General features: G+C 44.9%; 60 protein-coding genes and 1 other RNA gene (1 of these 61 cut by a window edge). 32 read left to right on the top strand and 29 right to left on the bottom strand.

The genetic code is table 11. From position 1 onward, the window contains the following. The 4 genes from serS to rpsN form a co-directional block, all read left to right on the top strand. A protein-coding gene (serS, locus tag QH73_RS18090) for a serine--tRNA ligase (RefSeq protein WP_039716031.1) crosses the window boundary here: on the top strand, positions 1 to 977 show its 3' portion. The gene continues 310 nt to the left of window position 1, outside the view; only the last 977 of its 1,287 coding nucleotides appear in the window; the start codon falls outside the window, past its left edge; its stop codon occupies positions 975 to 977. A 177-nt stretch (positions 978 to 1,154) separates the two neighbouring features. Then, a complete protein-coding gene (rseP, locus tag QH73_RS18085) occupies positions 1,155 to 2,246 on the top strand; it encodes an RIP metalloprotease RseP (protein ID WP_039716032.1) in 1,092 nt (363 codons plus the stop codon). Further along, complete coding sequence (gene nth / locus QH73_RS18080; RefSeq protein WP_039716033.1) at positions 2,243 to 2,902, top strand: endonuclease III; 660 nt, start codon at positions 2,243 to 2,245, stop codon at positions 2,900 to 2,902. The genes rseP and nth overlap by 4 nt, the downstream gene beginning before the upstream one ends. A 244-nt stretch (positions 2,903 to 3,146) precedes the next feature. Next, complete coding sequence (rpsN, locus tag QH73_RS18075; protein ID WP_015153568.1) at positions 3,147 to 3,449, top strand: 30S ribosomal protein S14; 303 nt, start codon at positions 3,147 to 3,149, stop codon at positions 3,447 to 3,449. 3 nt (positions 3,450 to 3,452) lie between these two features. On the opposite strand, the gene QH73_RS18070 is transcribed toward rpsN, so the two are convergent. Then, the gene (locus QH73_RS18070) at positions 3,453 to 3,782 is read right to left on the bottom strand and encodes a DUF8822 family protein (protein WP_039716034.1); all 330 of its coding nucleotides are present in this window, start codon (positions 3,780 to 3,782) and stop codon (positions 3,453 to 3,455) included. A 176-nt stretch (positions 3,783 to 3,958) separates the two neighbouring features. Here QH73_RS18070 and aat point away from each other — a divergent pair, with 176 nt between their 5' ends. Next, on the top strand, positions 3,959 to 4,540 hold the full coding sequence (gene aat / locus QH73_RS18065; protein WP_039716035.1) for a leucyl/phenylalanyl-tRNA--protein transferase: 582 nt from the start codon (positions 3,959 to 3,961) through the stop codon (positions 4,538 to 4,540). Between the two features lie 257 nt (positions 4,541 to 4,797). Next, complete coding sequence (locus tag QH73_RS18060; protein ID WP_039716036.1) at positions 4,798 to 5,043, top strand: ChaB family protein; 246 nt, start codon at positions 4,798 to 4,800, stop codon at positions 5,041 to 5,043. A gap of 171 nt (positions 5,044 to 5,214) precedes the next feature. On the opposite strand, the gene QH73_RS18055 is transcribed toward QH73_RS18060, so the two are convergent. Next, complete coding sequence (locus QH73_RS18055; RefSeq protein WP_039716037.1) at positions 5,215 to 5,940, bottom strand: Crp/Fnr family transcriptional regulator; 726 nt, start codon at positions 5,938 to 5,940, stop codon at positions 5,215 to 5,217. A gap of 519 nt (positions 5,941 to 6,459) precedes the next feature. Here QH73_RS18055 and QH73_RS18050 point away from each other — a divergent pair. Both QH73_RS18050 and QH73_RS18045 read left to right on the top strand, forming a co-directional pair. Beyond that, positions 6,460 to 7,188 (top strand): Crp/Fnr family transcriptional regulator, encoded by a 729-nt coding sequence (locus tag QH73_RS18050; RefSeq protein ID WP_039716038.1) that lies wholly within the window; start codon positions 6,460 to 6,462, stop codon positions 7,186 to 7,188. 339 nt (positions 7,189 to 7,527) lie between these two features. Continuing rightward, positions 7,528 to 8,568 (top strand): hypothetical protein, encoded by a 1,041-nt coding sequence (locus QH73_RS18045; RefSeq protein WP_039716039.1) that lies wholly within the window; start codon positions 7,528 to 7,530, stop codon positions 8,566 to 8,568. Between the two features lie 64 nt (positions 8,569 to 8,632). Here the strand turns inward: QH73_RS18045 and QH73_RS18040 are convergent, their stop codons facing one another. From QH73_RS18040 to QH73_RS18025, 4 genes are all read right to left on the bottom strand, one after another. Further along, entirely contained in the window at positions 8,633 to 9,160 is a 528-nt protein-coding gene (locus tag QH73_RS18040) for a hypothetical protein (RefSeq protein WP_039716040.1), read from the bottom strand. A 79-nt stretch (positions 9,161 to 9,239) separates the two neighbouring features. Then, a complete protein-coding gene (locus tag QH73_RS18035; protein ID WP_132867351.1) occupies positions 9,240 to 9,677 on the bottom strand; it encodes a hypothetical protein in 438 nt (145 codons plus the stop codon). A gap of 113 nt (positions 9,678 to 9,790) precedes the next feature. Then, the gene (locus QH73_RS18030; protein WP_039716042.1) at positions 9,791 to 9,970 is read right to left on the bottom strand and encodes a CsbD family protein; all 180 of its coding nucleotides are present in this window, start codon (positions 9,968 to 9,970) and stop codon (positions 9,791 to 9,793) included. A 484-nt stretch (positions 9,971 to 10,454) separates the two neighbouring features. Continuing rightward, the gene (locus QH73_RS18025; RefSeq protein WP_052290102.1) at positions 10,455 to 10,985 is read right to left on the bottom strand and encodes a hypothetical protein; all 531 of its coding nucleotides are present in this window, start codon (positions 10,983 to 10,985) and stop codon (positions 10,455 to 10,457) included. 292 nt (positions 10,986 to 11,277) lie between these two features. Between QH73_RS18025 and uvrB the strand changes: the two genes are divergently transcribed. From uvrB to QH73_RS18005, 4 genes are all read left to right on the top strand, one after another. Beyond that, positions 11,278 to 13,275, top strand: a complete 1,998-nt coding sequence (uvrB, locus tag QH73_RS18020; RefSeq protein WP_039716043.1) for an excinuclease ABC subunit UvrB — start codon at positions 11,278 to 11,280, stop codon at positions 13,273 to 13,275. Between the two features lie 81 nt (positions 13,276 to 13,356). Continuing rightward, a complete protein-coding gene (locus tag QH73_RS18015) occupies positions 13,357 to 14,730 on the top strand; it encodes a BaiN/RdsA family NAD(P)/FAD-dependent oxidoreductase (RefSeq protein WP_039716044.1) in 1,374 nt (457 codons plus the stop codon). Positions 14,731 to 14,821: 91 nt separating this feature from the next. Next, on the top strand, positions 14,822 to 15,862 hold the full coding sequence (gene lpxD, locus QH73_RS18010) for a UDP-3-O-(3-hydroxymyristoyl)glucosamine N-acyltransferase (protein WP_039716045.1): 1,041 nt from the start codon (positions 14,822 to 14,824) through the stop codon (positions 15,860 to 15,862). Positions 15,863 to 15,918: 56 nt separating this feature from the next. Continuing rightward, entirely contained in the window at positions 15,919 to 16,275 is a 357-nt protein-coding gene (locus QH73_RS18005; protein ID WP_039716046.1) for a four helix bundle protein, read from the top strand. Positions 16,276 to 16,304: 29 nt separating this feature from the next. Here QH73_RS18005 and QH73_RS18000 read toward each other — a convergent pair whose 3' ends face one another. Next, positions 16,305 to 17,111, bottom strand: a complete 807-nt coding sequence (locus QH73_RS18000; RefSeq protein ID WP_039716047.1) for an SDR family NAD(P)-dependent oxidoreductase — start codon at positions 17,109 to 17,111, stop codon at positions 16,305 to 16,307. A 251-nt stretch (positions 17,112 to 17,362) separates the two neighbouring features. Here QH73_RS18000 and QH73_RS17995 point away from each other — a divergent pair, with 251 nt between their 5' ends. Next, a complete protein-coding gene (locus QH73_RS17995; protein ID WP_039716048.1) occupies positions 17,363 to 18,148 on the top strand; it encodes an HAD family hydrolase in 786 nt (261 codons plus the stop codon). Positions 18,149 to 18,273: 125 nt separating this feature from the next. On the opposite strand, the gene QH73_RS17990 is transcribed toward QH73_RS17995, so the two are convergent. Further along, positions 18,274 to 18,627 carry a phage holin family protein gene (locus tag QH73_RS17990; protein WP_039717559.1) on the bottom strand — a complete coding sequence of 118 codons (354 nt, stop codon included), beginning with the start codon at positions 18,625 to 18,627 and terminating at the stop codon, positions 18,274 to 18,276. A gap of 211 nt (positions 18,628 to 18,838) precedes the next feature. Here QH73_RS17990 and QH73_RS17985 point away from each other — a divergent pair, with 211 nt between their 5' ends. The 5 genes from QH73_RS17985 to QH73_RS17965 all read left to right on the top strand — a co-directional run bounded on the left by QH73_RS17985 (position 18,839) and on the right by QH73_RS17965 (position 23,811). Beyond that, positions 18,839 to 19,336, top strand: coding sequence for a pentapeptide repeat-containing protein (locus QH73_RS17985; RefSeq protein ID WP_039716049.1), 498 nt, complete (start codon positions 18,839 to 18,841; stop codon positions 19,334 to 19,336). Further along, positions 19,333 to 20,553 (top strand): 5-(carboxyamino)imidazole ribonucleotide synthase, encoded by a 1,221-nt coding sequence (locus QH73_RS17980; RefSeq protein WP_039716050.1) that lies wholly within the window; start codon positions 19,333 to 19,335, stop codon positions 20,551 to 20,553. Before QH73_RS17985 ends, QH73_RS17980 begins: the two co-directional genes overlap by 4 nt. Positions 20,554 to 20,699: 146 nt before the next feature. Beyond that, positions 20,700 to 20,881, top strand: a non-coding RNA gene (ssrS, locus tag QH73_RS17975) — 6S RNA. A 200-nt stretch (positions 20,882 to 21,081) separates the two neighbouring features. Continuing rightward, positions 21,082 to 22,347, top strand: a complete 1,266-nt coding sequence (locus QH73_RS17970; protein WP_052290103.1) for a M16 family metallopeptidase — start codon at positions 21,082 to 21,084, stop codon at positions 22,345 to 22,347. Positions 22,348 to 22,545: 198 nt separating this feature from the next. After that, entirely contained in the window at positions 22,546 to 23,811 is a 1,266-nt protein-coding gene (locus QH73_RS17965; protein ID WP_039716051.1) for a M16 family metallopeptidase, read from the top strand. 490 nt (positions 23,812 to 24,301) lie between these two features. Here QH73_RS17965 and QH73_RS17960 read toward each other — a convergent pair whose 3' ends face one another. After that, positions 24,302 to 24,691 (bottom strand): hypothetical protein, encoded by a 390-nt coding sequence (locus QH73_RS17960; protein WP_309476506.1) that lies wholly within the window; start codon positions 24,689 to 24,691, stop codon positions 24,302 to 24,304. A gap of 387 nt (positions 24,692 to 25,078) precedes the next feature. On the opposite strand from QH73_RS17960, the gene QH73_RS17955 reads away from it, so the two are divergent. The 5 genes from QH73_RS17955 to plsY all read left to right on the top strand — a co-directional run bounded on the left by QH73_RS17955 (position 25,079) and on the right by plsY (position 28,883). Beyond that, positions 25,079 to 25,867: an MlaE family lipid ABC transporter permease subunit gene (locus QH73_RS17955; protein ID WP_039716053.1), complete on the top strand. Its 789-nt coding sequence runs from the start codon at positions 25,079 to 25,081 to the stop codon at positions 25,865 to 25,867. 36 nt (positions 25,868 to 25,903) lie between these two features. Further along, positions 25,904 to 26,179: a hypothetical protein gene (locus tag QH73_RS27865; RefSeq protein ID WP_201278211.1), complete on the top strand. Its 276-nt coding sequence runs from the start codon at positions 25,904 to 25,906 to the stop codon at positions 26,177 to 26,179. Positions 26,180 to 26,228: 49 nt separating this feature from the next. Continuing rightward, positions 26,229 to 26,621, top strand: a complete 393-nt coding sequence (locus tag QH73_RS17945; RefSeq protein WP_039716054.1) for a DUF3119 family protein — start codon at positions 26,229 to 26,231, stop codon at positions 26,619 to 26,621. 198 nt (positions 26,622 to 26,819) lie between these two features. Further along, complete coding sequence (locus QH73_RS17940) at positions 26,820 to 28,100, top strand: DUF3086 domain-containing protein (protein ID WP_039716055.1); 1,281 nt, start codon at positions 26,820 to 26,822, stop codon at positions 28,098 to 28,100. A 111-nt stretch (positions 28,101 to 28,211) separates the two neighbouring features. Continuing rightward, complete coding sequence (gene plsY, locus QH73_RS17935; protein WP_039716056.1) at positions 28,212 to 28,883, top strand: glycerol-3-phosphate 1-O-acyltransferase PlsY; 672 nt, start codon at positions 28,212 to 28,214, stop codon at positions 28,881 to 28,883. 7 nt (positions 28,884 to 28,890) lie between these two features. On the opposite strand, the gene QH73_RS17930 is transcribed toward plsY, so the two are convergent. After that, positions 28,891 to 29,079 carry a hypothetical protein gene (locus QH73_RS17930; protein ID WP_132867349.1) on the bottom strand — a complete coding sequence of 63 codons (189 nt, stop codon included), beginning with the start codon at positions 29,077 to 29,079 and terminating at the stop codon, positions 28,891 to 28,893. Between QH73_RS17930 and QH73_RS17925 the strand changes: the two genes are divergently transcribed. Continuing rightward, a complete protein-coding gene (locus tag QH73_RS17925; protein WP_039716057.1) occupies positions 29,078 to 29,656 on the top strand; it encodes an L-threonylcarbamoyladenylate synthase in 579 nt (192 codons plus the stop codon). The two genes, QH73_RS17930 and QH73_RS17925, sit on opposite strands and share 2 nt — an antisense overlap. A gap of 104 nt (positions 29,657 to 29,760) precedes the next feature. Beyond that, complete coding sequence (locus tag QH73_RS17920) at positions 29,761 to 30,744, top strand: sensor histidine kinase (protein WP_039716058.1); 984 nt, start codon at positions 29,761 to 29,763, stop codon at positions 30,742 to 30,744. A gap of 30 nt (positions 30,745 to 30,774) precedes the next feature. Here QH73_RS17920 and QH73_RS17915 read toward each other — a convergent pair whose 3' ends face one another. From QH73_RS17915 to QH73_RS17895, 5 genes are all read right to left on the bottom strand, one after another. Beyond that, on the bottom strand, positions 30,775 to 31,176 hold the full coding sequence (locus QH73_RS17915) for a hypothetical protein (protein ID WP_039716059.1): 402 nt from the start codon (positions 31,174 to 31,176) through the stop codon (positions 30,775 to 30,777). 103 nt (positions 31,177 to 31,279) lie between these two features. Further along, positions 31,280 to 32,248 carry a protein translocase subunit SecF gene (gene secF / locus QH73_RS17910; protein ID WP_039716060.1) on the bottom strand — a complete coding sequence of 323 codons (969 nt, stop codon included), beginning with the start codon at positions 32,246 to 32,248 and terminating at the stop codon, positions 31,280 to 31,282. Continuing rightward, positions 32,245 to 33,669, bottom strand: a complete 1,425-nt coding sequence (gene secD, locus QH73_RS17905; RefSeq protein ID WP_039716061.1) for a protein translocase subunit SecD — start codon at positions 33,667 to 33,669, stop codon at positions 32,245 to 32,247. The genes secF and secD overlap by 4 nt, the downstream gene beginning before the upstream one ends. Before the next feature lie 84 nt (positions 33,670 to 33,753). Beyond that, complete coding sequence (locus tag QH73_RS17900) at positions 33,754 to 34,737, bottom strand: alpha-ketoacid dehydrogenase subunit beta (RefSeq protein ID WP_039716062.1); 984 nt, start codon at positions 34,735 to 34,737, stop codon at positions 33,754 to 33,756. A gap of 21 nt (positions 34,738 to 34,758) precedes the next feature. Beyond that, on the bottom strand, positions 34,759 to 34,932 hold the full coding sequence (locus QH73_RS17895) for a hypothetical protein (protein ID WP_165587728.1): 174 nt from the start codon (positions 34,930 to 34,932) through the stop codon (positions 34,759 to 34,761). A gap of 560 nt (positions 34,933 to 35,492) precedes the next feature. Here QH73_RS17895 and QH73_RS17890 point away from each other — a divergent pair. Then, positions 35,493 to 35,690: a DUF2811 domain-containing protein gene (locus tag QH73_RS17890; protein ID WP_015153536.1), complete on the top strand. Its 198-nt coding sequence runs from the start codon at positions 35,493 to 35,495 to the stop codon at positions 35,688 to 35,690. Here QH73_RS17890 and QH73_RS17885 read toward each other — a convergent pair. Both QH73_RS17885 and QH73_RS17880 read right to left on the bottom strand, forming a co-directional pair. Continuing rightward, positions 35,673 to 35,855, bottom strand: a complete 183-nt coding sequence (locus QH73_RS17885; RefSeq protein WP_132867347.1) for a hypothetical protein — start codon at positions 35,853 to 35,855, stop codon at positions 35,673 to 35,675. The two genes, QH73_RS17890 and QH73_RS17885, sit on opposite strands and share 18 nt — an antisense overlap. 98 nt (positions 35,856 to 35,953) lie before the next feature. Beyond that, positions 35,954 to 36,664 carry a response regulator transcription factor gene (locus QH73_RS17880; protein ID WP_039716063.1) on the bottom strand — a complete coding sequence of 237 codons (711 nt, stop codon included), beginning with the start codon at positions 36,662 to 36,664 and terminating at the stop codon, positions 35,954 to 35,956. 242 nt (positions 36,665 to 36,906) lie between these two features. Here QH73_RS17880 and QH73_RS17875 point away from each other — a divergent pair, with 242 nt between their 5' ends. Together QH73_RS17875 and QH73_RS17870 are read left to right on the top strand one after the other, a co-directional pair. Beyond that, on the top strand, positions 36,907 to 37,101 hold the full coding sequence (locus tag QH73_RS17875; RefSeq protein WP_132867346.1) for a hypothetical protein: 195 nt from the start codon (positions 36,907 to 36,909) through the stop codon (positions 37,099 to 37,101). Positions 37,102 to 37,368: 267 nt separating this feature from the next. Beyond that, positions 37,369 to 37,992 (top strand): CPP1-like family protein, encoded by a 624-nt coding sequence (locus QH73_RS17870; RefSeq protein ID WP_039716064.1) that lies wholly within the window; start codon positions 37,369 to 37,371, stop codon positions 37,990 to 37,992. A 15-nt stretch (positions 37,993 to 38,007) separates the two neighbouring features. Here the strand turns inward: QH73_RS17870 and QH73_RS17865 are convergent, their stop codons facing one another. The 3 genes from QH73_RS17865 to QH73_RS17855 all read right to left on the bottom strand — a co-directional run bounded on the left by QH73_RS17865 (position 38,008) and on the right by QH73_RS17855 (position 40,911). Further along, positions 38,008 to 38,706, bottom strand: a complete 699-nt coding sequence (locus QH73_RS17865; protein WP_039716065.1) for an HAD family hydrolase — start codon at positions 38,704 to 38,706, stop codon at positions 38,008 to 38,010. 164 nt (positions 38,707 to 38,870) lie between these two features. After that, positions 38,871 to 39,998 carry a 4-hydroxyphenylpyruvate dioxygenase gene (hppD, locus tag QH73_RS17860; RefSeq protein WP_052290104.1) on the bottom strand — a complete coding sequence of 376 codons (1,128 nt, stop codon included), beginning with the start codon at positions 39,996 to 39,998 and terminating at the stop codon, positions 38,871 to 38,873. A 205-nt stretch (positions 39,999 to 40,203) separates the two neighbouring features. After that, complete coding sequence (locus QH73_RS17855) at positions 40,204 to 40,911, bottom strand: SDR family oxidoreductase (protein WP_039716066.1); 708 nt, start codon at positions 40,909 to 40,911, stop codon at positions 40,204 to 40,206. Positions 40,912 to 41,263: 352 nt separating this feature from the next. On the opposite strand from QH73_RS17855, the gene ftsH2 reads away from it, so the two are divergent. Continuing rightward, positions 41,264 to 43,150, top strand: a complete 1,887-nt coding sequence (ftsH2, locus tag QH73_RS17850; protein WP_039716067.1) for an ATP-dependent zinc metalloprotease FtsH2 — start codon at positions 41,264 to 41,266, stop codon at positions 43,148 to 43,150. Positions 43,151 to 43,312: 162 nt separating this feature from the next. Here ftsH2 and QH73_RS17845 read toward each other — a convergent pair whose 3' ends face one another. From QH73_RS17845 to QH73_RS17815, 7 genes are all read right to left on the bottom strand, one after another. Continuing rightward, complete coding sequence (locus tag QH73_RS17845) at positions 43,313 to 44,737, bottom strand: ATP-binding protein (protein WP_132867344.1); 1,425 nt, start codon at positions 44,735 to 44,737, stop codon at positions 43,313 to 43,315. Between the two features lie 92 nt (positions 44,738 to 44,829). Then, the gene (locus tag QH73_RS17840) at positions 44,830 to 45,630 is read right to left on the bottom strand and encodes an alpha/beta fold hydrolase (RefSeq protein WP_039716068.1); all 801 of its coding nucleotides are present in this window, start codon (positions 45,628 to 45,630) and stop codon (positions 44,830 to 44,832) included. Between the two features lie 77 nt (positions 45,631 to 45,707). Next, on the bottom strand, positions 45,708 to 47,111 hold the full coding sequence (locus tag QH73_RS17835; RefSeq protein WP_039716069.1) for an ATP-binding protein: 1,404 nt from the start codon (positions 47,109 to 47,111) through the stop codon (positions 45,708 to 45,710). After that, positions 47,111 to 47,497 carry a type II toxin-antitoxin system VapC family toxin gene (locus tag QH73_RS17830; RefSeq protein WP_039716070.1) on the bottom strand — a complete coding sequence of 129 codons (387 nt, stop codon included), beginning with the start codon at positions 47,495 to 47,497 and terminating at the stop codon, positions 47,111 to 47,113. Before QH73_RS17830 ends, QH73_RS17835 begins: the two co-directional genes overlap by 1 nt. Continuing rightward, positions 47,497 to 47,727, bottom strand: coding sequence for a type II toxin-antitoxin system Phd/YefM family antitoxin (locus QH73_RS17825; protein ID WP_039716071.1), 231 nt, complete (start codon positions 47,725 to 47,727; stop codon positions 47,497 to 47,499). The genes QH73_RS17830 and QH73_RS17825 overlap by 1 nt, the downstream gene beginning before the upstream one ends. Before the next feature lie 169 nt (positions 47,728 to 47,896). Beyond that, a complete protein-coding gene (locus tag QH73_RS17820; protein ID WP_039716072.1) occupies positions 47,897 to 49,564 on the bottom strand; it encodes an FAD-dependent oxidoreductase in 1,668 nt (555 codons plus the stop codon). A 204-nt stretch (positions 49,565 to 49,768) separates the two neighbouring features. Further along, positions 49,769 to 51,400 (bottom strand): VOC family protein, encoded by a 1,632-nt coding sequence (locus tag QH73_RS17815; protein WP_052290106.1) that lies wholly within the window; start codon positions 51,398 to 51,400, stop codon positions 49,769 to 49,771. 252 nt (positions 51,401 to 51,652) lie between these two features. On the opposite strand from QH73_RS17815, the gene QH73_RS17810 reads away from it, so the two are divergent. Together QH73_RS17810 and QH73_RS17805 are read left to right on the top strand one after the other, a co-directional pair. Further along, positions 51,653 to 52,105, top strand: a complete 453-nt coding sequence (locus QH73_RS17810; RefSeq protein ID WP_039716073.1) for a clan AA aspartic protease — start codon at positions 51,653 to 51,655, stop codon at positions 52,103 to 52,105. Positions 52,106 to 52,180: 75 nt separating this feature from the next. Then, positions 52,181 to 52,630: a thiol-disulfide oxidoreductase DCC family protein gene (locus tag QH73_RS17805; protein WP_039716074.1), complete on the top strand. Its 450-nt coding sequence runs from the start codon at positions 52,181 to 52,183 to the stop codon at positions 52,628 to 52,630. A gap of 93 nt (positions 52,631 to 52,723) precedes the next feature. On the opposite strand, the gene QH73_RS17800 is transcribed toward QH73_RS17805, so the two are convergent. Further along, on the bottom strand, positions 52,724 to 53,161 hold the full coding sequence (locus tag QH73_RS17800) for a Tery_1686 family protein (RefSeq protein ID WP_039717564.1): 438 nt from the start codon (positions 53,159 to 53,161) through the stop codon (positions 52,724 to 52,726). Between the two features lie 605 nt (positions 53,162 to 53,766). On the opposite strand from QH73_RS17800, the gene QH73_RS17795 reads away from it, so the two are divergent. Beyond that, positions 53,767 to 55,458, top strand: a complete 1,692-nt coding sequence (locus QH73_RS17795) for a purple acid phosphatase family protein (RefSeq protein WP_201278228.1) — start codon at positions 53,767 to 53,769, stop codon at positions 55,456 to 55,458. Between the two features lie 83 nt (positions 55,459 to 55,541). On the opposite strand, the gene QH73_RS17790 is transcribed toward QH73_RS17795, so the two are convergent. Further along, complete coding sequence (locus QH73_RS17790; protein ID WP_039716075.1) at positions 55,542 to 56,831, bottom strand: Glu/Leu/Phe/Val family dehydrogenase; 1,290 nt, start codon at positions 56,829 to 56,831, stop codon at positions 55,542 to 55,544. Positions 56,832 to 56,865: the final 34 nt, after the last annotated feature.

The following is a 56,865-nucleotide window of genomic DNA, read 5'->3' as shown; positions in this document are numbered from 1 at the left end:
TGCTCACAATTCCCAACTTACCAAGCGATTCTACCCCGATTGGTAAAAACGAGGAAGACAACATTGAAGTGCGGCGTTGGGGAGATGAGTATCTGCCCCAAAACGCGAATATTCTGCCTCACTGGGAAATTGGTGAAAAGCTAGGGCTGCTCAATTTCGAGCGATCGACAAAAATAGCCCAAAGCCGTTTTGTCAGTTTAATTGGTATTGGGGCGCAGTTGGAAAGAGCATTAATTCAATTCATGCTCGATCGCCAAACCGCCGCAGGTTATGTAGAAATCATCCCACCCTTTTTGATTAATTCTCAATCCCTCACAGCCTCCGGTCAACTACCCAAATTTGCCGAAGAAAGCTTTAAGTGCGCCAATGACGATCTGTGGCTCAGTCCCACAGCTGAAGTTCCGATCGCGAATTTATATCGAGGAGAAATTTTAGCAGCCGAAGATTTGCCAATTTATTATTGCGCTCATACACCGTGTTTTCGCCGTGAAGCTGGTAGCTACGGTAGAGATACGCGAGGACTCATTCGACTGCACCAATTTAACAAAGTCGAATTATTCAAATTCGTCCATCCCGACACCTCAGAACAAGAGCATCAAAAACTATTGCACGACGCAGAAGCGATCTTACAGGCATTACAACTGCCTTACAGAGTACTAGAACTGTGTACGGGCGATCTTGGTTTTTCCTCTACAAAAACCTATGACTTAGAAGTGTGGCTACCCTCATCGGAAAAATATCGAGAAATTTCCAGTTGTTCCAACTGCAAGGATTTTCAAGCTCGCAGGGGGAGCATTCGGTTTAAGGAAGCAGGCAAAAAAGGAACCCAGTACGTCCACACCCTCAACGGTTCCGGTTTAGCTGTAGGTCGGACAATGGCAGCAATTTTAGAAAATTACCAGCAGCCAGATGGCACGGTAAGAGTACCGGAGGTGTTGCAACCTTACTTAAGGCGAGAAGTGATTGGGGAGGGGTGAGGAGCGAGGAGTGAGGAGCGAGGGAATGAACAGAGCTGAGGAAGCTGAGAGCTAAAGTCGGGAAGTCGTAAGTCGTAAGTCGTAAGTTGAAATTCCTCTGCTCCCTGCTCCCTGCTCCCTGCTCCCTAATCAGTAGAATGAAGAAATATGTAGCTAAATTTATCGAGAATTGATTCTATGTCAGTTTTGGCAGCGATCGCAGTCTTAGCCGTTTTAATTTTGGTACACGAGCTAGGACACTTTATAGCCGCACGGTCACAGGGGATTCATGTCAATCGTTTTTCCTTGGGCTTTGGACCGATTTTGTGGAAATATCAGGGACCGGAAACCGAATACGCGGTTCGTGCTTTTCCCTTGGGTGGTTTCGTGGGATTTCCTGACGACGATCCCGATAGTACGATTCCTCCTAATGACCCCAATCTTTTACGCAATCGCCCGATTCTCGATCGCGCAATTGTCATTAGTGCTGGGGTAATTGCCAACTTAATTTTTGCCTACTTGCTTTTGGTAACTCAAGTAGGAACTGTAGGCGTGCAAAAATTCGTTCCCGAACCTGGGGTACTCGTTCCTGTCGTGGCTACAGATGTGAGTTCTGTGGCTGCTAAGGCTGGCATTCAACCAGGAGATGTGATTTTAGCGATCGAGGGAAAGCGATTAGAGGCTGTTCCTGGGACTTTGGAATACGTCAAGCAAACAATCGCAACGCATCCCAACCAACCTTTAGAACTACAACTTCAACGGGGCGATCGAACTCTAGATTTAACTATTACGCCAGAGCGCAGCCCTGAAGGTCAAGGACGGATCGGCGTTCAACTCAACCCCAACGGTAAACTAGAAACTCGCCGTGCTGCAAATATTCTGCAAGCTTTCAACCTGGGAGCAAACGAATTCCAAAAAATTGTCGTTCTCACGGGTCAGGGATTCGTCCAACTGATTAGTAACTTCAGCCAAACTGCCAACCAAGTTGCAGGACCAGTCAAAATTGTAGAATTTGGCGCAAATATTGCTCAGTCGAATCCAGCTAATTTACTTCAATTTGCCGCTTTAATCAGCATCAACCTTGCTATCATCAACATCTTGCCTCTACCAGCTCTAGATGGTGGTCAATTGGCGTTCTTGTTCGTGGAAGGACTGCGCGGCAAGCCCCTACCGACTCATATTCAGGACGGCGTAATGCAAACAGGGCTAATGCTATTGTTAGGATTGGGAATTTTTCTGATCGTGCGCGATACTGCTAACCTACCTTGGGTGCAAAAGTTCTTTCAGTGAACATAACTCGGAAGTGGGCATCGAAAAAACAACGGGCATTGGAAATTCTAGTGCGCCTAAAGCGGCTGTACCCCAATGCCCCTTGTACGCTCAATTATGCAACGCCTGTTCAGCTTCTGGTTGCAACTATACTTTCAGCTCAGTGTACGGACGAGCGCGTGAACTTAGTCACGCCTGCTTTATTCGGGCAATTTCCCGATGCTGAAGCACTAGCTAAGGCGGAACCAGTTGAGATTGAAAATCTCATCCGTTCGACAGGGTTCTATCGCAACAAAGCTAAGAACATTCAAGCCGCCTGCCGGATCTTGGTAGCGGAATATGGAGGAAAAGTCCCTCCCAGCATGGAACAACTCCTACGCTTGCCAGGAGTGGCGCGAAAAACGGCAAATGTGGTGCTGGCTCATGCCTTTGGAATTAATGCTGGAGTCACGGTAGATACCCACGTCAAACGCTTGAGCTATCGTTTAGGATTGACGAAAAATACAGATCCCATTCACATCGAGCGCGATTTGATTCGGTTGCTCCCCTCAGATGACTGGGAAAACTTTTCAATTCGGATTATTTATCACGGACGAGCCATTTGCAAAGCACGCAATCCTGCATGTGAGGCATGTTTGCTCTCCGATTTGTGTCCCTCGGCTAATGTAAGGGAGTAGGGAGTAGGGAGTAGGGGACAAGGGAGAGAAAGAGAGCTGAGGGAGCGATCGGGAGCTGAGGGAGCAACTCAAAATTCACGCATTCACGCATTCACGCATTCAAAATTTCCCTACACCCCACACCCCACACCCGCATCGATCGCACCACTCTCTTTCCCTCGCTCCTCGTTCCTCACTCCTCACTCCTTCCTAATGAGATACAATGGAAAACGGTGTCTTTAGGGAACAATAGCTTTCAGCATTTATGGCTAAAAAGAGCATGATCGAGCGCGAGAAAAAGCGCCAAAAGATAGTTGCAAAGTATGCTGACAAACGTGAGGCATTGCTTGAAGATTTTCATAATGCCGAATCTCAAGTCGAGAAACTAGAAATCCATCGGCAAATACAACGCTTACCCCGCAGTAGCTCTCGTACCCGCCTCCACAATCGTTGCTGGGTTACGGGTCGTCCTAGAGGGTATTACAGAGACTTTGGGCTGTCTCGCAACGTGCTGAGAGAATGGGCGCACGAAGGGCTATTACCAGGAGTCGTTAAGTCGAGCTGGTAGGTTTTATTGACCGCAACAGCGATCGATGCCCAAGCTATCTAGGAGCAGATCGCTGACTGCATTAGCAACAGCAAATTCGCTGTAAAAGCTTTTAGAAAAATCAAATTCTTGCATTTCTGTGACGATCGCGATCGCTAGTGAACCTAGATCGTTCTCTCCCTCCATTCGCTGCCGGACGAATATTTGAGCAGCGCGACGAGATATTTGTTGATTAGCTGGCTCTGGCAGAAATTCTGTATCGAGCCATTGTTGCAGGGCTGCTTGCAACCATTCCCCCTCTTGTAGAGGATCTTTAGCTGGTGGCAATGTGACTGGCGGAATTGGTTCAGCCATAACTAGGGGTTAGGAGCTAGGGGCTGGGGGCTAGGCTAAGAGAATTTAGTATATTATTCTATATTTTCGGTTCAGAATCAAAAGTCTCAGTTATCAGTTATTAGTGACTAGTGGCTAGTGGCTGGACTCAATTCTTGTCACTAGCCACGCTTTCACTAGCCACTCACCAACGACCAATGACCAAATATGACGTGTCTGCAATCGTAGAGGGATATGCCCAGGGCTATTTCCTGATGGCTGACGAGACAGGTGAAAATTTGAGTTGGTATTCTTGCGGCGATCGCGCTTTCATTCCCTTGGATGAAAGATTTCATTATCCTAAGTCTTTACAGCGAGTTTTAAACTCTAACCGTTTTACTGTTGCGATTAATCGCGATTTCAAAGCTGTGGTAGCTGGATGTGCTAACCGCAAAACAACGTGGATTTCCCCTCAATTACAAGAAATTTACTGGTTGCTCTATCAATCTGGCTATGCCTATAGTTTTGAAACTTGGCAAGGAGATGAATTAGCAGGAGGAATTTTAGGAATTGCGATTGGTGGTGCTTTTATCGGTGAGTCAATGTTTTATCGCCTTCCTGAAGCTTCTAAAGTTGCAATGGTGAAGTTAGTTGAAAGATTGCGCGATCGTCATTTTGTTTTCTTCGACGCTCAAATTATGAACCCTCACTTAGCAAGGTTTGGGGCTTACACAGTCAGCGAGAAAGAATATCGTTCCTTACTCCGTCTCGCCTGGAACAGCTCTTGCTCGTTTGCTTAAGCTTTATCGTAACAAAAGTAATTGTTCGCTCGTTTTTTGACTTCTGACTTCTGATTTCTGATTGCTGAATTCTTATACTAGCTCCCTCTATCTCACGAAAGAAATTGTGAAAAAATACTTCTAGATAATTAGTGTAGTAATTTAGAATACTCGATTGAAAAAACTACCTGCTGTTGTATTTATGCTTGTGGAAAGAGGAAGCCTCTCTATTTCCTCTCTAGGATTGAACTAATAATGAAAGTAAGGGAAAATAGATCGTGGCTTACAACAAAGTAGAAGAATTACCAGCAGAAATTACCGAAAAATTACCCCAACACGGACAGCAGATCTTTTTAGCCGCATTTAATGCCGCCCAGTCAGATGGGATGAGTGAAGACGCTGCAACGAATGTTGCTTGGAACAGCGTTAGCCAAGAATACGAACAAGGAGAAGATGGTAAGTGGTATCAGAAACCAGAAGATACCGCAGTACACGATAAGTCTACCGTATCTGGTGGCAATTAGTAGATAGTTTTAACATTCGGTACTCAGACTCAGCGATCGCAAAACTGTCTAACATGAACTGGCACGAATTTAAACAAAACTAAGGTTAAGAAAACTAAAGTCAAGAAACTCCGCTTATGCGGGTTTCTTCTGTTTTTTAATCGCTGAGGATTGAATTGCAACTGCGAACCGTCAACTAAACAAGCGATCGCGCTCTGCTCGTAGCAAACTGTAACACTCGCAGGCTGTCGCCTCTAAACCTTGGCGATCGCAAATCGTCATCTTACCGCGGTTATATTGAAGTAAACCCATTTTTTGCAGTTTTAATGCCACCTCTGTCACGCTAGCACGGCGCACGCAAAGCATTTGAGCTAAAAACTCTTGGGTCAACTCAAATTTATCGTCTCTGGCACTATCGTGCATCATCAGCAACCAGCGACAGCATCGTTGTTCGACGGTATGGCGGCTGTTGCAGGCAGATGTTTGAGCAATTTGGATTAGGAGCAGATTGATATACCGTTGTATCCAGAGAGATAGAGTATCGACTTGAGCGATCGCTTGCTTGAAAACATCTGCTCTCAGCCGTATTGCTTCCCCGGGAATTTGGACGATCGCCTTAAAGCTGGATATGTCTGTTCCCAAAAATAAAGGAATACCCGCCATACCTTCGTTGCCTACCACACCTACCTCTACTGCCATACCGTCTGTCATGACGGTTAAGAGGGAAACCAAACAACTAGTTGGAAAATAGACATAAGGTATTCGCTCTTGTGGCTGAAACAAAACTTGCTTGAATGCCAAAGAAACAATTTCGAGATGAGATTGGAGGCTGCAATAGGCTTCTTGAGACAAGGCAGATAGTAAGCGATTGTTTAAATCTTTTTGATTAACTAATCGATCGAGTCCAAATCCACTCATTGGCAGATGTCCTTAGCCATTTGTTTTTTATAAGGAAAAGGTGTGGCAGAGGACAGGGAAGTGCTTTTGCTAATTATATTTCCCACCGAGAAGTAAATCTTAAATACTACTTAAGAATACATACAAATTCAGTATAACAGGTCGTGTATGTACGGTATCGTACTTTGGTTTGCGTAAGGTTTGTGTACTATTTTGAAGTGAAAAGTCGATCCATGTCCGTAACCCCGATTGCATGAAGTCAAAATATTATCGATTTATCGCTCCAATCCAATACCAGATCTTCATTCTTCACATTCGATATTGGTTGCTGTGTCAATGCTATTACTTGGTAAAAGCAAGCTGGTAGTAAATAGCTCAAATATTTGATTTCCCCTCATTTTCATCTTCCTACAACGCTCGATAGGTGGCAGTACCGACATCCTCGGAACTAACGCTGGAGTGATGTCAAAAGTTGTCTTGCGTTATTCAAGCAAGTTTATCCTCAAATATTTTCATTTAACTCGGTGGAGGAAGCTTTACGTGTCGGACTCTGAAGCTAACGAGCTTTATCGAAAAAATCACTTGCTGGCTGCTTTACCAACGGAGGAATACCAGCGCCTACTACCTCACTTAGAAGTTGTCTCTTTATCTCATCGGCAGATTTTGCATGAAATTAACGAGATAATCGAATACATTTATTTTCCCACTCAAGCATTAGTCTCAATGGTATCGCTGATGGAGGACGGAGCGACTTTAGAAGTAGGTGTGATAGGAAGAGATGGCATAGTAGGTTTACCAGTCTGCTGGGGAGGTGGCAGCGCCACAACTCAGGCGATCGTGCAGATTCCTGGTAGTGCCATAAGAATAACAGCCGATCGCCTCAAAGCCGAGTTCGATCGCCACGGAGTGCTATATCGGCTCATACTGCTCTATACCCAAGCTTTATTTACTCAAGTGGCTCAAACAGCTGCTTGTAACAGCCGCCACACTGTAGAGCAACGTTTGGCACGATGGTTGTTATCAATCGAAGATCGAATTGAGTCGGAGCAATTATTACTGACTCAAGAATTTATCGCTCAAATGTTAGGTATCCGCCGTTCTGGGGTAACTGTAGCAGCTACAGCTTTACAACAAGCGGGAATGATTCGTTATTCCCGGGGCAAAATTGCTATAGTCGATCGCCAACTGCTGCAATCTACTGCCTGTGAGTGTTACAAAGTCGTCAAAAATGAGTTCGATCGCTTGATACGTTTAACACACAATATTTAACACGCAATCCCAATTAATTCGCCGCTTCATTAACTGTTGAGTTTTTTTGAGTCTACGTCCGCTACCGTACAGTCACATTTTAGCTCAGTAGATATACTACTTGAAGCATGTCTATTCTCATAGCTGTAAACTCAGAAACATTCAGAGTCTATTGATTGCTTAGTTGCATACTTGTCAATGTTAACGAGCTTAACAAAAGAGACAAACCAACAAGCACAATCCAATTGCAACAACCTTAACAAAGCGATCGCACTTTCCCATCAAAAAGTTTAATCAGTGAGAAAAACGCTGTTGATTTTTGCCAAGCTGCATCTACAATTTTGACTCATGAGTTGTCTTATGACCTCAGAAAACGAGCGCGATATCCAAAATCAAAAAGTTGCTAAGCTTTGGGGTAGTAGTTGGAAAAAACTCAGTCCCAAGCAGAGACAGTTAGTGGGAGACATCATGCAAGATGTCAAGATCGTGTCTATTGGCGATCCTCTGGAAGTAGAAGTTAGTAAAATGCCACCTCCAGAGTTTGCCGACGTTACGCCAAGCGATCGCTCTACTTACTTTGGCGAGCGTAGTTCTTCCGAGCCTCATTCCAATAATGTTTTCGCAATTACATGGCAATCGCTTCTCAAGAAAACTACAGATGCTTTAGTAGAAGAACAAAAAGATTTGAAGCAGCTTCAGTTTATCTTTCAAGAATTAGATTATCAACAAATTACAAACAATACTATTAATGATATTAGTACGATTGTCAGACAGCCAGCAGATTTAGGGGCGATCGCAACACTTGAAACCCAAATCGAGCTGCTGAAAGAACTACTCGATAACTATTTTATTCAATCGTTTTCATCTGTAGCAAATTGCTGTGAAATAACTCTACAAACCGATTTAGATGATGCACTTAAAGATTTAGTTCAACAAGCACAAAGTTTAGGATTACTAGGATTGGGAGCTTTTACATTCGCAGCAAACTTACATCTATTGCTTCTACATGAAAAGGTGAAGTCTTTACCCCAAGAGCGGCAGCATCTCAACTGTATTCTCAATAATTATATAGCTTATGCTAAAAATACAATAAGGCTAATATTTAGACTATCTGTAGGTAAAATTGATAAAGCTTGTACGTGTATAAAACATTATTCAAATTTTGATGAGAACCCTGAATATGAATGCCTATATTCTGATGGGAAAGATATTTATATTTTTCGCGATCGCAGCGAACAGGCAGGATATGAATGTAATAAGCACAGATTAAAAAAGTTTCATTCTACGGTAGATCGAGTGATGCAAATCATAGTTCAACCCCTGCGATCGACAATTAAAGCCTGGGAAAAACTAGCAGTTAAGATGTCGCTTTCACCAGAGATACGAGTTTTGAATCTGTAGGGGCGCACAGCTGTGCGCCCCTATATGATGCTATTGCACCACAATACATCTCTATGCCTAGATGTTATTTCCGATGGCTACCTAGCCACTTAGCCGCAGCGATACCCAATACGGCTGCTACTAGAGGATTGCTCAGGAACTTGATAATAGCAGGTTGTTCTGCCATGACTTCTTGAAAGATGTCTGGATGGTTGTGATATGCATAAGCAGCCAATTTGCTTACATCATCAGCGCTCATGCGATTGGGATTGTGAGTAGAAAGTCCCAGTTGTTGTTCTAAATCGCGATCGTGGAGTCCTTTCTTACTTAAATGCTTAAAGAAAGCACGCGCCACATCATCCCGTTCGTTGGGTTTAATTTGGGCGATCGCTTTCTGCAATTCTGGCTCCATTTGCGCTGGAGGAATGCGCTCGTGCTGTAAAGAATTACCGAACATTTGACGGCGCTGATCGTATGACGATCTTTGAGCGAAATCGTCAAAGTTTTCGTACTCTTGTTCTGGATTATTTGAGGAATATGCGTCAAGGTTTTCCGTGTTACCTTGCGCTAGATCGTTCATGATTTCCCTTCTGTATTTGTCGCTGCTAGTCATAACTCCAATCTCCTTTTTTTAAACCGTTCACTTGGCATCGATCGTTAGCAACTTAACAAATGACAAATGACAAATGACACTACTTGTATTGAATCTGATTTGTTTGCACATCGTATTGTGCTGTCAAAATCAGTTTCTTGTCAGGAGCGTACATTAAAACTGTCAAGTCCTGATTAGGGAAGTTTTTATGAAACCCTTGTGCCAAAGATTTCGCTAATGGCTTCACTTCATTCGGACGAACATCTGGGGTAATAACTACGCCTAGCTTATTGTTGTCTCTTACATATGCGTCTTGAACCAGTCCTTTACCCGTGCGAGTTACCCAAGTCCCGAAATCTTGCCCAACTGGTGTATTTCCGCGGGCAATTTGTCCGTAATCGGCGCTGCGACTAACTGTTGGTACATTCGCATTGGGTTGCCTTGCTTGTACGCTGCTACTACAAGCAACTGTTGTTGTCAGTAAGAAAATTGCTGAAAGAACAATCGCAATTCTACGAAAGTGCTGCATGAAATTCACTTCCGTTTCCTCCCTAAAATTATTGATTTCAATTCTGTTTTTGAAAAAAAAGTGAGGAAGGTAAAATTACACAATTTTGCTTATTTTTACCTTCCCAATTTTCTGAAATTTGATTAGAGGTTCTTCTTCACTTCATCTTTCACGTCTTCAGCAGCATGACGTGTTTGACCTTCTGCTTGCTTAGCTTTACCTGCTGCTTTATCTTCAGGATCGCCTGTAATGTTTCCTAAAGCTTCTTGGGCTTTTCCTTCAATATTTTTAGCAGTAGCTTTTGCTCTATCTTCTGCGCTCATGCTATTTCTCCTTGTGAATTCAAATTAGCTTCTAAGTTGATTGTCAACTTGGGAGAGCTTTTATCTCTCACATTGAACAATCTATCTGAAAATAATAGTTTTAGCCTTCTGCCACAAGACTGATTCGAGTTCTCTATAAAAAGAAAGAGAGGAATGTTAAGTTAAGTCAAAATTTAAAAGATAAAAGTCAAAAACGTGAATTTTGGAACTTAGAACTCATATTTAATTTTTGAAATTTACGTAGGATGCGTTAGCACGATCGCGTCACGCATCACTCTCAGTTTTTGGTGCGTGACGCGCTGGCGTAACTAATCAAAATTTTATTACGTAGAAATGGGTTGATTCAAAGTAAAGTGCAAAGCTAGAAAAGTAGGGTGAACATTGCCCACCCTACTTCCATCGATTACCAATTACCACTTACTAACAAAAAACCTAGCTGCATTAAACAACTAGGTTGGTAAAGGCACGATTGTATTTTGATTTTTTAATCGATATAACCCATTAAATATGGATAGTTATCGATTTCATTAGAAGCAATTGGACGCATTCCAGAAGATACATATGTGTTGGAGAAATCGAAGGCATCTTCGGCGATGGGGCGATCGCCCATCAAGGGGATAATGTTGGAGTACTTGAACTCGTCTGCCATAATTGGACGCAATCCGGCTGAGTTGATCGTGTCTACAATTTCTAAATGGTTTGCTTCAATCGGGCGGATACCGGAAAGATTTACCGTGTCAAATACCTCAAAATCGCTAGCCATGATGGGGCGAATCCCATGCATGTTCACTTCTTCTCGCACCACCATACTACTTGCGGCGATGGGGCGCAGTCCTGCCACGTTGACAACGCTACCACCAGCAAGTGGCTTGCCATCGGCAGAGACAGTTATAGCTGAAGTTTCAATCTCGCCAGTCACCACTTGGTTCTCTGCCTTGGAATCAGTACTCTTGGCACGCGATCTGCGGCTGGTGGAACCATTACCATTTTTTCTAGCATTACTGGCATTAGTCATAATCGCAAACCTCTAAGTTTCTATCGAGCAATAGCAAATAGCCAGAGAAAATTCCGAGTGCTTTTTATCGGTTAATTACTGCTATCTGAGTTTAACGTTAAAAAAGATTATATAGTTATAGGTATCTTAACGGGCTAAACATAGAAAAACTTAAATATGTTAAGATATATTAAACGCAGTTGGTAGTTGGTAATTGGTAATTGGTAATTGATAGTTGTTCCCTCAGTCTCCTCATTCCCCTCAGCTCTCTTCTTACCCTAACTCCTAGCCCCCAGCCCCTAGCCCCTTCTTTATGATGCAATTTAGCCTTCAAGCGCCGTTTACACCTACAGGCGATCAACCGCAGGCGATCGCTCAACTTGTAAAGTCCATTCAAGCCGGACATCGTTATCAAACTTTACTTGGAGCTACGGGAACGGGTAAGACGTTTACAATGGCTGCGGTGATTGAAAAGATTGGCAAGCCAACGCTGGTACTCGCTCACAATAAAACCCTTGCTGCCCAACTTTGTAACGAGTTGCGGGAGTTTTTCCCCAATAATGCGGTAGAGTACTTTGTCAGTTATTACGATTACTACCAACCAGAAGCCTACATCCCTGTCACCGATACATTTATTGAAAAAAGTGCTTCGATCAACGACGAGATCGATATGCTGCGCCACTCCGCTACGCGATCGCTTTTTGAACGGCGAGACGCGATCGTCGTTGCTTCTATCAGTTGTATTTATGGCTTGGGAATGCCAGCCGAGTACCTCCGCGCCTCGATTCCCTTACAAGTGGGAATGGAAGTGAACCAGCGGGAAATTTTACGCAGCTTAGCATCCGTACAGTACAACCGCAACGATGTAGAAATGGGGCGGGGAAAATTCCGCGTGCGGGGTGATGTATTAGAAATTGGACCCGCTTACGAAGACCGAATCGTCAGAGTAGAATTCTTTGGGGACGAGATCGACGCAATTCGATATGTCGATCCAGTGACAGGGGAAATCCTTCAGAGTTTGGAAGCGTTGAATATCTATCCAGCGCGACACTTCGTCACTCCAGAAGAACAGTTAGAAGTCGCGCTTGAGGCGATCGCGGCGGAACTAAAACAGCGTAAAGCTGAATTAGAAGCAGAGAATAAGTTGCTTGAAGCGCAACGCATCGACCAGCGGACGCGCTATGACTTAGAAATGTTGCGTGAAGTCGGCTATTGCAATGGCGTAGAAAACTATTCCCGTCACCTAGCGGGAAGACAAGCAGGGGAACCGCCAGAGTGTTTGATCGATTATTTCCCGAACGATTGGCTGTTGGTTGTAGATGAGTCTCACGTCACCGTACCCCAGATCCGGGGGATGTACAACGGCGATCGCGCCCGTAAGTTAGTCTTGATCGATCATGGTTTCCGCCTACCCAGCGCCGCCGATAACCGCCCGTTAAAATCAGAAGAATTTTGGACAAAAGTGAATCAGTGTGTATTCGTTTCTGCTACCCCTGGTAATTGGGAATTAGAAGTTTCAGAGGGACGAGTAGTAGAACAAGTGATTCGTCCTACAGGTGTAGTCGATCCAGAGATTTTCGTCCGTCCTACCGAGGGGCAAATTGACGATCTTTTAGGTGAAATTAAACAGCGGGTGGATCGGCGCGAACGGACGCTAGTAACAACACTGACAAAGCGGATGGCAGAAGACCTGACAGAATATCTTCAAGACCACGGTATTCGCGTCCGCTACCTCCACTCTGAAATTAACTCGATCGAGCGGATCGAAATTTTGCAAGATTTGCGCGAAGGTAGTTTTGATGTCCTGGTAGGAGTGAACTTGTTACGGGAAGGATTAGACTTACCCGAAGTCTCCCTAGTGGCAATTTTAGACGCGGATAAAGAAGGATTCTTGCGGGCAGAGCGATCGCTGATTCAAACTATCGGTAGGGCAGCCCGAAACGTGCGGGGACAGGCGATTTTGTACGCCGATAACCTCACAGATAGCATGGCAAAGGCGATCTCTGAAACAGAACGACGACGGGCAATCCAAATCGAATATAACGAAAAGCACGGAATTACGCCCCAGCAGATCGTGAAAAAATCGAGTAACGCGATTTTATCCTTCTTAGCCGTGTCGCGCCGCTTAAACACCCAAGAATTAGAAACCGTCTACGAACAAGCCAGCGATTTACCCTTAGAACAGATTCCAGAATTGATTACCCAACTGGAAGCGCAGATGAAAGAAGCGGCAAAAAATCTAGAATTTGAAGAAGCAGCAAAATATCGCGATCGCATCAAGCATCTGCGGGATAAATTGCTGGGACATTAAATCAGTTGTCAGTTATCAGTTGTCAGCGATTGAGCGACTGTCAACTGTCAACCGTCAACCAACAACCAACAACCAACTACCTTGCAATTGAAAGTCATAGTTATCGGCGGTGGGGCGGCGGGTTTTTTTAGCGCGATCGCCTGTGCGGAAAACCATCCCCATACGGAAGTCACTTTACTAGAAGCTGGTCGTCAACCATTGACGAAAGTGCTAATCTCCGGCGGAGGGCGCTGTAATGTCACCCATGCTTGTTTCGATCCAGCCGCATTAGTTCAAAATTACCCCAGAGGCGGAAAAGCCTTGCGGGGTGCATTTACGCGGTTTCAAAGTCAAGATACTGTCGATTGGTTTGCTCGTCGTGGCGTACAGTTAAAAACTGAAGCAGACGGGCGGATGTTTCCCATCACCGATAATTCCGAAACCATCATCGAATGTCTGATCCATGCAGCCGCAAAAGCAGGTGTGAAGGTAAGGACAAATGCAGCGGTGGCTGCTGTTTCAGTTGTCAGTTGTCAGTTATCAGTTATCAGTGAAGAAAGGAAACGGGGAACGGGGAACGGGGAACAGAGAGCTGAGAAAGCTGAGGAGGTTGAGGAAGAAGTTTTCAACCGTCAGATGTCAACCGTCAACTGTCAACCAACTACCAATTCAAAATTTGAAGTCGAACTCAAATCTGGCGAAGTCCTAGAATGCGATCGCCTGCTATTAGCGACGGGTAGTAATATGGCGGGTTATCGCATAGCGCGATCGCTGGGACATCAGATCGAGCCGCCAGTCCCGTCTTTGTTTACTTTCAATGTTTTGGATAAGAGTTTGCGGGAGTTAGCAGGGGTGAGCATGAACCCCGTGCATCTCCGATTGCTGACGGATAGTAAGACAAAATTAGAACAAACAGGCGCTTTGCTAATTACCCATTGGGGTTTAAGCGGTCCCGCCGTCCTCAAGCTTTCGGCGTGGGGGGCAAGGGCATTGCATGACTGTCATTATCAAGCGAAACTATTGGTTAACTGGTTGCCAGAATTGGATCGGGAAACGCTGCGATCGCAAATTCTCTCCGTCAAAACAGCACAACCAAAAAAAGCGATCGCTTCTTATCGTGGCGTGAATGTTTTGCCGCACCGTCTCTGGCAATACCTAATTGTACGGGCGGGAATTGCGCCAGAAGACCGTTGGGCGGGAATCTCTAATAAGGAGATCGATCGCCTGATCCAAGAAATTGCTCAAGCTGAATACCTCATCCAAGGCAAAGGAGCTTTCAAAGAAGAATTTGTCACCTGTGGCGGGGTCAAATTGAAAGAGGTTGACTTTAAAACCATGCAAAGCCGTCTCGTCCCAGGGCTTTACTTTGCTGGCGAAATCCTCGATATTGATGGCGTAACTGGAGGCTTCAACTTTCAAAGTGCCTGGACAACTGCATGGTTGGCTGGACAGGCGATGGGAAACAGTTCTCAGTGACTAGTGACTGGTGAATGGATGAATTCTAGCAACTAGCCACCAGCCACCAGCTACTCATCAACTACTAATTACCAACTCTGTAACTCTGAAAATGAAATTTAGCGAAATTGTGAGTAAATTGGGTGAGGCGGCTAGCAATAACAGCCTTGCTACTAAGCCAGACTGCGATCCTGAAATTACGGGTATAGCCGCAGTCGATCTAGCGACAACTGAAAATATCAGCTACATCGACGGGGACAAGTTTGCTGCTTACATTCATGAAACTGGCGCTAGTGCCCTGATTTTGCCTCAAGATGAAACTTTAAAGGAGCAAGCGCAACAACGGGGAGTTGCGTGGATCTCTACGTCTCAACCCAAATTGATGTTTGCTCAGACGCTGGCGTTGTTCTATCAGCCCTATCGTCCCAAACCAGCGATTCATCCCACGGCTGTGATTCATTCTTCGGTACAGTTAGGTGCGGAAGTGGCAATTGGCGCACATGTTGTTATTGAAGCTGGTGGAAAAATTGGCGATCGCGCTTGCATTCATCCTAATGTAGTCATTTATCCAGATGTAGAAATTGGCGATCGCACGGTGTTACACGCTAACTGTACGATCCAAGAACGCAGTCGGATTGGTAAGGATTGCGTGATTCACAGCGGGGTTGTCATTGGTGCAGAAGGGTTTGGCTTCGTGCCTACGGCAACTGGTTGGGTCAAAATGCCACAGTCTGGCTTTGTGGTGCTAGAAGATGGCGTAGAAGTAGGATGTAACAGCACGATCGATCGTCCTGCTGTAGGAGAAACCCGCATCGGTCGCAATACCAAACTCGATAATCTGGTACACATCGGTCACGGTTGCAAAATCGGTGCTAACTGTGCCATGGCGGCGCAAGTTGGTTTAGCGGGAGCCGTCGAATTGGGAGATGGAGTCATTCTTGGCGGACAGGTGGGAATTGCCAACGAAGTCAAAATGGGAAATGGGGCGATCGCTTCTGCAAAAACAGGGATTTATCACAACGTTAAACCGAAAGACATTGTTTCCGGTTATCCTGCTATTCCCCACAAAATCTATCTCAAAAACTCAGCTATTTACAAGCGACTGCCAGAGATATACGAATTTTTCAAGCAACTTCAGCGCGGCAAGTCGTAAGTCGTAAGTCGTAAGTCGTAAGTGTTATATTTTATACATATACTTTAAGTATGTGTATGAGTAAAGTTGTTCCAATTACTGAGAGAACCAAGCAATTTGCTATCAGAATTATCAAAGCATCTCACTTTTTAGATGAAAAGCCAGGCATTTACAGGACACTATCAAAACAACTCCTACGTTCCGGTACATCTATAGGCGCAAATATTCGGGAAAGTAAATCTGCTCAATCTGATAAAGATTTTTTACACAAAATGGAAATAGCATTGAAAGAAGCTAGAGAAACACAATACTGGCTAGAAATCTTAATTGAATCTGGCATGGTTAATCCTAAAAGATTTCAACCGTTATTAGATGAAGCTAACGAAATTGGAAAAATTTTAGTCACCTCCACTCAAAAACTGAAGGCAAAATAACTTACGACTTACGACTTACGACTTACAACTTATTTTTTAAATGTTTGCCGAGACAACCATTGCACGACCCCAGGGAATACATTGTATGCAGCTTGAGCGAAATTAGCAGAACCAACTACGACTTCAGCCCGTTGGTGTTTAACTCCTTCCCAAATTGCTTTCGCTACATCTTCCGGCTTTTCTACAAAAGGGGTATGTAATATTTCTTCTAACTGTTGTCGGCGCGATTGGGCATCTGCATCATCATGACCTGTAAAAATTGCCCGTTCTGTAAAACTGGTTTTGATGATGTTGGGATAGATGCCGCAGACGTGAATTCCTTTAGGCTTAAGTTCTGAATGCATGGCTGCTGTCATGCCAGCAACGCCGAATTTAGTGGCAGTGTAGGGAGCTAGGTAAGGAATTGGTACTTTACCCCCAATCGAACTGATATTGACGATCGCGCCTTGTCTACGTGCCAACATGTGCGGTAAAACGCTGTGGATTGTATGAACGTAGCCGCAGAGGTTGGTATCGATTGTATGATGCCACTCTTCTAGGGAAAAGCTTTCTACCGGACCTGAGACGTATATTCCGGCATTGTTGATGAGGACATCAATTGCGCCATAATGTTCTAGTGCTTTGTCGATCAGATTTTTTACTTGGTCTGGATCTCTAACATCTGTAGGGACTACCAAGGCTTGGCGATCTAGTTTTTGGATCTCCTCCGCTACAACCGCGAGGCGATCTCTATGTCGCGCAGCCAGCACGAGATCGTAACCTTTGCTGGCAAAAAGCAAAGCAGTTGCTTCGCCGATTCCTTGGGATGCGCCTGTAATCAGTACTATTGGAGCCATACCGAAAGTAAACTATCACTAGTATCTATTACTTGGCTATTCGTGTTTTATTACCTCCCTCTGTTGGCAGAATTCGCAAGCGAGTCAAGAAAAAGATTTTTATGCCACGCAAAGCCGCATACGCGCAGCGTTCTCGAAGAGTAGACGCAAAGTGTTTTTTGTGGAGAAAGTTAAGTAAAGGAAGCTAAGAAAAGGGTTTAGATATTTTTAAAGTAGAATTTTTCAGATAAAAGATTTTTAAGTTATTGATTATGGGTTTTACTCCACTCGAACAGATTGATGGCAATTTTTTAAAAAATATTAAGATAATTGCTACTGATATGGATGGGACTCTGACGCAGAAAGGGAAGTTCACGTCAGATTTGTTGCTGATGTTTGAAAAGTTGGCTGTGGCAGATATTCAAGTTTTGATCGTGACTGGACGTTCGGCTGGTTGGGTGAGTGGATTAGTCAATTATTTACCGATCGCTGGGGCGATCGCGGAAAATGGCGGTTTGTTTTATTCAGCGGGAAATGAAGAGGCGATCGCGCTTACATCCATTTCTAATAGAGTAGAACATCGGCAAGAATTAGCAGCGGTTTTTCAAAAACTTCAACAATACTTTCCTCAAATTCGTGAGTCCAGCGACAATTGCTTTCGGATTACTGATTGGACTTTTGCTGTACGAGGATTAGGTGTAGAACAGTTAAACCAACTCAGTAATATTTGTCAAGAATTAGGTTGGGGTTTCACTTACAGCAACGTTCAATGCCATATTAAGCCGCTCAATCAAGATAAAGCAAATGGTTTAATGCAGATTTTACAAGATTACTTTCAATGTCTGCCAGAACAGGTATTAACTGTTGGCGATAGTCCTAATGATGAGAGTTTATTTAATCCTCAGTGTTTTCCCTTTTCTATTGGAGTTGCAAATGCGCTTGAGTACGCCGATCGGCTAAATTATCAACCTAGTTACATTACAAAAGCGATTGAAGGACAAGGCTTCTGTGAGTTAGCTAGAGAAATTTTCAAAGTTTCAGGTAAATTGAGTAATTGAAGTTTTAGATTTCAATCTGAAGATATTTGTAGGAAGCTAAGGTTTTTTCTTGTGTTTGAGAGCAATTTTGAATGGAGACAGCTAATCAATGACTCTCAATTTCTTCACTTTCAAGATTTTGCAATTTAGCTCTGTACGACTCGCTCAACTAAAAAATTAATGATGCCTGCAACTAGTGTTAACACAATTGAACCAACTAAACCTGGTAACAATCCCGTGACAGTAAAGCCAGGTGATAAAGCTCCTGCAATCCAAATACTAATACCATTTACTACAAATAAAAATAATCCTAAAGTCAAGATTGTGAGCGGTAGGGTCAACACAATCAAAATCGGTCTGATGACAGCATTAACTAAACCAATAATAACCGCGGCGATTAAAGCTGCGGCAAAGTTCGTAACTATAAAGCCATTAACTATGTTTGCCGTAATTAGTAAAGAAACTGCGGTCACGAGCCAAGTCAACAGGAAATGTACCATGATAGTTTCTACTGAAATGACAAGATGATATTCGTACTTATTTAATAAATACCACAGTGGCATTTGTCTGTTGATAAATTTGCCACTCTCGATTTGCTAATTTTAGGCAACGAGCTGAAAAGTATGGGTTGTGGCTTCTGCCCTCTAGTTTCTACCCCCTGCCTTTGAGAGTGAATGCGATAAGCTGAAAAGAGTAGCATTGAGATCTCACATGGTATTTTTGCGGCAACTGGCAGGATTATGTATCGCGATCGCTCTATTCGCGATCTGGACTTTACCTGCCCAAGCTTTAGATTATCCGCCGCCGCTCTCCTACAGCAATGCAGAGCTGACAGGTAAAGACTTTTCGAGACAAATTTTAAGAGCCGCAGAGTTTTCTAATGCCAATTTAGAGCAGGTTAATTTTGCTGATGCTGACTTGCGCGGGGCAGTCATGAGTGCTTCAGTGATGACACAGACAAACTTGCACGGTGCAGATCTGAGTATTGCTATGGTCGATCAGGTAAAAATGACGGGAGCCGATCTGAGCGATGCTGTATTGCAAGAAGCCCTTTTACTCCGTACTATCTTTACTAATGTTGATATTACAGGTGCGGATTTTAGCGACGCGATTTTAGACGGGGCGCAGGTAAAAGAATTGTGCCAACGAGCAAGTGGGATTAACTCAAAAACAGGTATTGCAACTCGCGAATCTTTGGGGTGTCAATGAAGCGTGTCGGTGTTATTGGTGGCGGACAGTTAGCCTGGATGATGGCTGATGGAGCCAAGAAGTTAGGGATCGAACTGGTAGTACAAACACCAAATAAGAGCGATCCAGCAGTGGCGATCGCTACAGAAACAATTATCGCCGCGATCGACGATGCCGAAGCAACAAAAGCACTAGCTGAAGATTGCGAGATCGTGACTTTTGAAAATGAATTTGTCAATCTAACCGCTTTATCAACTTTAGTCGAGCAAGGAGCCTGCTTTCGTCCCGGGCTAGATGTCTTAGCTCACATTCTTGATAAATACGAGCAACGCTGCTATTTACAGCAAATTGGTTTACCTGTCCCCAAGTTTATCGCTTTAGATGCTTTAGGGAGTCGGGAGCAGGGAGCAGGGAGCAGGGAGCAGAAGGAAAACGAAGAAGCTTTTATCTCATCACGCACCACTTACAACGCACCACTCACCACTTTTCCTGTCGTACTCAAAGCTCGTCGTCACGGATATGACGGACAAGGGACTTTTATTATTCAGGATGCCAAGACTTTAGAAGAAAAATTATCTGCATCTCAACGTCCAGAAAAACAGTCTCAGTATCTATTAGAAGAATTTATCCCTTTCGATCGCGAATTGGCAGTCATTGCTGCTCGTTCCGTCACAGGTGAGATAGCAATTTATCCCATTGTCGAGACGCAGCAGCAAGAGCAAGTTTGTCGGCGAGTATTTGCCCCTGCCGATCTTAGTGCAGAATTAGTTCGAGACATCGAAGCGATCGCCCGCACGTTTTTAGAAAGTCTACAAGCTGTTGGTATATTTGGGATCGAATTATTCCTCACCTCAGAAGGTAAGGTATTGGTCAATGAAATTGCTCCCCGCACGCATAATTCTGGACACTTTACCCTAGATGCTTGTGCAGTTTCGCAATTTGAACAACATCTTCGCGCTATCTGCGGTTTACCATTGGGAAATCCTACCCTCCGCAGTGCTGGGGCGTTGATGGTGAATTTATTAGGTTACGAAACTTCTTCTGGACGCGACTATCTCGCCCAACGTCAAAAAATTGCCCAAATTCCTCAAGCATACGTTCGCTGGTACGGCAAAACCGCATCTCGCCCAGGACGCAAACTAGGACACGTCACCGTATTATTAAACGATCGCAATCGTCACACAGCAGAGGCGATCGCTCAACAGATTGAATCAATTTGGTATTCAGTTGACAGTTGACAGTGACTAGTGGCTAGTGACTGGTGGCTAGTGGAACCAGAATAGCTCCCTTGTCTCCCTTGTCCTCCTTGTCTCCTTGTCCCCGACTCCCGATTCCCGATTCCCGTTTGCTTGTCGATTTTCCCTAAAAAGTTATAATGGTTGGAGTTCAACTGCGGCGTTGGTGACTGCCAATAATGTTTTTGATCTATGCTTAAACATTTAAGGGAGTCAAAATTGCTAACGGCAGTAGACCGAGCAAGTACTCGGAAACTTTAAGTTAAGCTAATCGATTCCCACCTGGATTTTCCAGGTCAAAACTGAGGTAAGACGGCGTTGCGGTGAACTTATAAGCATGAACTCCTTTGGCTAATGGCTGAAGGAGTTTTTGATTTTGGTCAGTTATCAGTTGCCTCTAGCCTAGCTCACCAACTACCAACTACCCATTACCCATTACCAATAAATTTTTGTATCAATTTATGCAATTCATTATTTGTGCTAACAGTAATATAAATAAACTTAATGTAGTCTTAATTTGGGCTTAAGCGTTTGTCGCCTCTACTGATAGCACCGAGTCACTCGCCGACTATTCTTCAATTAGATTCTGGTATAACTCTCATACATCAATACCTTCCTGCAACTACAGTGGTAGTCACAGATATTTGGTTGCGGGCAGGTGCGATCGCAGAGCCGGAAGCATGGTACGGGATGGCTCACTTTCTGGAACATATGATATTTAAAGGGACGGAGACGATCCCGCCAGGAGTGTTCGATCGCGTCGTGGAAAATAGAGGTGGAATGACAAATGCTGCTACTAGCCACGACTACGCTCACTTTTATTTGACAACAGCCGCTCCTTACTGGGAAGATACGCTACCGTACTTGTCAGAATTGTTATTAAATGCCGCTATTCCCGAAGACGAATTCGATCGAGAGCGGGAAGTTGTCTTAGAAGAAATTCATGCTTGTTACGACGATCCAGACTGGATTGGATTTCAAACCCTGAGTGAAAGTATCTACCAACAGCATCCTTACGGGCGATCGGTTCTGGGTACGGAAATAGAGTTAATGCAGCACTCGCCGGAAGCAATGCGGTGCTTTCATCGCGCTCATTACCAACCCGAAAATATGACGGTAGCAATCGCGGGTGGAATTGAAACAGAACGAGCGATTGAAATCGTCAACCGCAGTTTCGACCGATTTTTACCACGAATAGAATTACCACCTGTAGAGGAAGTCAAAAAACCACTACTAGCTGGAATTCGCCGCCAAGAATTATATTTACCAAGACTGGAACAAGCACGGCTACTCATGGCTTGGATCGCACCAGGGATCGACCAATGGCGCAGTGCTTATGGTTTAGATCTGATTTCAGTTATATTGGGCGCGGGACGTTCTTCTCGCTTAATCCGCACTCTCAGGGAAGATAAACAATTAGTCCAAGCACTCAGCAGCCAGTTTTCCCTACTGCAAGATGCTAGTTTATTTACCATTAGTGTTTGGTTAGAGCCGCAACATTTAGAAAAAGTAGAAGAATTAATTTGCGCCCATTTAGAACAGTTACAGACAGAGGCGATCGCCCCGGAAGAACTCGCGCGCGCTCAGCGAGTTCTGTGTAACGACTATGCTTTTTCTACCGAAACACCAGAACAACTGGCAGGGTTGTATGGTTACTATCAAACTCTAGGCGAACCAGAGTTAGCCACAACTTATCCCCAGCAAATCAAATCCTTCGATTCCGTCGAACTCCAACAAATTGCCCAACAATACCTTTCTCCTTATTCCTACGCGGTAACAGTTGTCAAACCTTGTTAACTTAGGGAGTAGGGAGCAGGCAAAGAGAGCTGAGGGAGCGATCGGGAGCTGAGGGAGCTGAGGAAGCGATCGGGAGAAAGAAATTTAAAATCTCTACACCCTAAACCCTACACCCTAAACCCTAAACCCCCTACACCTCACACCCCACACCCTTTCTTCACTGACAACTGATAACTGATAACTGATAACTGATTTCCCGTGACAACCTCTTTACCGACTCAACAGATCCATCGCACAGTTTTACCAAATGGCATGGTAGTTCTGGCGATTGAAAACCCAGCCGCAGATATTGTTGCCACCCGTATTTTTCTCAAAGCCGGGAGTTGCTGGGAACCACAACAGCAAGCTGGATTAGCGCATCTGCTGTCTGCGGTGATGACCAAGGGAACCACAGAACTCTCCTCGATGGAAATTGCCGAACGGGTAGAGTCCGTTGGTGCAAGCCTGAGCGTCGATGCAGCCTCAGATTATTTTCTGTTGAGCATGAAAACTGTTTCGGCAGATTTTCCCGAAATCTTGGCATTAGCAGGGGAACTGTTGCGATCGCCCTCATTTCCTGCTGCTGAAGTGGAACTCGAACGACGGCTGACAATCCAACACATTCGTTCCCAGCAAGAACAGCCATTTACAATTGCTTTTGACCAACTCCGACAAGCAATTTACCAAAATCATCCCTATGCTTCTTCTGGTTTGGGATGGGAAGAAACGGTAGCTAAAGTCGAGCGAACTGACTTACAACAATATCACCAAACTTACTTTCGTCCCGATAATGTTGTCATTAGCTTAGCAGGTCGAATTACAGCTGATACCGCGATCGCCCAAATCGAAAAAGTTTTTGGCGACTGGGAAGCGCCGCGATCGCCCATACCACCATTGCAACTACCTAATCTGACTCCCGCCCCTCAACAGCTCAAGACTGCTCAGCCGACTCAGCAATCGATTATCATGCTGGGCTACTTAGCTCCCTCAGTCCATCAATCGGACTATCCAGCCTTAAAACTACTTTCTACCCATTTAGGTAACGGGCTATCTAGCCGCTTGTTTGTCGAACTGCGCGAAAAGTTGGGCTTAGCTTACGAAGTTTCGGCATTTTACCCCACTCGCATGTCACCCGCTACATTTGTCGCCTACATCGGGACTGCACCAGAAAATACCGCGATCGCCCGCGATCGCTTGCAAACGGAAGTCGAGTTACTCTGTCAAGCACAACTCAGCACGGAAGACTTACAAACAGCCAAAAATAAGCTTCTCGGTCAATATGCCCTTGGCAAACAAACGAACGGACAAATTGCTCAAGTATATGGTTGGTATGAAATTTTAGGTTTGGGAATTGAATTCGATCGCTCCTTTCAACAAGAAATTGCCCAAGTGAGTGCTGAAGCAACACAACAAGCAGCTTGCCGTTATTTACTCGAACCCTATATTTCTATGGTTGGACCGGAAACAGCAATCGGCGATCGATGACTTGTTTGTAAACAGTTTTTAGCAATTATTACAACCCATGAAACCTCATAAACTTTAATAAATTAGCAAGCTCTGCCCGAAGAAAGCCATGCTACTTTAAATGAAGGCACAAAAGGAGATTCTTAAGAGAAAAAACTCTTAGAGATTAGAGCCTGTGCCTCCCGCTCTAGTCCTACCGCAAAGTACCTGAACTTGACAATACCTCACTTGTAGTAGAAGAAACGTTGAGTGAAAGAAACGTTCTTGCCTAAATATTTCTACTTTCTAGCAGATAAAAGGAGGTGTCCGGTTTACTAAAGAGTCCCGATTGAGCGACAAATACAAGCCAAGTTTGATTGTCAGGTAAATTGCGAATTTGTCCACCCTATTTGAGTTCATCTAGTTTTTGCTGCTTTTAACTAAATCCAAACTCTCTGAATAACCCGCCTCCCATAAATAACTGAGGCGGGTTTGCTATTTTAATCAGTTATCAATTATCAGTTATCAGTTATCAGTCGCCCCGCAGATTTTGATAGCGGTAGAACGCATATGTATCGAACAGCGCTCCGACTAAACTACAAGTCATACCGATGATACACAGCCCTCGCCAAGCACTACCACTGCCAAACGTAGCTAAGAACTGTTGCATAGCAGAAGCAATTGCCTGACCGATTCCTTGCAAGCCAGGTATGAACTTTAGCAGAGACACGCTTGCTAAACCCCCACCAATGAGAAATGTGGGGACGACAAAGCTCAGAATAATTGTCAGTAATAGAGAACGGAGAAAGTTAGGCAGAATGCTCATGAAGCGTACTCTAGTCAATCGGTTGACAATGAAAATCCGATACGAGTGCCACTTTCTACAATAAGAGCGATCGCCTACCGTTGCCGCAAATTTCAAAAATCTTAAGCGATCGTTAAAAGTTTTGTCTACAACTTCAAAGCGATATTAACGATTGGGGAATTAGATTAAATTTTTCTAGCGGAGCGTGGCGAGACTGTAACGTATTTTTATTGCTAGTAAGTAAGACACGGTAGGCGATCGCAGCATCCGTCCCTAACAACGACTTCCTACTTGAGTTGACCGACAAATTTCTCAGATTCGCTTAAAAATTGGTAAACATTGACGAAGCGAACCTTGACAAGACGGTGCGATCGAACGACACAATAAGGCACAAATCTATCTATGACTAGAGTGAAATCTAGTTATTCTGAGCCTAGTTATTCTGAACCTACGTTATTCTGAACTTAGTTATTCTGGACACAGAGTTTATCGAGCAGAGGAAAATTGAGCGAAGTCAGACCAAGTTCTTTCCTGGGGGTATGGAGTCAGCGATTGCTGGCAGCAATTTTACTAGGCGGGCAAGTCCTAATTCACTTGCTCCAAGGTAGGATTCATCGCCGAAATACTGTAGAACAGATGGCAGCAGTGGGACCGGACTCATTGCTAATCGCCCTCATCACAGCAGTGTTTGTCGGCGCAGTTTTTACAATTCAAGTAGCGCGGGAATTTATTCGATTTGGAGCTGGGACAACAGTTGGCGGGGTCTTAGCTCTTGCCTTAACTCGGGAACTCGCACCTGTATTAACAGCTGTAGTTCTTGCAGGGCGAGTTGGTTCCGCATTTGCGGCGGAAATTGGTACGATGCGTGTCACAGAGCAGATTGACGCTCTTTATATGCTCAAAACCGATCCAATTGATTATCTGGTCATTCCGCGCGTGTTAGCCTGCTGCGTCATGCTGCCAATTTTGACCCTATTATCTGCAATTACAGGTATGATTGGCGGCTTAGCGATCGCAACCAACTTGTATCGCCTATCTCAGAGCGTATTTATTGATTCAGCCCGCAATTTCTTAGATGTCTGGGATGTTACCAGTGCCTTAATCAAAGGTGCTGTTTTCGGAGCAACGATCGCAATTATTGGATGCAGTTGGGGTTTGACAACCACAGGAGGAGCAAAGGGAGTCGGACAATCAACTACAGCTGCTGTAGTCACGGCGCTACTATCGATCTTCATCATGAACTTTTTCTTATCTTGGGTCATGTTTCAAGGCTTGGGGCGATCGACGTTGTGAACCGAAGAGAGGCTAGAAAAGAGATACTACCGAGCAGTGCTGCACAACTTACTTACCGATCGCCCGATCTATCCTGACAACACTATCCACCAGGCACTATCTAACATTGAACCGCGATCGCCGTTACCTTGGCTGCACATTGCCCAAGTCGTTGCCAACCCTCGATTCCACGCGCTTGCTGGCACGGGCGGTGCTGCGCCGAGCAATACAGGATGCAGTGTTGTAATACTAACCCTTAGCCTCCCTCATCCCCATATTCTTACTCCAGCACCGAGTCCCCAGTCTCTAACCCCTCATGCCTATTCCTACTGAACCTTAAAATAAGAGTGTTAGAGTCTATTGTTCAGGCAGGACAAAAACAGTGACGACTTCCCCATCTGTGACATCAACCGTTCAGCTTGCTCCCAGCTATAAGCTGCCTTTATTCATAGTCTTAGGGGCAATTCCTTTAATACTCATTTCAGCTTGGATAGGTGGCATAATTGCCTTATTTGGTTTGTTTCTGATGTTTCAAGCTACAACCCTACGGCTACAATTCACTGAAACTGCCTTAGATATCTACAGAGGAGAAACTATCATCCGGCACTTTCCCTATCAAGAATGGCAACATTGGGAAATTTTTTGGCATCAAGTCCCAATCCTGTTCTACTTTCGAGAAGTGAAAAGCATTCACTTTTTGCCCATTCTCTTCGACCCCAAAATGCTACAAACTTGTCTAGAGCAACGCTGTCCAAGACTAGGAGCTAGAGGCTAGAAGAGAGCGTCGCGAAGCTGTAGTAAGGCGTGGACACCCGAAGGGTAGCTTCTCGGAGGATAGCCTTTCTCGAAGAATGGGAGCAGAGAGAGACAAGGAGGCGGAGGCGCAGAGGAGCAATTCTAATCACTAGTCACCAGCCACTAGTCACCAGCCACTAGTCACTGATAATTGATAACTGATAACTGATAACTGATTATGACTTCAGATGAATCCCAAACACCAAAACCAGATAATCAACCTTGGGAAGATTCAGAGGAACAAGACAAACCTCTAAACTTCTCGACGGATGAACCAAATGGAAAATTAGAAGAAATAAATTTACTTGATGAATCTCAATCTGAATCTAATACAGATAAAGATACAGATACGGACTTAGATTTAGAAAACTTTAACTTTTTTGCCTCGCCATCCGAAGAAGCAGAAGATGAGTTTTTGCAAGAGTTAGTAACGCCAAATTCTGCACGAGAAACTCCAGCGGAAACGCCGCTAATTCCACTGGCAAAACCATCCAACTTGTCTCAACTGCAACAGCAGGAACAAGCCTTAAGACAAGAAATTGCCAGTCTCCAAGCAACATACAAACAGCTATCTGCTCAGTTAGCGCAAACTCAATCTGCTATGAGTAAAGTGGTACAAGAAGGTCTTGCTCAAATGGAGCAACGCAAGCAAGCATTACAAATTTCAATCGAGCAGTTAGAACGGCGGCAAGAACGCATTCGGTCGGAGATGCGGACAAGTTTTGCTGGAGTTTCCCAAGATTTAGCAATTCGAGTGCAGGGTTTTAAAGACTATCTCACAGGCAGCTTGCAAGATTTGGCAACAGCAGTAGAGCAATTAGAGCTAGCACCAAAAACTAGACCAGAGCCGCAACCAGCAGTCAGACAACCCAAACCTCAAGAGCCGGAGCAACCCGCCGCGCCTCAATTTACCGAACAGAGATTTCAAGCTACCACAAAACAAATTCGCCGCCTGCTCGACCAATACCGCAACCAACCAGATTATTACGGTCCCCCTTGGCAACTGCGCCGCACCTTTGAACCAGTGCAGGCGGAACGAGTATCCAATTGGTTTTTCAAGCAAGGAGGACGAGGTGCTTTACGAACTACAGGTAGTCGCCTGCAAAATATTTTAATTAGCTCGGCGATTATTTCAATTCTATACACCTTGTACGATACTCGCCTCCGCATCTTGGTGTTAGCTAATACTCCCGAACGGCTGGGAGATTGGCGGCGGGGCTTGCAAGATTGTCTTGGCATTTCTCGCACGGATTTTGGACCCGATCGCGGTGTAACCTTGTTTGAAGATGCAGAAGCAGCTGCCGTCAGAGCCGAAAGAGCGATCGAAGCCAATCAAATGCCACTGATTATCATTGATGACTCTGAGGAAAAAATTAGCCTCTCTCTGCTACAATTCCCTCTATTACTAGCCTTTGCCCCCGATCCCCAAACTCTTAGAGAAAGAGATTTTGATTATTAATTGGGTAGTTGGTAGTTGGTAATTGGTAATTGTTTTGTCACTTACGACTTACGACTTACGACTTACAACTTTTCCCTTGCCCGTTCTTTTCCTCACCCTAACCCCTCACACATGACTATCTGGCTCACTCTGTGCGTAGTAACTTTACTAGTAGCGTATCTAATTGGCTCTACGCCCACTGGTTACACGCTAGCAAAACTTTTAAAAGGAATTGATATTCGCGAACACGGTTCTGGTTCAACTGGAGCAACAAATGTTTTGAGAACCTTAGGCAAGGGACCAGGAGCATTTGTATTAGTTATTGATGCTCTCAAAGGAGTTTTAGCGATCGCCCTCGTACCTTGGCCGTTTAGCTTTGCTACTGGACAAAATCTTCTACCTCCTACTGTTGACCCTGCACTATGGCTGTCTTGGATGGTAACGTTATCGGGGTTAGCAGCCATTTTGGGACATAGCAAGTCGATTTGGTTAGGGTTTAGTGGGGGTAAATCTGTCGCTACGAGTTTGGGCGTATTATTGGCGATGAGTTGGCAGGTTGCTTTAGCAACTGTCGGGGTATTTGGTGTTGCGATCGCCATCTCGCGGATCGTTTCGCTCAGTTCGATCGCAGGCGCGATCGCAGTTTCGCTGTTGATGCTGCTGTTTCATCAACCTTTACCTTATGTACTGTTTGGGATAGTAGGTGGTATCTACGTCATTCTGCGTCACAAGAGCAATATTCAACGCTTACTAGATGGTACGGAACCTCAAATAGGACAAAAATCATCTACCGCGAATCAGTGAACAGTTATCAGTTATCAGTGGCTAGTGGTTGGTGGCTAGTAGTAGATAGGGTGTGGGGTGTAGGGTGTGGGGTGTGGTGTGGGGATTTTGGATATTGAATTGATTTTCCCCTCTGCTCCTCTGCTCCTCTGCCCCTCTGCTCCTCTGCTCTCTTTCCCCGACTCCCTGCTCCCTGCTCCCTACTCCCTTCTTTCATGCCCCAAGTTTCAATTACAGAACTGGTTGCTGGTGTCCGCGCTGGTTGCGTGGTTAGCTTTCCTACTGATACCGTTCCTGCATTGGCAGCTTTACCCGAACGAGCCGAGCTAATTTTTGCCACCAAACAGCGCAGTCAAGATAAGCCGTTGATTTTGATGGGAGCAAAGGCAGAAGATGTGTGGGATTACGTGGTGGGAACGGAAGCAGATTGGCAAGTTTGGCAACAGGTAGCGGCACGATACTGGGCTGGGGCTTTGACTTTGGTACTGCCAGCAAGCGATCGCGTCCCTAAAGCCATGAACCCTACCGATCCGACGACTATAGGCGTGCGCGTCCCTCAAAGCGCGATCGCGCGAGAGATTCTAGCTCAAACTGGACCTCTAGCTACCACCAGCGCTAATTTATCGGGACAACCGCCATTAGAGACTATGACAGAGATTGCAGCTCAGTTTCCCGATGTTTTATCCCTACAAATCTCAGATGTTTCTGGAATCGGCGTTCCTTCTACTGTAGCTAAGTGGATGGGTAGTGGTTGGGTAATTTTGCGCCAAGGAGCGGTAGTTTTAGAGATATAATTATCAGTCTGTTAACTACGGAACTATCTTGGTCGAGAGAAGCTCAATACTACCAAACTCAGGATAAGATTTCAATTTTTTGTGGTGTGAGTCTTTGGGAAGTTATGAGCTGGAATGAATGGGTGTATTTATTCTTGGGGCTGTTGTTAGGACTGAGCTTAGGTATAAGTGGAAGCTGGTTTCTAGGCAAGTCTAAGCGATCGCTTGTGAATGCTAATATTGCTAACGCTCCCACAACTGAGCAGAAACCTTCCACAGCGGATAGAAATGAGATTCTGGCTCTACAAAGTCAGCTACAGCAAAGCCAGATTGCCTATCAGCTAGCACGGAAGATGTGCCAGTTTAAAGCAGGATTTTTGACCAGAACTGCCCATGAATTGCGATCGCCGCTCAATAGTTTAATCGGTCTACACCAATTGATTTTATCCGATCTATGCGATGACCCTGCGGAAGAGAGGACATTTATTGCCCAAGCTCATCAGTCAGCTTTGAAGCTTATGAATTTAATGGATCGGGCGATCGACGTTTCTCGACTAGAACATGGCAGGTCTCAGCTAGAAATTCAGCCAATTAATTTAGCCGCGCTATTGACAGACGTTTATAATTCTACTTATCTGATTGCTGCTAATCGCAATTTGCGGTTACAACTCTCCCTACCTGAAATCGAAACTTATGTCTTAGCCGACCCGCGCTGGTTGCGGCAAGTCGCGATCGATCTACTTGACATTTGTTTGACTCAAATGCCAGAAGGAAAAATTCTCGTTTCTACCCATCCCTATCTTGCTACTAACGAGATGGCAATTTGGCTAGATGCCGAACTCCCACATCAGATTTGGTCGGACTCAATCGATTTATCTCAGAGCGATCGTTTATCACCATTAGCGATCGAAGATTTTGCATTTTCACCAGGAATGATTTTGCTTTTAGCGCAGACTCTTCTAGACTTAATGCAATGTCGGCTAGAAATCTTATCAATACCAAACTCAACATCAATAGACGAAGAGCATGAATCTTACACGCGACTGCAATTAACGATCCCTTTGGTAATTCTCGAACCTGAAACCGTCTCGGAAGCAACAGAAAACTAGAAAGAATTTCGTCTCTTACCCCTCACACTTCTACTGACAAACCCATTTCCACAAAGGATGGCTTTTACCTTGCTGGCGAATTTGCTGTACTTGTTTCGTTAAGCGCCGTAACTCCTTTGGCGGTAGTCCAAATAGTAAAATGCGCCCCTGCCAAAGGAGATTAGAAATTGTCATGACCGCGCAACAAGCCAAACCAAAAGTGGGTAGAGGCTTATAATAAAGCCCGTATCGTACGGCTACCCAAGTGAAATATTGCAACAATAAACTAATTTCATAACGCAGTCCCCAAAGACTTAAAACACCAACACTCAACCACAAACATCCCACAACCAACCATCTACAATAGGCAATAAGCAGATACAGCTTTTGTACTTGTCGCTCAAAAGTTGGGTCAAGTTCTATCGGCACAAAGGGCGGATCTTCTGGCTGCATCTGATGGGGGAGTCGAGAGTCGGTGAGGGGCTAGTGGCTGGTGGCTAGTGGCTGAATTCTTTATCTAGTCACTAGTCACTAACCGCTAGTCACTGATAACTGTTCACTGGTCACTGGTTGCTGATAACTGGTTGCTGTTTTGAGATTGACCTGTACGTTCTCGCCACAAGGAAAGTAGGGTACTGGCGATAAAAATACTAGAGTATGCCCCAGCAGCGAAACCGATCATGAGTGCTAAGGCAAAGTTTTTCAGCGTTTCGCCACCAAAGATGAATAAGGTGAGCAAAGTCAGCAAGACGGTTAAGGTGGTGTTGATCGATCGCCCCAAGGTTTGATTTACCGCATTGTCTACCACTTGGTCTATTGGTAAATCGGGGCTAATTTTCAGAGTTTCGCGAATGCGATCGTAAATTACCACCGTGTCATTGACAGAAAAACCCGTAATTGTTAGCAACGCAACGATAAATAAACTATCAACTTCAGTGCCTTGGACTAAGCCAAGAATCCCGAAAATCCCGGTGGTAATCAAAACATCGTGGAACAGAGCCACGATCGCAAATATGGCGTAGTCTAACTGGAAACGTAGACTTAAATAAACGACAATTCCGGCAAAGGAGACGAGGAGAGCAATTAAACCCGAAGATAACAACTGTTGTCCGATGGTTGGACCTACTGTGTCGATTTGGGTTGCTTTGGGATCGAACGCGCCAATTTCTTGAGTCAGTGTTTGCTGTAACTGCGTCCTCTCGTCAACATTGAGAGTCTTTGTCCGAATCAAAATCCCTTGTTGTTGTCCGCGTTCGTCACTGAGCAGTTGAATGCTACTATTGCCTAATCCGCGCTCGGACATGACTTGACGGACGGCATTGATATCAATTGGTTTGGCGCAGTTTTCTGGTTTAGAGCAGTCGCGCTGGAGTTGCAATCGCGTTCCACCCACAAAATCGAGGCTCGGACGCAGTGGCGCACCATATTTCTGCCAAGAAATCCCCATCGCCACTAAACCAGCCAGAATCACGATTAGGGAAACTCCCCACCAAAGCGATCGCTGTTTGTTGATATTGAGTTTCATGTCGCCCCCTGTGCCTTATTCGATGCTGGCAAGCTCGGACAGTATAACTCTGGTTTGCGCAAACTGGGAATTGCGATCGCCAACATTAAGAAGGTACGACTACAGGTAATTGCGGTAAACATACTCATGGCAACCCCTAACGCCAGCGTCAGAGCAAAACCTTTCACCAATCCAGAACCGAGCCAAAACAGCGCCGCACAAGCAATCCAAGTCGTAACGTTACTATCTAAAATGCTAGAAAAGGCACGGTAAAAACCTGATTCCACCGAACGATAGAGCGATTTACCCGCCCGTAATTCTTCCCGCGTCCGCTCGAAAATCAGCACGTTGGCATCCACTGCCATCCCAATACTGAGGATAAATCCAGCGATACCTGGCAGCGTCAGGGTGACACCCAACAAAGCAAAAGTTGCCCATGTCAGCAAAGCATAAATTACCAACGCTAGATCGGCTATGAGTCCAGGCAGACGGTAGTAAACCACCATAAAGATCAAGACTAAAGACAGCCCTCCAACCCCAGCATAAATACTGCGTTGAATGCTATCGCGTCCCAAAGTTGCACCCACAGTTCGATTTTCAACGATTTCCACGGGTACGGGTAAAGCACCACCCCGCAATTGCAGTGCTAATTCGTTCGCAGACTCGAAATCAAAGGTTCCCGTAATTTCTGCTCGTCCGCCTGCTATCCCTGTTTTTTCAAATTCTTGACCAACTACGGGCGTACTAATTGGCTTATCGTCGAGAAAAATTCCCAAACGTCTGCCCGTGCCTGCCAATTCTTTTGTCAGTTGAGCAAATAATTCGCCGCCTTTGGCATCAAATTCTAAAGCTACACTCCAGTTGCTGCCTTGTGTAGGTGTCGCCTGAGCGTACTTGAGATTTTTCCCTGTCAACCCCGTGCGCTCGAATAGCTTTGCTTCTAGCTCGGTAATCTCTTTGATTTTGGCTTCTATTTGGGCATTATTTGCCGCGATCGCCTTTTCGTCTCGTTCCTTCGCACTTTGTAACTTTTGTTGTTCTGCCAGCAATCCCTGAATTTGTTGCTGCCTATTATTGACAAAAGCTCTACTTTCTGCATTCTCGCGGCGAAAATCCAGTTGAGCTGTACCACCCAGTACCCTTTCTGCCTGTTCTGGATCGTTGACTCCTGGGAGTTGGACGAGAATTTGGTCTTGTCCTACCGTTTGAATCACGGGTTCCGATACCCCTAGTCCGTTGACGCGGTTTTCCACCACAGTTTGCACTGCTTCTAACTCGCGTTCGGTGATGCGTTTGATTTCCTCGTTAGGCTTGACCTGAATTGTCAGTTGCGAACCCCCCTGGAGGTCTAACCCCAAAGGCACGGGAAATTTCACAATTACGACAATTGCGGCGATGATGAGAACGACAATTAAAGCTAATAGCGATCGCTGTTTTTGCATACTACATGTTGCGGCAACAAGTGCTATACTAACCTCTTTTTGAGAGGCTGGGGACGCTTGAGCTTAGCTCAAGCGTCCCTAAACTTACACCTGAACGGCTACCATCTTTTTCACGGCTTCGACAATTTGCTCCGGTTGTACGATGGTGAGTCTTTCGAGACTGCCGTTGTAGGGAGTGGGAATGTCTTGAGAAGATAGACGCAAGACAGGCGCATCTAATTCGTCGAAGAGGCGATCGTTAATTAATGCGGTCAATTCTGCGGCTATACCCCCAGTTTTCATGCACTCTTCCACGATAATGACGCGATGTGTTTTGCGGACGGAAGTAGCAATGGTTTCTATATCTAGGGGTTTTAGAGAAATGAGATCGATAACTTCTGGATCGTATCCCTCTTTCTCTAGCGGTTTGACTGCTTGCATGACGTGGTGGCGCATTCGCGAGTAGGTCAAAATTGTCACGTCTTCGCCACGTCGCACGATTTCTGCTTTGTCTAACGGGACTAGGTATTCGTGTTCTGGTAGGTTTTCCTTGAGGTTGTAAAGCAGTACGTGTTCAAAGAACAACACTGGATTGTCGTTGCGAATTGCTGATTTCAGCAATCCTTTAGCGTTATAGGGAGTAGAACAAGCGACTATCTTCAATCCAGGCACGGCTTGAAAATATGCTTCTAAGCGCTGCGAGTGTTCTGCACCCAATTGTCTGCCTACTCCCCCAGGTCCGCGAATCACCATCGGAATTTTAAAGTTACCGCCAGAGGTATAGCGCAGCATTCCGGCATTGTTGGAAATTTGGTTAAAAGCCAGCAGCAAAAACCCCATATTCATCCCTTCGACGATCGGTCGCAAGCCGGTCATCGCTGCTCCTACTGCCATACCCGTGAAGCTATTTTCGGCAATGGGGGTGTCTAGTACCCTTAACTCGCCATATTTCTTATACAAATCTTTTGTAACTTTATACGAGCCGCCGTAGTGACCGACATCTTCACCCAAAACGAATACAGTAGAATCCCGCGCCATTTCCTCGTCGATGGCTTCTTTCAGGGCATTAAAGAATAACGTTTCTGCCATTAACCTTACAACTTTAGTTGACTAATCTAGCATCTTAGCGCTAAACAAGGGGCGAGGAGTGAGGAGTGAGGGAAAGAGAGTGGAGCGTGGTGTGGGAAGTATGGGAGAACACTCGAAGAATTTGCTCCCCGCTCTCTCTTGTCTCCTTTGTCTTCCTTGTCCCCCTTGTCCTCTCCCTCGCTGCTCGCTCCTCATTTCTCATCCCTAAATTCAGAGAGCTTTGCAATTCTTATTTTTCTGTCGAGTTTTCCCCAGGTATTCCCCACTGTTTCCACAGGTAGTCTGGGTTTTTCCACAGCAGGCTTGAGTTTTTCCACAAGAGATGACTTCAGATATCTGGGTTTACTGCTCTAGTTGTGAATTTCTCACATCGCTTTCTCTCTGCTGAGAATCTGAGAGATTTTGTAAAGATGTGTGACAAAAATGTGGGCAAAACCCAGATTCTATCGTATTGATTTTTTTGTGTTTAGAACCGTTGTAATATTTCGCAGCATTGACGGGACAGTGAAACTTGTCGCACAATGATGCGACTTCCCTTTATAAAACCTGCCGAGAAAACGATCGGGCGATCGCGCTCCATCGAAGTGATGATTATGCTTTAGCAACGAGGATTTTTCAGTGCCACAGGTGCAATTATGGTTGCTGCACGAACTGCCGAAGGCATTGCATCTTTAAACTGGATTTTTAACTTGCGTTTTTTATGTCGTGGAAGTCAGCTTATCCCATTCATGTAACTGTTTGAAGAGAGGTTCTCCATGTCCGCCACCGTTAGCATTTTGACTGAAATTCCCGAGTCATTACACGAATCAATGCAAAATTACTTAGAAACCCATCCTGATTGGGATCAAGACCGAGTGTTTGCAGCAGCATTATCGCTATTTTTGCTACAAAACAGTAATGGCGATCGCCGTGCCGCTAGAGTCTATCTAGAAACCCTATTTCATCACTCTTGATGGAGAATGAGTAGTCGTTGGTAGTTGGTAGTTGTTGGTTGACAGTTGACGGTTGACAGTTGACGCTGCGCAACACTGCGTGAAGACAGTTGCTCTTTCTCCCTCAGCTCCCGATCGCTCCCCCAGCTCTCTTATCCCTGCTCCCTGCTCCCTATTTTCTGACAAAACAAAGGGGTCTTCAACCGCATGAAGACCCTATAGTTTTTCCCTCAGCAGCAAGAGTTTAGCCTTCTAGCTCTGATTTTGTAATTGAGAGTGGCGCGCTATTGACTTTTCCCAGCTTTACTAGGAGCTTCAAATTTATACCCGACACCACGTACTGTCTGAATCAGGATCGGTTGAGCCGCATCAATTTCAATTTTTTTGCGAATCTGACCGATATGCACGTCTACCACCCGCTGATCTCCTACATATTCATAGTCCCAAACTTCTTGAATTAGCTCGGCACGCCGCCAAACTCGACCTGGATGGCTAGCAAGAAAGCGTAACAAATCAAATTCCAACGCAGTTAAGGGAATCAATTCATTGTTAATTGTCACTTCTCGCCGTTCTGGATCGATTGTCAGTTTATCGAACACCAGACGCTGTTTTTCCGCAGTCGTGACTACTCGTTGACGTTTCAAAATTGCTCCAACTCGGACTTCTAACTCTCCTAAACTAAATGGTTTGGTCAAATAGTCATCCGCACCTTGAGAAAACCCTCTGATTTTGTCTGCCTCATCAGCTCGACTTGTTAGCATGAGAACAAAAACTTTAGTGCGGTTTTGCATCTCTTGGCAGAGATTGTAACCAAGCGTATCTGGTAGATTTACATCTAGGATGACTAGATCGGGGTTAAATTGCTCGAATAGAACCAAGGCAGTCTTACCATCTTCGGCAGCCTCTACCTGATAGTTGTGCTTGGTTAAAAAGCGTTGAATTAAATTACGAATTGATGGATCGTCATCAACAACTAGAATTTTGGCAACAGCCATAGGCATTACTTTGAGCAGAGAAGGAATAAAAAGCCTATTCAGCAACCTGGGTGGTAGCGCTAGAACAAGCAGATCGAAACTACCACAATTATTAATCGATAATTCAGGAATGCCAACTCTGAGATCGACCCTGGTGTTCTAATATACTAGTAGAATTTCCCCTGGGATTTTATCGCCAGTACGGGCGCGCAAATCAATTAGCCCACAATAACTTCAGAAGTTCTCCATCCAATCGAGTCACAGTGGCAAAACGTCAAAAATTGCCAATTACGCAATTGCTTACTGTTGCGATTGCCTCACTGACGGCAGATTGTGCCACCAAAATTTTTTGCTCGACTGCCGATCGCTCAATTCTGCTTGAACTCAGTCGTGCTATTTACGACAGCATGGCTCGGTGTTACAACTTATGTTACGTTTTCGTACAATTACCGAGGTAGAGCAGAGAAGCTTAGCAGTTCTGGTCAAAAACAGTAAAGCAAGTGCCCGATCTCAGTAAATTTGAGGTACAAACCAGGGTCAGCGATCGCATTGCTTAGCAGACATGACAGTAAAAAACGAATAAGTGATATTCTGGTTAAGTACGACGACAACCGGTAACTGCAATAGTCTATTAGAATAGATCCAAATAGGCTAGGCTGACAGCATACGCCTCGTTGTACATTTTTCTATATTCGCCCCTGACTCCGCTAAGGCGATAAATTCACATGATCGAGCAAAGTCCCTACGACAAACTTGGGGTATCAGAAGACGCGACATTCGACGAGATCCAAGAAGCTCGCACTCGCCTCGTGCAACAGTGCAGCAACGACCAGCAGTTGTTGGAGGCGGTGGAAGCAGCTTATGATGCCATTCTAATGGAGCGTTTGCGACTGCGCCAAGAAGGAAAGATTAAGGTTCCAGAAGGTATCCGCTTCGCTGAGACGGCTATCCAATCTCCCCCTAAAGAAGTCTCATCGCCTGCACCCCAAGCCCCAGCGTGGCTGCAAGGTATACAAGACAAGCCTAGCTTGACTGAGATTCTCATGCCTGGAGTGCTGTACTTAGGGTTGAGCTGTATTGGAGTGTTTTATAGCGCTGTCAGCGCTCAAATCTTGCAGTTTTTGTTAATCGTTGGTGTTTGTTCGAGCCTCTATTTTCTCTATCGGAAAGAACAAAAATTTGGTCGAGCAGTACTGCTAACAGCCACGGGTTTGATTGTTGGTTTAATTGGTGGTGGACTGATCGGCAGTTTGTTGCAAACCCAGATTGCCAGCATTGTAACAGTAGAACAATTTTCTACTATCCTAACTTTTATGTTGTTGTGGGTGATTTCTAGCTTTCTACGCTGAGAAAAGAGTGAGATACTAGCTAGCTTGGGCAAATGCAGCGTTGAGAACGCACTCGACTGCTGCATTTAAATCTTTCACAATCAAATCGGGTTGGTACTGTTGTAGCCGAACGCGATCGCGAATTCCGCATTCTACTGCGATCGCTTTGATCCCGTGCTTTTTCGCGGCAATAATATCCGCTTCCGTATCACCAACCATCCAAACATCGCTAGCAGGGGGCAATTCTACTAAAGCCCTTGCCATCAACAAAGGTTTATCGTCAATGTCGCGAGTTTTCAGATAATCATTGCTCAAGCAATAGCAGCGATTTTCAGGAAAAAATCTGCCTAGATCGTGCTGTCCGAAAGCATAGTCCAGCTCGCGCACGCGACGCATTGTCATCACTGCTAAATCGATACCAGCTTGCTGTATTTGCTCTAAAGCTGCTACTGCGCCTGGAGCTAGTTTGTCATATTGAAAGTAAGGATGAGCGTGTACCATTTGTCGCCGCAAATTAGCAAATGTTTTAGCTTGGGTTTCGTCTAGTCCAGATAGGATAGCAATCTGTTTTTCAGGAACCTTAGAGCGCTTCAACTGCCAAAATTCCGCTTTACTTAACTGCGTTACAGCTTGTTCTGGATGGCGAGTTTTCTCTAAACATAATTGATATACGCGGTAGTATCGCTCCGACACATCAATAATGGGTCCGTCAAAATCAGTAATTAATCTAATCATTTTTATAGTTAAGATGCTAACTTTCATTAACACCTTAGCTCAGATGCCATAAGGCGAAATTTTGAATGTTTGATGGGTGAGTTTAGAAATGCTAATTAGTCATTGGTAGTTGGTAGTTGACAGTTGACGGTAGACGCTGCGTGAAGACAGTTGCTCTTTCTCCCTCAGCTCTCTTCCCCCGACTCCCGACTTCCAACTCCCAACTCCCGATCTTGAAGGCTACCCCGTTTCATCTGTTCTCGTTCGATCGCTTCAAACAGAGCGCGAAAATTACCTTCGCCAAAACCCGTGGCTTGGGAGCGGCGTTCGATAATTTCAAAAAAGAAAGTTGGTTGGGTAAAAATGGGGTGAGTAAAAGTTTGTAGCAGCAAAGCATCGGGGTGGGAATCTTGCCAGTCAACTAAAATTTGCTGTTGGGCGATCGCTTGTAACTCGTCAACTGAGATGGGAAATGATATTGGTAATCCCAAACGCTGCTGTAGCTGAGTGTAGTAAGTAGGAGGAACTGAAAGAAAAGATACGCCGTTATTGCGAAATTGCGCGATCGCTTCGATGATGTTGCTAGTTTTGAGGGCGATGTGTTGAATTCCCGCACCTTGATTGCAATCTAAAAATTCCTGAATTTGCGAATTAGGCGATGCAGGTTGATTGATTGGAAACTGAACGCAGCTATTACTAGAAACCATTACCTGACTATGCAAGGCAGAGCGATCGGTTTGAATAGTAAAAGCCTGCTGAGAGCGAAAACCCAAAATCTCTTCATACCATGCCACAGCCGTCTCCAAATCCCCCGCAGCAACGTTTAATACGATGTGATCGATACCTGTGATGGCGAGTCGGGAGTCGGGAGTCGGGAGTCGGGAGCGGGAAAATTTGACTTTTGACTTTTGACTTTTGACTTCTCCCTTGTCCCCCTGTCTTTCGATCAAAGTATGAGCCAGAGAACCCCAGGCAGAAATTTTGCTCCACTTGTAGCCTTGCTGTAATTGTGGGGGTTGTAAGACTTTTGCGTCGTGAGCGATCGCCTTTTGGACGATCGCTTCGAGATCTTCTACAACAAAGGCGACATCCGCCACACCAGGAGGATGGTGGCGCAAAAACTGCCAAACTGGACTGAAATGCGATCGCGGTGACGATAGAGCGAAGCAGACGAAACCACTCTTCACCACTTCTGTATCGGTGTAGCGATCGCGGCTGTAACTAGCTACAGTTTGAAAGCCTAATTTGTTGACAAACCAGTCACGCCAAGCTTTTGCATCTTCTACGTAGAAGTGAATCCGATCGATTTTCATATTTTTTGAAAATTCAGCATCACAGCCTATCTCTTTGTAAATTTTGCCTGTTTTGCTGAATTTACTATTCGCTCTTAAGCAAGAATTGCATAATTAGGGAGTAGGGAGTAGGGAGCAGGGAGTAGTGAAGAGTGGTTATTGGTACTTGGTAATTGGTAGTTGCTCCTCTCTGCTCCCTCTGCTTTCTTCCCCTGCTCCCTGCTCCCTAAAAAAACAAGTGACTGTCTGGCTGAATATTAATTTCCATCGGGACTGCTTGTGGTTCTGCTTGGAGGGCATAAAAGATAGCATTGGCAGCAGTTTCGGTACTGAGCATTTTTTTGCGATCGACTTTTAGCTGTACGTTGTCCCAGAAGGGAGAGTCTACACCACCAAAATAGAATAGCGTGAACTTCACACCAAAACGCTTCAACTCTTCCGCCATGCATTTGCTGAAACCAACTACACCAAACTTGGAAGCGCTGTATGCTGCTGCCATTGCCATTGAATGCTTGCCCAAAATTCCCACTACGTTACAAATATGACCAGATTTCTGCCGTTGCATTAATTCAGCTGCGGCTTGGCAGGTGTAGAAACTACCCTTCAAGTTTAGGTCTAACATCGCTTCTAGATCGGCTGGTTCTAGAGCATTGTAAGGCTTTAATATTCCTGCACCAGCTGCATTCACTAAAGCATCAATTTTTCCAAACTGAGCCGTAGTTTGCTCCATTAGGGCATTTACCGAGGCGCGAGCGGTGATATCTGTGGGAACAGTCAATACTGACTTAATTGACAACTGTGTTGCCAAGTCTTGCAGCGCGCTGCTGTTTCTAGCTGCCAACACCAGACGCGCTCCAGTTGGAGCTAGTTTGCGAGTTAAAGCCGAACCAATACCCCCAGTTGCACCGACAACTACAACCACCTTATCTTGCATCTTTCTTTACATTTGTTTACATCTCTCTACATGGTAGATGAATTAAGGAGCGAGGAGCGAGGGGCGAGGAGTGAGGGAAGAATTCGGAATTATCGGAATTAGTCGTGCATTGCGCATTGTTTAGTCACTGGTCACTGATAACTGGTCACTGAATTAGCGCGATCGCTTAAAATTACGTTAAATTTGATTAAGATAGTAATCAAACTACTGTCAGTATCTTCATACACTAGAAGATTTACTGATTGAAAGAAAAGTTAACAATATCTGTTTAAGGACTATATGTTTACGGGATAAAAGCGCCCGCCTGTAGTCAAACTGATTTGTTGTATCTACACCTAGAGGCAACTAACTGATGAAATTTTCTTGGAGAGTCCTAGTACTGTGGACACTGCCTGCTCTCGTGATCGGCTTTTTCTTCTGGCAGGGGGCATTTGCTGGCGCTCCTGCTGATATGAGCAAGAACGCCGCCAGTACTCGGATGACTTACGGTCGTTTTCTAGAATATCTAGATGCTGGTCGCGTCACTAGTGTAGACCTATATGAAGGCGGACGGACGGCAATTGTAGAGGCAGTCGATCCAGAACTGGACAATCGCGTTCAAAGGCTGCGGGTAGACCTGCCATACAGCGCTCCCGAAGTGATTGCTAAACTCAGAGCGGGAAATGTGAGCTTTGATTCTCACCCGATGCGAAATGACGGGGCAATTTGGGGTTTACTGGGTAATCTGATTTTCCCCGTGCTGTTGATTGGTGGGCTGTTCTTCTTATTCCGTCGCTCTAGTAATATTCCGGGTGGACCAGGGCAAGCACTTAACTTTGGCAAATCCCGTGCTAGATTCCAAATGGAAGCCAAGACGGGCATAAAATTTGATGACGTAGCGGGAATTGACGAAGCCAAAGAAGAGTTACAAGAAGTTGTCACCTTCCTCAAACAGCCAGAACGCTTCACCGCTGTTGGCGCACGCATTCCCAAAGGCGTACTGTTAGTAGGACCCCCAGGAACAGGGAAAACTTTGCTAGCAAAAGCGATCGCTGGGGAAGCAGGAGTCCCGTTTTTCAGCATCTCCGGTAGCGAATTCGTCGAAATGTTCGTCGGTGTAGGTGCATCGCGGGTACGGGATTTATTTAAGAAAGCCAAAGACAACGCTCCTTGTTTGATCTTCATTGATGAAATTGATGCGGTAGGCAGACAAAGAGGTGCGGGAATTGGTGGTGGAAACGATGAGAGAGAGCAAACTCTCAACCAATTACTCACCGAAATGGACGGGTTTGAAGGCAATACAGGGATTATTATCATCGCTGCTACCAACCGTCCTGACGTACTCGATGCTGCATTGTTACGTCCTGGTCGTTTCGATCGCCAAGTTACAGTAGATGCACCAGACATTAAAGGGCGTTTGGAGATTTTAAAAGTCCACGCCAGAAATAAGAAACTTGCTGAAACTGTATCTTTAGAAGCAATTTCTCGCCGCACTCCTGGCTTTACAGGGGCAGACTTAGCTAACTTGCTGAATGAAGCTGCTATTTTAACCGCCAGACGGCGCAAAGACGCTATCACCTTGTTAGAAATTGACGACGCTGTAGACCGCGTTGTGGCAGGGATGGAAGGCACGCCGTTGGTAGACAGTAAGAGCAAGCGATTGATTGCTTATCACGAAATCGGACACGCTTTGATCGGTACGCTGATTAAAGACCACGATCCGGTGCAGAAAGTAACGCTAGTACCACGCGGACAAGCCCAAGGTTTGACTTGGTTTACTCCTAGCGAAGAACAAGGATTGATCTCGCGATCGCAGCTCAAAGCTAGAATTAGCGGCGCTTTGGGTGGTAGAGCCGCTGAAGATATCATCTTTGGTACGGCGGAAGTCACAACTGGTGCGGGTAACGACTTGCAACAGGTGACGGGAATGGCGCGGCAGATGGTGACAAAATTTGGGATGTCAGATTTGGGTCCCTTGGCGTTGGATAGCCAAAATTCAGAGGTGTTTTTGGGTCGTGACTTGATGACTCGTTCCGATTACTCAGACGCGATCGCTTCTCGCATCGATACACAAGTTCGCGCTATTGTCGAAGATTGCTATGAGTTGGCGAAGAAACTCATCCGCGACAATCGCACCGTCACAGATCGTTTAGTCGATTTGTTGATCGAAAAAGAAACCATTGACGGCGAAGAGTTTCGTCAGATTGTGGCTGAATACACCGACGTACCTGAAAAACAGCAGTACGTGCCAACGCTGTAAGTTTGTACCTTTGTAACATTGATTCTGTTGGTTTTTGCCACAGGTTAGATCCCCCCAACCCCCCTTAAAAAGGGGGGCTTTTGTTTTGACTTTTAACTTTTGACTTTTAACTTTTGACTTTTGACTTGTTTTATAAAGGGGCTTTTGTTTTGGTTTAGGGAATTATGAAGCTGCGATCGGTAAACGTACTCGAAAACAGGTGTCTCCAGGCTTTGACGTAAAATTGATGTCGCCGTGGTGCTTGCCTACAATAATCCGATACGTGACATCCAAACCCAGTCCTGTGCCTTGTCCTACGCCTTTGGTGGTGAAAAATGGCTCGAAAATGCGGGACTGAATATTCAAAGGAATGCCCGATCCGTTGTCGGCAATTTCGACTACGATATGGTCGTGTTCTTGCCAAGTCCGCAGCCAAATCTTACCCTGTCCTTGCATGGCATCGATCGCATTATCAATTAGGTTCGTCCACACTTGATTTAATGCCCCACCATAACCGACAATTCGCGGCACGTTGCGATCGTAGTTGCGGATTACAGTTACGCCACCTTTGAGTTTGTGACTCAAAATTGTCACAGTGCTTTCTAGCCCTTGGTGTACGTCTACGTCTTGTAGGGGGGCGCGATCCATGTAAGAGTAATCTTTAATTGCCTGGACTAACTGAGAAATGCGATCGGCACAGCGATCGATTTCTTCAATTGCCCCAACACCTGTAAGAGATGCAGTCAACCACGCGATCGCCCCAGATAGGGCATCGGTAGGTATTTTCTGGGCGATGCTTTCTAGCCAAGTTGAATCTAACCCAGTTCCAACTAAAATGGGGGCGAGTTGCCAACTATTTTCTACTTGATGGGTTGTCAGCCACTCAGCTATTTCATCCTCGCGATCGCTTTGCGTTAGTGGATCGAGGGCAGAGATATTTTGCGCCCGTTGCACCGCCTCGCACTGCATATCAATCAAAAAGCCGAGTTGTTCGTTTGTCATCTGCTGCTTCAGCTTTAAAGTGAAGCAAGGTATATCTTGCCAAAGTTCGTGTAAGTGTTTGGCACTGCGTCTGACGGCGGCGGCGGGATTGTTCATTTCATGGGCGAGTCCGGCGGCTAACGTCCCCAAAGCGGCTAATTTTTCCCGTTGCTGGGCGATAGTTTGTACCGTTTGCATTCGCTGTGCCATCGTGCTGAGAATAGAGGCAGTGACGCAGGAACAGGTAGATAGTAAGCGCCAAAATGCGTCTTTTGGTAATTCAAAAATACGCGATCGCTTAACGGAAATTCCACTTGCCCAATAGGTATCTTGTCCCATTAACACGGGTAATTCGCCAAATAGGGTTTGCGTGTCGTAGGTAGCTAAAACGAGTTGCTGGTTCCCGACTTGCTGGGTAATCCGAATTTCTCCTTCAAGTAAGATAAATACGCAATCGGCTGGATCTCCTTCTTGACGGTGAACTTCTCCTGGTTCTCGCCATACTTCTTGTCCGCGATCGCACATCCACTGCAATTCTGTTTCTGGTAATTTGACAAATAGCGGTACTTGGCGGAGTGCGTCTTTTATATTGAGTTGCTGGCGGGGAGGATTTTGAGTGTTAGTCATAGTAAGTCAAAAGTCAAAAGTTAAAGGTCAAAATTAAATTTTGGAAACAAACAATTCTTAAATTTTTAATATATTTGTCATCGCGATCGCTTTTAAGCTACTTTAGCTAAAAATTGCATGACTGCTCGATTAAATATTTCTGGAAATTCCATCCAATAATTATGTCCACCTTTTTCCGATATGACTAATTCTGCATTAGGAATATTTGCGGCTAACTCCTCAGAAAAATTTAAAGGAATAAATATTTCATCTTTACCAATAAGTACCAAAGTAGGAACGGAGATTTGATTGAGTTTATTTCGCGTATTGTGTTCTAAAAGAGCAACGATTTGTCCTGCAAAGCCGTGCTTTGGTTGAGGATGTGGATGATTCAACCCCAGTTTTACCGCTGCTGTAACTCGCGCCTCATCTGCTAAAAATTCATCTGTAAACACCCATAAACAAATCTCTTGCAGTCGGGTTTCTGTAGAAACCTGTTCTTCCAGCATTTTTAACCATAATTTAGTGAGATATCTAGCTCTAGCTGGAAACTTAGCAGCTGTCGTTACTAAAATCAGACTTTTCACAATTTCTGGATATTTTAAAGCAATTTGTTGAGCGATCGCTCCGCCCATTGAAAAACCTAAAATATGGGCATTTTTAATATTTAAAAATTTTAACAATTCCACTGTATCGTCAGCCATCATTTCAGTGGAATAAGGTATATTAGGAGAATCAGATTGCCCTACACCGCGATTATCAAAAACAATCACTTGGTACTTTTGAGAAAATACAGAAATCTGATTTGTCCAAGCACTACTATCTAGAGCTAAGCCTTGAATTAAAACTAAAGACTCTCCACTTCCATGTACTTCATAGTACATATTAATATTGTTTAGCTTAACTGAAGGCATTTTTCTCTCCTTGTTTCCCTCTGAACTTTACTTAGATAGTAAAATACCTTCTATTTCTGCTTTTTTAGCTGAATATTTTAATTCAAATTTATGGGCAACCTAACCTGAAACTTTGTCTCTCCTGGTTTCGTTTCAAATCTAATATCACCTTTATGCTGTCCGACAATAATTCGCCGCACAATATCTAAGCCTAAACCTGTTCCTTTTCCCACTTCTTTAGTAGTAAAAAACTGCTCGAAAATCCGCGATTGAATTTCTGGTTTAATTCCGATCCCATTATCAATAATTTCTACCAAAACGCGATCGCCTTCTTGACTAGTCCTAATCCAAATCTGCCCTTTACCACCTGTAGCATCGATCGCATTATCAAGTAAATTCGTCCATACCTGATTTAATTGACTTCCATATGCACTAATTTTAGGTAAATTCCCATACTCTTTATGCACGCTAACGCCTTGTTTTAATTTATATTTGAGAATCGTTAACGTACTATTAATCCCTTCATGAACGTCCACTTCTTGAATGGGGGCGCGATCCATATAGGAATATTCTTTCATCGCTTTAACTAATTCACCAATTCGCCCCGAACTTTGTTGTAATTCGTATAACAATCCGCTTCCCGTGACTGTTGCTTCCAACCATCGTAATACGCTACTCAAACATTCAGGTGTAATATGAGCTGTAATTTCATCTAACTTTTCTGTTGTAATTCCAGCGTTAACTAGTGTAGGGGCAAGTTTCCAACTTTCTTTAACATGGCGATCGTCCAACCAATCAGTAACCTCATCTTCTGCTTCACTTTGGGCAATTGGATCGCGACGAGAACAAGTTTTTGCAGTGGCGATCGCCTGTTTATATAATTCGCACAAAAAATCGATTTGTTCTTTATTTAAAGGTTGCTGATGTAGTTGTAATGCTAACGCTGGTAACTGTTGTAAAATTTCATCTAAATTCTGGACATTTCTTTTCACCGCCGCCGCCGGATTATTTAATTCATGTGCCAATCCAGCCGATAAAGTACCAAGAGAAATTAATTTTGCTTGCTGTTGGGTGACAGATTCGTGAAGTTGCGATCGCTGCGTGGCAATTTTGAGAATACTGCGCCATACTTGAGGGCAGATTTCTAGCATTTGCCAAAAAGCTTCTGGATTGAGTTTATAGAGTGTAACCGGAGTTAAGGCGCGTCCGCTGGTAGGATATGGTTCATCTAGCAGTAAAATCAATTCTGCAAATACTTCTCCCGAACCTAAATTGACGGCATGTGCTGCTTGTCCGTCTACAGTTCGCGTCCATTCTGTAACTCCTTCTAAGATGACATAAAACCCATCTGGCGGATCTCCTTGTTTGGCAATTTGCGTACCCGCATCGAGTTGAATTTCCGTCCCGAGTTGAGTTAAACACTGTAATTGCTTGTCATCTAAATGAGCAAAAATTGGTACTTGTTGTAGGGTTAACTTAGCGTGCGTGCATTGTTCGCTCATTACCAAAGCCTCTGAATTGGATAAGAATCAAAAGCAGAATCGATACTCAATATTGGTAATTGTTCTACCATAGCTTGTGAAATTAACAGGCGATCGAACGGATCGCGATGGTGAAGCGGTAAGGATGCAACTACAGCCAGATGGTTTAAATTGATATTCAGTACATTGATGCTATTGAGACTAAGCTGCTGCTGGATAAATACTTGAAATGGTTGACTAAAACTTAGCTTGCCCGTACTTTGTTTAATTGCCATCTCCCAGATACTAGCTATACTAAGTAACTTTTCGTTATTCTCATCCTCAATAAACTCTTTAACTGAAATACTAAGTTTAGGGCTATTAGTAACAAACCAAATAAATGTATGAGTATCCAGCAATAGCCTCATTACATATAATCCTTAAAGTCTTCCAGAGGATCGTCAAAATCCTCTGCGATTGTAACTAAACCTACAGCAGTTCCAGCTTTGGCAGGATAGCGTTTTTTTTCTGTCGGTATTGGTACAAGCTGAACTACTGGCTGTCCGTCTTGTGTAATAATGACTTCTTCTCCACGCATTGCAGCTTCAATTAATTCTGATAAGTGTTGAGATGCTTCAACAAGATTAACTTTTCGCATAGCTATAACCTCTCTATTTCTACTTCTATCCTGGCTCAAAAATTGGAAATCGGTAATTGAGCGCATATCATTTTGACTTTCGTACGGGCGGGTTTACAAGATAATCTTTGTCGGAGTCAGAGTTGTTTGGTAAACCCGCCCCTACAACTTCCCTATTACCCATTACCATTTACAGCACATTACTCAAATAACGATGGATGAATTGGACACAAATCGATCCTTCACCGACGCTAGAAGCTACCCGCTTAATCGAACCGTGGCGCACATCACCCACGGCAAAAATCCCAGGTACGTTAGTTTCTAGTAAAAAGGGTTCTCGATCTAACGTCCATCCTTTCGGGCGGTGTCCGTTCTGGCTGAGATCTGTGCCAGTCAGCACAAAACCGCGATCGTCGCGTGTGACAATTCCATCTAGCCATTCTGTTCTGGGAACAGCCCCGATGAAGATAAATAGAGAATTAGCAGGAACGACTTCAGTTTCACCTGTTTGAGTATTTTGAATCGCGATCGCCTCTAAATTTGTCTCCCCTTTTACCTCCACCACCTGGGAATGCACCTTAACTGTAATATTTGGTGTCTCGGCAATTTGATCGATTAGGTATTGCGACATACTACTTGCAAGAGACTCGCCCCGTACTAACATCGTCACATGCTGGGCGTAGCGCGAAAAATACATTGCCCCTTGTCCGGCGGAGTTTGCACCCCCAATGATATAGACTTCTTCCCCTTGACAAGCTAGGGCTTCGGTTTGCGCCGCACCATAGTACACGCCCGCCCCAGTCAGCCGATCCATTCCTGGGACGTTCAACCGTCGCCATGAAACGCCCAACGCCAAAATCAAAGCATGACAGCTGATTTCGCTGCCATCGGCGAGAGTTATAATCCGATAGGGATCTTCTATCCGAATTCCCTGTACTTCTTGGGGATTAAGAATCTCTACACCAAAGCGTCTAGCCTGCGTTACTGCCCGTCTAGCTAAATCACCGCCACTCAAACCTACGGGAAATCCCAAGTAATTCTCAATCCGCGAACTCGTTCCTGCTTGTCCACCTGGGGCTTCTCGTTCGATTAGTACCGTGTGCAACCCCTCTGAAGCACCATAAACCGCAGCCGCTAACCCTCCTGGTCCTCCGCCTACAATCGCCAGATCGTAAAATGGTTTTCCAGCTTGAGTCTGTAGCCCAATTTTGGCAGCAACCTCCAAAGGTGAGGGTTTGAGCAAACTGGAACCATCCGAAAATAGCACTAACGGCAAACTTAATTTATCGCAGTCGGCATATTTAACTAAATCTCGCGCTTCCTCTGATAACTCAATATCTAACCACTGATAGGGCAATTGGTTGCGGGCAAGAAAATCTTTAATTTCGTGCGAATGAGGCGACCAGCGATTGCCAATAACCCGAATTCCATCAAAAGGCGGACGGAATTGCGATAACCAATCATCGAGGAGATCGTCTAATACTGGATACAACCTTTCCTCTGGTGGGTCCCAAGGCTTCATTAAGTAATAATCGATCCGCGTCGTATTGATAGCGCGAATCGCTGCGTCCGTATCTGCATACGCCGTGAGTAATGCCTTTTTCGTCTCTGGAAACATCTGTAAAGCCTGTTCCAGAAACTCTACCCCAGACATTTGCGGCATTCTTTGGTCTACTAAAAACAATGCTACAGGCTCGTTTCGCAGTTTAAGCTGTTGCAGTGCCTCTAAAGCAACTGCCCCAGACTCTGCCCGTAAAACGCGGAAGCGATCGCCATATTCCCGTCGCAAGTCCCGCGCCACCGCTTGCAAAACTTCTGGATCGTCGTCAACTGTTAAAATGACAGGCTTGGTTGTCATGATTTGGTTGATGGTTGTTGTTGATGGTTGTTTGTTGATGGTAAACGCTTCGCTACAGTACCCCTTCGGGGAAGCAAGCTACGTGAAGACGGCTGACAGTTGACGGTTAACTGATAACTGTCAACTGATAACTGTCAACTGTCAACTGATAACTGTCAACTGTCAACTGATAACTGTCAACTGTCAACTGATAACTGTCAACTGTCAACTGATAACTGTCAACAGCCATTGCTTAGCTGCTTGCACGTCTTCTCCACTCAAGGCGTGTCCGCCAGGATGCCAAGTGAGAGTTACATCAGCACCAGCAGTTTGCAATATTTTGACTAATCGTTCTGTTTCTTCTGGACTGACAATAGAATCGTTGCGTCCGGCTGCAATAAAAATGGAGATACCAGCAAGACTAGGTAGTTGTGACGGTTCGAGGGGAACCATCGGACGGAATAATACTGCTGCACTCAAGGTGTATGGACGGAGTAACAACATACTGACAGCGATATTTGCTCCATTGGAATAGCCTACAGCAACAACTCGATCTGGTTCAAATCCGTAGCTGTCAGCAGCAGTGGCAACAAAGTTAGCAAGTTCGTGGGTGCGGAATTTTAAGTCTTCTGGATCGAATACTCCTTCAGCCAAGCGCCGGAAAAACCGCGGCATTCCATTTTCTAAAACTTGACCGCGTGGGCTGAGTATTCCTGCATCTGGGATTAATTCTTCCCCCAGCCAAAGTAAATCGGTTTCATCGCCTCCTGTTCCGTGTAGCAGTAGCAGAGTGTAAGGTATATTTGGCTCGGCAGCAGGAATAAAACGGTGAGTAAATCCGAGTTGGGTTTGAGGGCGATGGTTGCTTCGCAAACCGCCTTTGGCATCGCTGCTACTAATCGGAGAAGTACCAGTTTGCGGTAGATATAGTGATGGCAAAATTGCTTCAATGCGCTGCCGTTTCTTTTCCAGCCAAGGGGGTAGCATCAGGTGAGTTCCCAATTCTGCTGGTGGTTCATCAACGGTAAAACCTGGGGCATCGGTAGCTAATTCAAAAATAATTCCCCCTGGTTCTTGAAAGTAAACTGAGTGGAAATACTGACGATCTAAGACTGGAGTAACGTTAAATCCTAAATTAGCGATCGCGCTTCTCCAAGCTGTTTGTGCCTCATCGTTACGAGTCCGCCACGCTACATGATGGACTGTCCCCACTGCTACCGCACCTTTCCAAAAATCTGGCGCACACCTGACATCGACAATTTTTCCCGATCCTCCTGCCCCAATTTGGTAGCGAAATATGTTCCCTTCTTGTTGCTGAAAATTCCACCCCAGCGTTTCTGTCAGCAACTTTGCCGTCAGTTCGTAGCCATCCTCACATAGCATGACTGTATGAATTCCCCGGATCGCGTGTTCTGCTGGAATGCCGCTAGTAGACCAAGGCGACGAAGTTTGAGGATTGGCTGTAGCTACTAGTTCTAACATCAATCCATCTGGGTCTTTAAAACTCAAGACAGACTCGCCAAACCGTTCTTCAGGACTTTCATAGCGGATGCCATATTTAATACAACGCTCGATCCAATAACCTAACGATGCTTGGGGAATGGCAAAGGATACAATCGTCGCTTGTCCCGTTCCTTGGCGACCCTTGGGCGCATCAGACCAGACAAAAAACGTCATAATCGTACCAGGTCGTCCTAATTCATCGCCGTAATAGAAGTGGTACGTTTCAGGATCGTCAAAATTGACAGTAACTTTGACTAGACGCAGCCCCAAAAACCCTGCGTAGAAATTGAGATTTTTTTGTGGGTCTGAGGCGATCGCAGTTACATGGTGAATTCCCAGGATTTCTTGGCTCATGTCGTTTTTCTGCTTGCTGTGAGGACACTATGACCAGCCCGTACACTCTATTTCTGAGTTTTCTATATAGCTCTCGAACTTTTAAGAGTATCTATTTAGTTATTTCCGCCACTAAAATCGAACAGCACAGACTCATGCAAATTACTTAATTTATACCTTGTTTTTCGTCTAAATTGTCTGCCTAATATATTTTGTCAGAGCTACCATAAAATCATCAAAAAGTAAAGTCTTTATGAGAGAGGCAATTAAATTATGATAAGTTTCAATCGAATTGATGTTGCAGTTAGCGAGCATATGGGAGCAGTCCGAGTACCAGTCAAGCTTACGAATGCTGTTGATGAAGATTTAATTAGTCGAGGATTACTGAATCCCGATAGATTGCGCGTGTATGAGATTGAAGCACTAGTAGACACTGGTGCAGTTCGCACTGTTGTACCTATGGCGATCGTGCAGCAATTAGGATTAAGAATTCGCGCTCAGCAGCTTGCGAAATATGCTGATGGTAGAGAGGAAATGGTAGGAATAACTAGCCCTGTAATTATTGAAATTATGGGACGGGAAACAACTGAAGCGGTGTTAGTAACTGGGGATGAAGTCTTAATTGGTCAAACTGTATTAGAAACATTAGATTTACTAGTAGACTGTAAAAATCAGCGTTTAATTCCCAATCCCGCTCATCCCGACCAGCCCGTTTTTCGGATCTAATTCAGTTATCAGTTATCAGTTATCAGCTAATTCCAACTTACGACTTACAACTTCCCATTACCTATTACCACGCCAATGAACCAATATATCGTTATCTTTGATGGCAATTGCAATCTTTGTACTACTCTGGTTCAATTATTAGAAAAACTAGACCAAGGACAAAAATTTCGCTATGTATCCATGCAAGATGAAACTGCCTTGCAACAGTGGGGGATTACATCTCAAGATTGCGAATTGGGGATGATTTTAATTGATGCTAATACTCCCAATCGTCGTTGGCAAGGTACAGCTGCCGCTGAAGAAATTGGCAGACTATTACCGATGGGTGAAATATTTGTCAATGCTTATCGTTCTCTACCTGGCTTAAAATGGATCGGCGATCGCACTTACGAGCAAATTCGCGATAACCGCTACACTCTATTTGGCAAACGCGATACGACATATCAGACAGTATATACTGCCGATTGTGGCTGCGCTTCTGGGGAAGTCGGGAGTCGAGAGTCGGAAGTCGGGAAAGAGAATTGAGGGAGCAATTCAAAATTCAAAAAATAGTAGTCAGAAGTCAGAAGTCGGAATGAAATGGTAACTAGTCACTGGTAACTGGTAACTGGTAACTGGTCACTGCTCTCTACTCCCTTGACTATTAAATACCTCCATGATCTTGCGGCAAATCTGCTTTAACTTGTCCCTAGATTCCGGTTTGGGTTTTATTTCGCCTTCACAACGCCATTCCTCAACAGTAGAAAATTGCCACTGTTTGCCACGATGATCGAATCCAGCCGCTTCCACGCCGATGCAACGCCGGACATCGCTAAGAGGATCTTGATAAAACCGAATTTGAATTAAGATACTGCGACTCTGAAACGCTTTACTCCAACCAGGAAAATGAAAGCCAATATCGATTGAGTCTGGATCTACCAACTCCAAAGTTTCTGGGTCATTTGTCCAAGGTTTGAGATCGGCTCTAATTTCAGGAAACTCTGCTTTGAGTAAATTTACCACCGTAGCAATCTTACTTGTAAACTCCAGATTAATCGCTTGCTCGGCTGCATTCACGCGAAACACTCCTGTAGATTGAAATATAGATGAGAGAGAGAAGTGGGGGCAGCAAGATTTCTAGAAAGCTCGCTGCTATTGGTAACTAATTTTAACAATTACCTGAGTGCCTGCTTGCAGTAGTTTATGATACAGAATTTGTCATTCGTCTTTTGTCATTGGTCATTTGTGAATTGCCAAAGACAGCTATCAAGTCAACTCTGATAAGTTATGTAGAGTTTCTAGGAGGGTTGATTTAGCGTTAGCAGTGACTCACGACTCACAAAAGACAAACGACCAAGGATCGATGACCACAAATTATAAAACCCGTGGGTAAATTAGATTACCGACGGGTTTATGCTTAACGATAATTACTTAAGTATAGTATTAGAGCTGGGGATATTCGGTTTGGTGTCTAGTAAACTTTTGCTTGTTTACTCTATATAAACTGTAAAACTTACTCTATCTTGCTGTCATCAAGAAATGATGAAGATGCACCACTATACTTTAAAGAAATGATGTTTTCTACTCGGTCAAGGCTAGGAGAGTCGAGAGTCGGGTGGAATGCACTGCCGAAAGCGCTTCGTTTTGCCATCTTCGCCATTATTGGTTTTTTGCTAATCTTGATGCTGACGCTGCTAGGAGTGCTACTCAACAGAGAGCCAGCGATGCAACCTGCACCACCCCAGTTACTTACAGAGCCATTTTTACAACTACCAACTGCCAACTCTGTACGGGTGGTTTGGTTTACAGAATTTGCAGGCAGTCAGCACGCGGTTGCTTATGGTGCAGGACTGAAACAAACTGCGATCGCCTCTACAGTTAAACTCAGCCGCACGCGAGAAGATCGAGAGTCCCATGTCGGCGCACTAACTGAAACCGAACAATACCAAAACATCAAACTGCGAGATATTTGGCGACACGAAGCAGAAGTGACGGGGTTAAGTGCTGGCGTGCGCGTCCCCTATCGCGTGTCTAGCGTGCGTGAAGATGGCACGACAGTCAGTAGCGGTGAATATACCCTTGCTTCCCTGCCTGAATCTGGAACGGCACTCAAAATTTTACTCACCTCGGATCATCAACTCAAACCGATGACAGCAGCAAACTTGCAAAAAGTAGTAGAGATGGTAGGGAGAGTAGATGGGGTTTTCTTTGCTGGAGATTTAATTAATATTCCCGATCGCGCTTCCGAATGGTTCGACGATCATCGTGGCGGTGCGTTTTTTCCCTGCTTGCAAGGAAGGGCAAAATACGAGATTGCTAAGACAGTGTATCGCGGTGGGGCGATCGCTCAAAATGCTCCTATATTTCCCGCGATCGGCAATCATGAGGTAATGGGTAGATATGGCAGTGGTAGCAGTTTGGATGAAGAATTCGAGAGTTCTATTCCGCGCGCGATCGCTAAAAAACTTTATTCTGAACAAACAGAAACTCAAACAGAACAATGGTTGAAGGATCGTTCCTTTAATACGAATACATACGAAGAAATTTTTACGCTTCCTCAAACGAGTTCAGGCGGAAAGACATACTACGCCATTACTTTTGGTGATGTGCGCTTAGTAGTGCTGTACGTGACAAATATGTGGCGGTCTTACAATCTCACGCCAGATGTAAGAGGAAAGTACCAAGAACGCCAACAAGATCTAGATCGCCCTGAAAAGTGGGGCTACGGACAAGTCATTTTTGGTGAAATTGCCAAAGGTAGTCCGCAATATAACTGGTTGGAAGCGGAACTTAAAAGTCAGGAATTCCAACAAGCGAAATACAAGATTGTCATGTTCCACCATCCGCCCCATTCTTTAGGAGATAATATCGTTCCTGCTTATACCGATCCGGTACAAATTCGCGATCGCGCTACGGATGGTAGCCTTACAGCAGTGCGATACGAATACCCTATAGAATCAGATTACATCATTCGCGATGTCGTACCTTTGTTAGAGGCAGCTGGGGTGCAATTAGTTTTTTACGGGCATTCTCATCTCTGGAATCGTTTTATTAGTAACAATGGTACGCACTTTTTAGAAACATCGAATGTTGGCAATACTTACGGTGCATCTGTGGGAAATAAAAGGCGAAAAGTTCCACCCGGCAATGATGAGGATTATATTGGGCTAGGCGATCCAAATGGATTACAACCTATAGTACCGACGATTGCTCCTTTACGAGGTGAAGACGGCGAACCACAGCCTTATATTGCCAGCAACGATATTACAGTTTTTAGTATTTTCAATACGGCAACAGGTACGATTAGCAGCTATCGATTTGACACGCGATCCCCGGGTTCAGATGTAGTTAAGTTTGATGAGTTTGCTTTGTAGAAGCACGATCTATCACGCCTTCATAACAGTAGAAGCGCACGTCTGTGCGCCCCTACACAAGCCTGAATTTAGATATAAAAATATTATGGATACAAACCGCGATCGCTGAGTGCTTGAGCAACACGACCGACACCCAGCATATATGCAGCCCCTCGCAAGGATATTTCCCGCTGCCGAGATTTTTGAGACACTTGCTGATATGCTTGCACCATCAAGTGTTCTAATTCTCGGTTGACGCGCTCCTCATCCCAAAATACATAAGACAGCCCTTGCACCCATTCCAAGTAACTCACCACGACTCCGCCAGCATTTGCCAGAATATCGGGTAATACTGTTATCCCTCGCGCTTCTAAGATGCGGTCTGCTTCTAGGGTTGTCGGTCCATTCGCTGCTTCTGCGACGATCTCAGCTTGAATTTGGTTAGCATTATCTTCAGTAATCTGATTTTCCAATGCAGCAGGAATCAGCACGTCGCAGGGCAAAGTTAGCAACTGAGCATTACTAATTGGCATGGCGTTGGGAAAACCCTTCAAACTGCGGTGATTTTGAGCCGCAAAACTCTTAAGTGCGGGAATATCTAAACCATTTTCGGCATAGACTCCCCCAGCGCCAGTAGACACAGCAACAACTTTTGCACCTGCTTGATGGAGTAACAAAGCCGCCGCACCGCCAACATTCCCAAAACCTTGAATCGCGATTCGCGATCCCGCCAAAGACTTACCCCGTTCGGCAAGTGCCTCTCGTACGGCAATCATTGTACCTCGTCCCGTTGCCATTTCCCGACCCCGCGATCCACCTACCGAAATCGGCTTTCCAGTCACGATCCCCGGTACGGCGTGACCGACGTTGACAGAATACGTATCCATCATCCACGCCATTTCCCGTGCGGAAGTCCCCATGTCTGGGGCGGGAATATCTACAGATGGTCCAATATCCTTGATCAGTTCGCTCGTATAACGCCTGGTAATGCGTTCTAGTTCTCCCACACTATAGCGACTAGGATCGATCGCAATTCCGCCTTTTGCTCCACCGTAGGGAATGCCCAGCAAAGCACACTTCCATGTCATCAACATTGCCAATGCCGAAACTTCTCGCAGCGTTACAGCTGGATGGTAACGAGTTCCACCTTTATAAGGTCCTAAAATATCACAATGCTGTACGCGATGCCCCGCCAGTACTTGCACTTCACCGCTATCGAGTTTAACTGGAATTGATACGGTGATAACTTTGCGCGGGTGACTCAGCATCACGAGTAGGTTTTGGTCTAACCTTAATTCTTTTGCTGCTTGTTCTAGATAGCTACACGCTTGGTCGTAAGGGCAAATATGAGCCGGAGAGGGAGTTTCTAGCGGCAGTGGTGATGTAGAAACCATATTTTTTCCTCTATTTAATTGCGATCGCCCAATT

It is taken from the genome of Scytonema millei VB511283 (assembly GCF_000817735.3).
Lineage (GTDB): Bacteria > Cyanobacteriota > Cyanobacteriia > Cyanobacteriales > Chroococcidiopsidaceae > Chroococcidiopsis > Chroococcidiopsis millei_B.
The sequence above is the reverse complement of the archived record's forward strand: the minus strand, read 5'-3'. Positions and strand labels throughout refer to the sequence as shown.

Excerpts from the sequence above, each read along its gene's own strand:
- QH73_RS18030 (WP_039716042.1), bottom strand. The coding sequence starts at position 9,970 with ATGAGCGCAGAAGATAGAGCAAAAGCTACTGCTAAAAATATTGAAGGA.
- QH73_RS17920 (WP_039716058.1), top strand. The coding sequence starts at position 29,761 with ATGAGCTGGAATGAATGGGTGTATTTATTCTTGGGGCTGTTGTTAGGA.
- QH73_RS17940 (WP_039716055.1), top strand. The coding sequence starts at position 26,820 with ATGACTTCAGATGAATCCCAAACACCAAAACCAGATAATCAACCTTGG.
- QH73_RS17845 (WP_132867344.1), bottom strand. The coding sequence starts at position 44,737 with ATGACTAACACTCAAAATCCTCCCCGCCAGCAACTCAATATAAAAGAC.
- QH73_RS18045 (WP_039716039.1), top strand. The coding sequence starts at position 7,528 with ATGACCTCAGAAAACGAGCGCGATATCCAAAATCAAAAAGTTGCTAAG.
- rpsN (WP_015153568.1), top strand. The coding sequence starts at position 3,147 with ATGGCTAAAAAGAGCATGATCGAGCGCGAGAAAAAGCGCCAAAAGATA.
- QH73_RS17995 (WP_039716048.1), top strand. The coding sequence starts at position 17,363 with ATGGGTTTTACTCCACTCGAACAGATTGATGGCAATTTTTTAAAAAAT.
- QH73_RS18040 (WP_039716040.1), bottom strand. The coding sequence starts at position 9,160 with ATGACTAGCAGCGACAAATACAGAAGGGAAATCATGAACGATCTAGCG.
- QH73_RS17795 (WP_201278228.1), top strand. The coding sequence starts at position 53,767 with ATGCTGACGCTGCTAGGAGTGCTACTCAACAGAGAGCCAGCGATGCAA.
- QH73_RS18025 (WP_052290102.1), bottom strand. The coding sequence starts at position 10,985 with ATGACTAATGCCAGTAATGCTAGAAAAAATGGTAATGGTTCCACCAGC.
- uvrB (WP_039716043.1), top strand. The coding sequence starts at position 11,278 with ATGATGCAATTTAGCCTTCAAGCGCCGTTTACACCTACAGGCGATCAA.
- QH73_RS18000 (WP_039716047.1), bottom strand. The coding sequence starts at position 17,111 with ATGGCTCCAATAGTACTGATTACAGGCGCATCCCAAGGAATCGGCGAA.
- QH73_RS17855 (WP_039716066.1), bottom strand. The coding sequence starts at position 40,911 with ATGCAAGATAAGGTGGTTGTAGTTGTCGGTGCAACTGGGGGTATTGGT.
- QH73_RS17825 (WP_039716071.1), bottom strand. The coding sequence starts at position 47,727 with ATGCGAAAAGTTAATCTTGTTGAAGCATCTCAACACTTATCAGAATTA.
- rseP (WP_039716032.1), top strand. The coding sequence starts at position 1,155 with ATGTCAGTTTTGGCAGCGATCGCAGTCTTAGCCGTTTTAATTTTGGTA.
- QH73_RS17990 (WP_039717559.1), bottom strand. The coding sequence starts at position 18,627 with ATGGTACATTTCCTGTTGACTTGGCTCGTGACCGCAGTTTCTTTACTA.
- aat (WP_039716035.1), top strand. The coding sequence starts at position 3,959 with ATGACCAAATATGACGTGTCTGCAATCGTAGAGGGATATGCCCAGGGC.
- QH73_RS17820 (WP_039716072.1), bottom strand. The coding sequence starts at position 49,564 with ATGACAACCAAGCCTGTCATTTTAACAGTTGACGACGATCCAGAAGTT.
- QH73_RS17980 (WP_039716050.1), top strand. The coding sequence starts at position 19,333 with ATGAAGCGTGTCGGTGTTATTGGTGGCGGACAGTTAGCCTGGATGATG.
- QH73_RS18055 (WP_039716037.1), bottom strand. The coding sequence starts at position 5,940 with ATGAGTGGATTTGGACTCGATCGATTAGTTAATCAAAAAGATTTAAAC.
- QH73_RS17810 (WP_039716073.1), top strand. The coding sequence starts at position 51,653 with ATGATAAGTTTCAATCGAATTGATGTTGCAGTTAGCGAGCATATGGGA.
- QH73_RS17890 (WP_015153536.1), top strand. The coding sequence starts at position 35,493 with ATGTCCGCCACCGTTAGCATTTTGACTGAAATTCCCGAGTCATTACAC.
- QH73_RS17880 (WP_039716063.1), bottom strand. The coding sequence starts at position 36,664 with ATGGCTGTTGCCAAAATTCTAGTTGTTGATGACGATCCATCAATTCGT.
- secD (WP_039716061.1), bottom strand. The coding sequence starts at position 33,669 with ATGCAAAAACAGCGATCGCTATTAGCTTTAATTGTCGTTCTCATCATC.
- QH73_RS17840 (WP_039716068.1), bottom strand. The coding sequence starts at position 45,630 with ATGCCTTCAGTTAAGCTAAACAATATTAATATGTACTATGAAGTACAT.
- QH73_RS17930 (WP_132867349.1), bottom strand. The coding sequence starts at position 29,079 with ATGAAAGAAGGGAGTAGGGAGCAGGGAGCAGGGAGTCGGGGAAAGAGA.
- hppD (WP_052290104.1), bottom strand. The coding sequence starts at position 39,998 with ATGAAAATCGATCGGATTCACTTCTACGTAGAAGATGCAAAAGCTTGG.
- QH73_RS17805 (WP_039716074.1), top strand. The coding sequence starts at position 52,181 with ATGAACCAATATATCGTTATCTTTGATGGCAATTGCAATCTTTGTACT.
- QH73_RS17870 (WP_039716064.1), top strand. The coding sequence starts at position 37,369 with ATGATCGAGCAAAGTCCCTACGACAAACTTGGGGTATCAGAAGACGCG.
- QH73_RS17835 (WP_039716069.1), bottom strand. The coding sequence starts at position 47,111 with ATGAGCGAACAATGCACGCACGCTAAGTTAACCCTACAACAAGTACCA.
- QH73_RS18005 (WP_039716046.1), top strand. The coding sequence starts at position 15,919 with ATGAGTAAAGTTGTTCCAATTACTGAGAGAACCAAGCAATTTGCTATC.
- QH73_RS18070 (WP_039716034.1), bottom strand. The coding sequence starts at position 3,782 with ATGGCTGAACCAATTCCGCCAGTCACATTGCCACCAGCTAAAGATCCT.
- QH73_RS17830 (WP_039716070.1), bottom strand. The coding sequence starts at position 47,497 with ATGAGGCTATTGCTGGATACTCATACATTTATTTGGTTTGTTACTAAT.
- ftsH2 (WP_039716067.1), top strand. The coding sequence starts at position 41,264 with ATGAAATTTTCTTGGAGAGTCCTAGTACTGTGGACACTGCCTGCTCTC.
- QH73_RS17815 (WP_052290106.1), bottom strand. The coding sequence starts at position 51,400 with ATGAGCCAAGAAATCCTGGGAATTCACCATGTAACTGCGATCGCCTCA.
- QH73_RS17915 (WP_039716059.1), bottom strand. The coding sequence starts at position 31,176 with ATGCAGCCAGAAGATCCGCCCTTTGTGCCGATAGAACTTGACCCAACT.
- QH73_RS17895 (WP_165587728.1), bottom strand. The coding sequence starts at position 34,932 with ATGAGGAGCGAGCAGCGAGGGAGAGGACAAGGGGGACAAGGAAGACAA.
- plsY (WP_039716056.1), top strand. The coding sequence starts at position 28,212 with ATGACTATCTGGCTCACTCTGTGCGTAGTAACTTTACTAGTAGCGTAT.
- QH73_RS17985 (WP_039716049.1), top strand. The coding sequence starts at position 18,839 with ATGGTATTTTTGCGGCAACTGGCAGGATTATGTATCGCGATCGCTCTA.
- QH73_RS17925 (WP_039716057.1), top strand. The coding sequence starts at position 29,078 with ATGCCCCAAGTTTCAATTACAGAACTGGTTGCTGGTGTCCGCGCTGGT.
- lpxD (WP_039716045.1), top strand. The coding sequence starts at position 14,822 with ATGAAATTTAGCGAAATTGTGAGTAAATTGGGTGAGGCGGCTAGCAAT.
- QH73_RS17900 (WP_039716062.1), bottom strand. The coding sequence starts at position 34,737 with ATGGCAGAAACGTTATTCTTTAATGCCCTGAAAGAAGCCATCGACGAG.
- secF (WP_039716060.1), bottom strand. The coding sequence starts at position 32,248 with ATGAAACTCAATATCAACAAACAGCGATCGCTTTGGTGGGGAGTTTCC.
- QH73_RS17790 (WP_039716075.1), bottom strand. The coding sequence starts at position 56,831 with ATGGTTTCTACATCACCACTGCCGCTAGAAACTCCCTCTCCGGCTCAT.
- QH73_RS17865 (WP_039716065.1), bottom strand. The coding sequence starts at position 38,706 with ATGATTAGATTAATTACTGATTTTGACGGACCCATTATTGATGTGTCG.